We start from the raw sequence: 53983 nt of genomic DNA, 5'->3' as shown, positions 1-53983 counted from the left end.
TGCGCCGCTCTACTCATCTCCCGAAGGAAACTTTCTCGCACGACTTGCATGTGTTAAGCACGTCGCCAGCGTTCAATCTGAGCCAGGATCAAACTCTCCAGTTCAAAACTTTTGAGTTTGCCAAAACTCTCGTCATAAAACGAGGTTGACTTTCTTATCACTCGACTCGCTATTTAATTGTCAAAGACCTTCGTCTTCTTCTCCCACCGCCTTTGCGGTGTCGGCGCGTTTGTCGTTGCCGAGTTGGAGAAGCTAGTGAATCCCGTCCGCGCTGTCAACAACTTTTTTCGATTTATTTTCGAAACGTTTTTGACCGATCCGGCAAGGCCGGTTCGTCGCGGCGGAGGGAGTGTCTACGTCTTCGTCTCCCCTTCGTCAAGCACTTTCTGAAAACTTTTTTTCAGCCGCTTGGCGAAGCCGGCAAAACCGGCCCCCGTTCGCGTCGGGAGGTGGATGTCTATGAGAATGACGCGCCAACGTCAATCACTTTTTTTGAAAAAGTTGAAATATAATTCGCTCTTTAAAAGAGACACACAAAAATCAAAGCATTTCCATAATATTTTTAATGAGTTATAATAACATCTTTACAATCACTTCACCTTCTCTGATCAAACCAATATCTCTTCGACTTGCGGGTATCCTGCGAACCACCCTATAGGACTCCCATGGATATCACGAAACTGACCAAACTTCCTCCGGTAAACACCGGGTACCGAATTGATCCTTTGCTTCCCATCATTCCACTCACCATGCAGGTTGATCAAGCAGGATGCAATGCTCCCCATGCTCACCCTCGTGGCCAGTGTATTTTTGCCAGCAGTGGAGTGATGAAAGTCATTTGTCAGCGTGATATTTGGATTGTCCCTCCATCACAGGCCGTGTGGGTTCCTCCAGGGATTGAGCATGAAGTTTATTTCCCCGGTGCGGTTTCGCTACGAAATCTTTTCATTGATCCTTCCGTCACTCAACAATTGCCAAGCGCTTGTACGGTCTTACAGGTATCTGCGCTTCTTCGAGAATTAATTTTGAAAGCAATGTCTTATGGCGACAGGTATTCTCCTGATGGACCCGGCTGGCGCCTTATGGCTGTTATATTGGATGAACTCCGAGAGGCAGAATCGACGGATCTTCATTTACCGATGGCCAACGATGCACGTGTGCTGCGCGTTATGGATGCCCTCTTGAAAAATCCTGGCGATCAACGCAAATTAAGTGAATGGGCTTGTTACACTGGAGCAAGCCCACGGACCTTATCGCGTCTGTTTGTTCTGGAAACGGGTTTGACATTTGGGGCCTGGAGAAAGCGGCTGATACTTCAGGAAGCAATTCATCGACTTGATAAAGGAAATACGATTACGCGTATCGCTCTTGATCTTGGCTATAATAGCCTCAGTGCTTTCATTGAAATGTACCGCAAAGCTTTGGGTTGCCCTCCTGGACAATTCCTTCGGGAGAAGAACTAAGGTCTTCTCCCTCCACCCTTCGACTCATCTTCAACATATTTCTTTTTTCCTTTCAAAATTCCTTTCAAAAGAAATGAGCTGGTCCCCCACCCCCCTATTCATTGCGCATACAACGGCAAGAAGGGATGCCTTCAGTATATTCGCATGACGCCCAACGCCGAACAGTCTTTTATTTTGAAACAGAATTTCAACATACGCAAAAGCGTCAGACCGCGCTCCCGATGAACGTGCGTGCTCGTGATAATCAACAATATCGAAATGCAAGCCAAGAGAAGAGCAGGCCTCAACATACGCGGCGAGAGGTCCATTGCTGCGCCCTTGAATATGCTGAATTCCTTCAGGTGTACGAATTGCCGCGTCCAATTTCATATTCTCTTGTTCATCTTCCACATGCACATCAAGAAGTTCAAATGGAGCTGGTGGAAACAAGTATGTCTCTTGAAATAATTGCCAAACCATGTCTTTGCTTATTTCTTTTTGCGATTGATCTGCCACAGACTGAACTATTCGACTAAACTCAATTTGGATGCCACGTGGCAAGATGACACCTTGTTCTTCCAAGATATATGCGACTCCTCCTTTTCCGGACTGACTATTCAGACGTATTACAGCCTCATAGTTTCGCCCGATGTCTGAAGGATCAATGGGAAGATAAGGAACCTCCCAATATTTCCGCTCACATTCTTTTCGCGCGGCAAATCCTTTTTTGATCGCATCTTGGTGAGATCCTGAAAATGCAGTATAAACCAATTCTCCTGCATACGGATGTCGAGGATGAAGGGGCAGCTGTGTGCACGCCGTCACCTTTTGTACGATTTCGTCTATATTTGAAAAATTAAGATGTGGATTAACACCTGAAGAATACAAATTCATTGCCAGATTGAAGATATCCACATTTCCAGTACGCTCACCATTTCCAAAAAGCGTGCCTTCAATACGCTGTGCCCCGGCTAACAATGCCAGTTCCGCTGTCGCCACAGCCGTTCCTCGATCATTATGAGGATGAACGCTTATAATAAGGCTCTCACGTCTGGATATTTTCCTGCAAAACCACTCTATTTGATCAGCAAAAACATTTGGAGTGGACACTTCAACCGTTGTTGGCAGGTTCACAATCATTTTATTGTCAAGGGTCGGTTGCATTACATCAATAACAGCTTCACAGTTCTCCAAACTAAAATCTAATTCCGTAAAACAAAACGTTTCCGGAGAATATTCAAAAATCCACTCTGTCTCCGGACGTCGCTTCATCTCGCTTCGAATCAGACGCGCAGCGTTGGCCGCTATATTCTTGCAACCCAATTTATCCACTTTAAAAACAACGTCTCGAAAAACGGGCGCAGTCGCATTATATACGTGCACAACGGCGCGTGGTACCCCTGTAAGCGCTTGAAACGTTTTTTGAATTATATCTTCACGGGCTTGCGTTAACACTTGAATGGTCACATCACTCGGTATCGCATTGTGCTCAATGAGTTCCCGGATGAAATCATAGTCAACCTGTGAAGCTGCGGGAAACCCGACTTCGATCTCCTTGAACCCTATTTCGGTTAATAATTTGAAAAAAAAGCGCTTTTGTTCAATCGTCATTGGATCAATAAGCGCTTGGTTCCCATCACGCATATCAACACTGCACCACGCTGGAGCGTGTTGCTGTATGACATTTGGCCATTGGCGATCATTCAGATTAACAATCTGAAATGGTTGATATTTATTTTCAGGATGCGTCAACATCATACGGCTTCCTCCTCATTTCTCGTCACAACGTAGAAAGCCGTTTCTATCGTATCGTCCTGGATATTTCTTTCTCAATTCAGACAAAATGTGTCGAAAAACGGCAACACCGTGTACAGCATCAAAGAAATGTTTGACATTCTTTGATGCTGTACACGGTGGTTGAATACGGAATTATTCCGCTCTTCTGAGAAGAAAACAGAGGGCAACGTTAATCAACGTCCTCAATATCGCTCTGCAATTCTGTGTGAAGTTTTACACGATGACGAGATTACCGTGGCAAGAAGGATCCCTTCCTCGTGTCACGACAACATCTATACCGCTTCGATAATCTCATCATTTTGAGCGATGCTCATTTGCTCATAGTTTTGCTGGATTGTCACAGGAATCAATCTGTTCTTTACCGAACCAATCGCTTTCGCATGCTGCGTAAAGCCAAAAGAAAAAACACACCTGCAAAAGCCGCGAGATACCCCGCACTTGCCCAGAGGCTTATGGACCATATGCCGAGGCAAATGTGCCGCGTGATTCGAGCGGCGTGGTACAACGGCATGACTTGCGCAACAATTTGTGCCCATCCAGGCAATCCCGATACAGGAAAAAACGTTCCGCTAAATAAAAACATTGGGGTGATAAACAGGAAGACCGGCAAGTTAAACATATCAATACTCGGCGTAATCCCTGTAAAGAACATCCCAATGGTGGAAAACGACAGCCCCGCCAAAAAGGCCACCGGGGCCACGACGAAGAGTGACAACGGATGCGCATAGCCCATCAGGGTGATAATAACCGTCATAATCGACGCGGCAACCGTCGCTTTGGTTGCTCCCCAGACAATTTCCGCCGTAATCACTTCTTCCAACGAAAGTGGTGTAGCCAACATGGCATCGAACGTTTTTTGGTAATACATACGCACGAATGACCCATAGGTGGTTTCAAAAAATGAATGCCACATCATTGTTGTTGCAATGAGTGCCGGTGCTATAAATTCCGTATAGCTCAGAGAGCGTCCTTCAAACGCCACATTCTCAATGAGCCCACGAAACCCCAAGCCAAATGCCAACAAATAAAAGAGCGGCTCAAGCATCGGAACTAAAAAATTAACTTTCCAAATCCGCTGGTAAACAAGCAGATTGCGTCTCCAGACTTTCAAGAACAACCATGAAAAACGAGGATCAGATTTCATTCGCGCAGCTCCCTTCCGGTCAGACAGAGAAATACATCTTCAAGCGTTGCCGGACGCATTGCCCAAGACGAAACGTGATGACGCTCACGTAAGGCATTTGCCGAAGCTTCTTGGTCTTTATTGAGATACAAGTGGATACGGCGACTCGTGGTATCAAAGCGAAACCCTTCTTTTTTGACCGCTTCAACAACTTCTTGAGACGGATCTTCAATTTCAACCACGGTCTGCCCAACATGTTCGGCCACAAGGTGTTCAGGGCGCCCATGCACGATCACCTTCCCGTGATCCATAATGATGAGGTCATCACTCAGCACCGCCGCTTCTTCCATATAATGCGTTGTCAGAAGAATCGTCAGGCCGTTACGCTTCAGTTCTTTGAGTCGTTCCCAAAGCTGAAAACGTGATTGCGGATCAAGGCCGGTGGTCGGTTCATCAAGAATAAGTAATTCCGGTCGATTGATCAGTGCTCTGGCTAGAATGAGCCGTCTGGCCATCCCTCCGGACAATTCATCATTTTTCAAACGACGCTTCCCTTCGAGAGCAAAAAATTCAAGCAATTCTGCAGCACGGCGCGCCGCTTCGGCCTGGGGAATCCGAAAATATCCAGCAAAAATGAGCAAATTCTCTTCGACGGATAAATCCGGGTCCAAAGTATTGTGCTGTTGGCACACTCCCAATCGCGATCGAATCTCTCGCCAACGCGTATCGATATCCAGTCCGAACATCCGAATGTCACCGGATGTTTTCGGAGAAAATCCATACAACATGCGAATTGTTGTTGTCTTTCCGGCTCCATTGGGACCGAGTAAACTAAAGACCTGCTTGCCCGGAACATCGAAGTCAATCCCGTCAACGGCTATAAAATCACCAAAAACTTTCCGTAGCCCTCGGGCTGTAATAATATTTTCGCTCAAGTCATTCTCCTTCTCTCTCCCTACGCTCAGCTCACGGCTCCATAAAAAAAGGCCGGTTTCCCGGCCTTCTTAACGTGAAAATCCAAAAAGAACTACTCACTCGATGCAATCATCTTGAGTTGCCCTGTCAAATCAGCGACGTCGGATATCGCATTCGCCGAGGAGTTCATCCCTTCAGCCGTCTCTGAAGAAATGCGGTCCACATCTTCAATGGCTCGGCTTATCTCTTCGCTCGATGCTGATTGTTGCTCTGCCGCGGCAGCAATAGCCTGCACTTGGTCGGTTGTTCTCGAAATGAGGTCGACAATCTCCGACAACGTGTCGCCCGATTGGCTGGATAAATCGGTAGCACGTTCGACCGCCTTGGCTGCTGCGTCCGTAATATCAACGCTTTTCTGTGTTTCCGATTGAATAGCGGCAATGGCTTTGCCGACCTCGCCAGTCGCATTCATCGTTTTTTCAGCAAGCTTGCGCACTTCGTCCGCAACGACCGCAAACCCGCGCCCAGCCTCGCCGGCTCGGGCCGCTTCAATGGCTGCATTCAAAGCCAGAAGGTTGGTTTGATCCGCAATATCGGAAATCACGGTCATGATTTGACCGATATCTTGTGCCTTTTGTCCGAGGCCGGCCATATTGTCTTTCAAAGCGTTGGCTTGTTTTTGCACTGCGGCAATAGCTTGGACGGCTTCTTTGACGACACTGGCTCCTTCTTCGGCCTTGGATCGAGCCAACGTCGCCTGTTCTGCAGCTTCTCCGGCGTTCCGCGCGACATCAAGAACTGCCGAGTTCATTTCCGTCATGGCGGTCACAGTTTCGGCCATACGTTGTCGCTGAATCCCTGCTCCATTGGCGACTTCCTCAACTTGTCCAGAAATGGCCGTCAAAGAGTCAGCGATTTGAATGGACACAGCATTAATATCACCATTAACCGACTTCAATTGTTGAAAACTCTCTTGAATTCGTTCTTCGTTGACCACCATGCTTGTGATATCTTGTGCGAGTTCGAGGTAGCCGACAAGATTGCCGTTGCAATCATGCATTGCATCAACCACGGGTTTGACGACCATTCGCCCTTTTCCGAAATCACATTCGATACGCATATCATCCACGGTTCCTTTATCCATGATTTGGCGTACGGGGCATGTCGGTTTACCACAGTGGCTGGTTTTGAAAATATTTCCGCAGAACTCACCTTTCACTTCATCCGGCGTCTTCCCAACCAAGGCGGCTGTCGCTTTATTGGCCAAAATAATATGCTGATTTTCGTCGGACACAAACAGGGGATCGGGAACAGCGTTGAGAACGGCATCGTTTAGGCAAAGAATATCGCCAAGTTTTGTCATCAATCGATTGAACCATATAGCAAGTTCAGCCATCTCATCACCGGAGCCTTCAAAAAGACGGTCACCAAGGTCGGCCCTGTCTTCGGTGATATCTTTAATTTTCGTAATGACCTTATCAATGGGCTTCGCCACATATTTCACGAACACGCTCTGGACGATCAGCGCAAGAAAAACAAGAATGGCTGCCAACGCCCCAGCCAGAGTCAATTTTGCCGTCAATATGGAGGCCGCTTGGCTTTGGGTAGAAAACATATAGATCAATGCCCCGATCCGCTTCCCCTTATAATCTTTAACGGGAAACGCAGCGACAGCCATATTGTCTTCTTGCTTTACAATGTAGGAATCTTCAGCCTTATCGAGAAAATCAGAAGTAATAGCAGCATCCTCATCCTGATTTCCGACAGAGGCAACCCGTGCGTATTTTCCATCCAGAACCGGATAATCCGGATTATTCTTCAACGTCCGCGTGATATCAAGATATTGCGCGTCCATATATAATGTCATGAACTGATTGGAACTCGTCGCATTTTCAAGCAACGGAGCGAAGGCAAAAAGGACTTCCACCGAACCAAGTTGTCTCCCATCCGGAGCTTTGACAGGAGCTAATCCACGAAAAACGAATCCGCCACGACCGAGTTCGATCCCCATGACGGGTTGCCCGGTACGATTGACATCAAGAACGGTTTTCCGAAACGATGAAATATCATCCGACACATCTACCCACTTGCCGTTTCGCTTAACCTGCTTCTCCCGCCATAGACGCACCAAACTCCGACCATTCTTCAAATGAAAATGGAGTTGAAACTTGCTCCCCCCGAGTGCTTCGGAAAAACCTTTCAAATAGGGAGCAAGTTCCGTGCGTAACAATTCACGAGCCTTCTGTGCCTCAGCATCGTTCTCGTCGTTGATATTGCCTTGTTCTGCTATCATGTAGGCCTTTATAACGGCCGGAGTCTGAGAAAACAGCGCAGCTTGTTCCAACGCCAAGCGAGACGATGTCGCAATACCCGATTCGATCTCATGAACTTTGTTCTCCACTATCTGATTGATAAAATCTTCAGATATGGCGGAAAGCTGGGATCCGACAACGAGGTAGCCGGCCACGCCCAAAAGAACAGTGGCAACAAACATCGGAAGAAAAATTTTTCGCCTAATACTCATGGAACCCTCATTTCACAAAAGATAAAATCGTTATCAACAATAACCGGCATAATGCGGTCGGTCCTTGAATAGCAGAGACACAACGCCTTCATTGATGCACAGTATTCTTCTATCATTTCGGTATTCGACAACACAACACCCCTGACAGCAGATACAGCAACCCAATTTGATAGTATTCTCCAAAATACTTTATACCATATTGGGGAGAACGTCGTAAACAAGTAAACTTTTTTTATCATAATGCATCTACTTCGATGTATTTTTCGGGTACTTTACGATGTATCACAAAGCATGGGTTGTAATGATAACGACTTGACAGCGCGCGGGCAAGAGGTATGAGGTGGGGCGAAATGCAACCAAGTTGCATACTAAGCTCAATTCCCCCCCAAGGATGACGTTATGGATGCTTTAACCATTGATTCGGTTTCATTTTCCTACAAAAACAAACCCGCTCTGGAAAAGGTCTCTCTCACGGTTGCTCCCGGTGAGTTTTGGGCCATTCTCGGTCCCAATGGCGGAGGCAAAACAACCCTCCTTCGCCTCATATTAGGACTGTTGCCTCTTCAACACGGAAGAATAGAGATTTTTGGGCGACCTGCCCGCAAATCTTTAGACAAGGTGGGTTATGTTCCACAACATACCGACCTTCGCACCGACTTCCCTGCTCGTGTCCTCGATGTTGTGCTCATGGGAATTCGTGGGCGCATACGAAAGACACAAAAAGAAAAAGCAATGGAGTGTTTGGATCGATTGGGTATGGCAGAGTGTTCGCAGAATATGCTCGCCGATCTTTCCGGCGGTCAAATCCAACGCGTTCTTATTGCCCGCGCCCTGCTTTGCGATCCCCAACTCCTCTTGATGGATGAGCCGACGTCGAACATCGATCCCCAAGGACGATTTTGTCTCTATGCTTTTTTAGCCGATCTCGCTCAAGAAGCTGCTGTCGTCGTGGTCAGTCATGATCTCGCCATGATACGCGCTGGCGTTACCGGTTTGGCCTGTGTCAATCGTCAACTCGAAAGCACGCGAGGCCAAATTCTCACCCAGTCCATGCTGACCTTGCTTTATGGCCCCCATGATGCGAATTGCCCCATTGACTCATACATGGACACGCTGCGCGGACCTGGAGTGCCCTTAACCCCGTCGCTCTAATCTCTTCTCTTACTCAACTTCATCCGTTCACATTCCTCTCCAACTCATGGAGTTGGCATTCTGATCGGTTAGACGTGGTACACCAAATTATGATTGAAGCTTTTCAATACGAATTCATGCAAAACGCCTTGGCTGCCGGCATTCTTGCCTGTGTGGCGTGTGGCATTATTGGATCTCTTGTCGTCGTAAATCGACTCGTCTTTCTCGCTGGCGGCATAGCTCACTGCGCGTATGGTGGTATTGGCCTGGCATTCTATGCCGGACTGCCTGTTCTGCCGACAACTCTCGGGTTCAGCGTCATCGCATCCACCATCATGGCCGGCGTCACACACCGTCAGGAAGAACGTTCAGATACCGTCATCGGCGCCATGTGGGCTGCGGGTATGGCCCTCGGCGTCATCCTCCTCGACTTGACGCCTGGATATAACGTCGATCTGATGAGCTATCTCTTCGGGTCTATCCTCACGGTCTCCCATGAAGATCTGCTCTTCATCGCCCTCGTCGATGTTTTGGCAATTATACTCACATGGATTTTCTATCGCGACTTTCTCTCCGTCTCCTTTGACCGAGAATTCTCCCGCTCAAAGGGAGTGCCCGTCGACTTGTTGCATTACCTTCTCCCGGCGTTGACCGCTCTGACTGTGGTCATGATCATCCGCATGGTCGGGCTTATTCTCGTCATTGCATTACTCACCATCCCCCCCTACCTTGCCGAACGGCGTAGCCGCTCTCTAATCGGAATGATGGTGCTCTCCAGCCTATTGGGAATGTTCTTTTGTGTTTCAGGACTTCTCCTGTCCTACGCGTTCAATCTGACATCAGGGGCAAGCATCATCGCTATTGGCGCCGTGTGCTTCTTTGTCGACCGCGGCATTGACGTACTCAAGAACACAAGGCTACACTTTCGGTCATGACCATGGATGCAATGAGATTATTGACAGACGTTGGTCTGGAACCGACGTCGAAACGACTCTATGTGCTGGAACTCCTTCTGCGAGCCACCAAAGCCCTGAGTGCGCCTCAGCTTCTGGAGCACATCGTGCATGACAACGCCATGAACAAGGTCACCTTGTACCGTATTCTCGACAAACTCGTTGAAAAAGGCGTCGTTCGACGAACCACCTCTGCAGACCGGATGCATCGATATTGCGCTGGTTTTCATGGGGAATTTCATTGTCATTTCCACTGTGTCCGTTGCGACAAAACATATTGTCTCCCGCCTCCACCCGACAATCGTCCCACGATGCCTCCCGAAATGTGCGTCGGCCGCATTGATACCGTGGATATATTGTATGAAGGTGTGTGTTCCGCCTGCATAGCTCCCTGTGAGACCGATAGCCCCCCACAATCACCATGACCAAGTCTACGCCTTACGACCTCCTGACGGATATGTTGAAAGAAGCGGGTTTTACCTTGCCGCTTCGTATACGTGCCAACAGACGCGCCAAAAATATCATTCTCAAAATTCGCGACCCTCACCACCTTGATGTCACATACCCCTTCGGCATCGATATCTATAGTTTGGCTCAGGCTGTCTTACGCAAACGTCCATGGATAGAAGAAACCTTAGCCGGGCTGACGGCATGTTCTTCGGAAATCGGATTACCCGAAAGAATATGTTGTCCAGGAGTTGATATAGAGTTGCGCACGCATTATTTGAATGCGCCTTCAGCTCCAGCAGGTCGATATCGATTTCTCGACAAAGGCCCGTCGGAAGTATGTATTAAAGGCAGGATTGACGAAAAAGACGCACTTTTTTCCGCGTTGTGCGGTCATATTCGTCAACGCGTTGGACCACATCTTATCGCCGGCCTGCGAGAGGTCAGCAAAGAAATCAACATCGACTTCGTATCAGCCTCTATACGTGCTCAACGGTCGCGTTGGGCAAGCTGCTCGACAAAAGGGACAATCAGTCTGAACTACCGTCTTGCATTTCTTCCCAAACCGCTTGTTCGCTATGTATTCATCCATGAACTTTGCCACCGTCACCACATGAATCACTCCCCCCAATATTGGGAACTCGCGGAACGCATAGAGCCGTGCGCCCGGGCTCTCGATAAAGAATTGGGCGATGCCGGGCGCGCTCTACCTGCTTGGCTCGAATAATCAAGAAAAAACGTCAATCTCCAAACGCTTTACACTCCCGTTCATCAAAGAAAAAACGATGAGTGGAGCAAGATTGCGTTCGAGAACCACAATACGTCCACGCATATCAAGTCGAAAATACGGTGCAAGCCGATCACAAAGCTGATGGGCTATGCCTTCAGGGCGTGAAAAAAATCCGCTTTCAAACGATAGCATGTCCCCACTCGTATCGAAATCAAGGTGCTCGGCCCCCATATCATGCATGGCTTCTTCGATTTCACGACGAAGAGCCAACTCAGCGTCTCCGACTTCTTCAAAAGACAATGCATCGCCGTAATCGACCTCGCCCGTTACCTGGCAAAATCCATCGGTCACCCGGTCATCCTCCTTCTTTATGGAAACCACACTCGATACCGTGTTTTTTCCATACAGGTTCATATTTGCTTTTCCTCTCCAAATGATATGATTGTCGACGGTAAAGGGGAATATCTGATGCGTTATACAATGATTGTCGTGTGTATTCTGGCAAAAACCCCGGCGGAAAATGTCATGATGATCCCAATTCAGAATAAAACGTCGATTGGGGCAAAAACGAGTCGACAACAACAACACGCTCAGACAATTCTACGGGAAGTTCGGTCACAGCACGAGCCGCTTCGACAGGGGAGAAAAACACTTTATATACGACAATATCGATAACAAGTCCTTCCGTGGGATGATAATAGACAAAGAGTCGCAAGTTCGGCCAATCATCCGGTTTTTGCGCCAACACAGCAAAAGCATCAGGAAGAGATTCCACCTGTCCAATAACGAGTAATACGGAGCCATACGGTGGGGGGGATGCGACAATGGCAGGAAAAACAATCGTCTGTCCGGCTCCAACAAGCCCTAAATCATAAATATCGGGATTCGCCTGCGCAACAATATCCAGTATTTGGTGATCGCTTCTTCCATAAATCTGTCTGGCCATCTTCTCGACGACCCAGCCCGGCTCAATACGAACTCGTCCCAGCAAGCCTGGCGGAGGTGGACCTGTTGCGTCGAGTGACGCTTGCAAATTATTCTGTACAGCCTCCGATCCATTAATCTCCGATTGGTGTAAAGAACGAGCAGAACTTTGATCAGAAGCAATCGTCGCTGTTTCGCCCGGAATATCTTCCGTTTTTGACGGACCCTGGGCCGATAACGACATCGTCTCCGTTTCCCCCCCCGTTGCCACGGCAACGGGATCGGGAAACCATCGTGCCATCATGTGCTGAACGAACTGTTTGGTCTGTGGGCCGTACATGACCGCAGCAACGGCCAGACTCACGACAATCCCACCCCAAATCAATTGTTTTCCACGGCTGGACCGTGGGGCCGCAACCGAACGCACTAATCGCCACGTCGCTCGAGTTTTATTGCGAGCAATCATGGCGAGAAGGACTTGGTGACACAATCGAATGATTTTCCGTGGATATCCACCAGTCGACCAGTAGACGGCCCAGACTGCGCTGGAAGTGAATATAGCCGACTCTGTTGATTTCTTGCCGGCAACACGAAGTCTTTTGAGAATAAGGCGTTTCGTATCCCCCACGCCCAGCGGTTTAAGCCGATAAATGAGGTTGGCTCGATCTGCAAGATTTTCGTAAAGAGCCAGAACGTCTTCAAATTCGTTCTGAGCAAAAATAACCATTTGCAACAGTTTTTCCGACTCGGTTTCAAAGTTGAGAATTTCACGCAAAATCTCGATATGTTCTCGTGAAATTTTTTGTCCCTCATCGATAATAAGCACATTGATCTTGTGTTGTTCAACGGCCTTCATCTCGAGAATGTCGCGAATAGCCTCCTTGAGCACACGAGGAGTCGATGACAACCGTCTTTCGGAAACACCAAACAGGCTGGCCAACGTTTGAAGAAAATCCTTGCCCGATTCAAAATATGGGTCGGAAACAAGATGGACGTTGACGCCTGTTGTATGCGAAAGCCGTTGCATGAGCATGCGGCAAACCAAAGTTTTTCCCGTTCCAACGTCACCAACAACAATATTCAAACCACGACGCAGAGTAATCGCTGCTTCGAGTTGATCGAGACATTGCTCGTGTTGCTCCGATTCGTAAAAAAAATCAGGATCCGGCGAGATGGAAAAGGGTTCGCGTTGAAGACGAAGATACTCAAAATATTTCATGCCACATCAATGCCTCATCTCGGACTCTCAATATCCAAACAGCTACATGGTTACGCTCTGTACTTGGGTAGCTGAAGCCGGTTTTGTCAAGGCCGAAGGACTCCTTCCACATGATTTGCCCATCAATTTCATTCCGGACTCTCCTCATACCATTCGTGATCGTTGCATTTACCGGCTGTCGGACCATTGCTGTTTATCATCCGGAAAAATCCAACGAAGCGGCATATGACGACCTTCTTGCCTGCCAACACCAAGCCGATTTTACTGTAGCAGAAAGTCCGCCTTATATTCATTGCGATCGCGACCAGCTCATTGATGCTTGCATGAAAACGAAAGGATACCATATCATGAAATCCTCTCTCTCTTTTGCCCACGAGGAAGACGGGAGTTGACAGAGTCTCCGTTTCTCAAGCATCTCAAAGCCAGAAGTTTATTTTTTGTCAATCTGACCAAACAAAGCTTTTGCCCATGACAACCCCATACTATTGGTCAAAGAAAAATGAACACGAGGCCGCGCTGTTATGGGCCTCCATTCGAGATCGTCGAGGACTCAATGTCGTCATCGGCAAACCTGGTTCGGGAAAATCTGCATTATGTCGGGAACTCGTGCGTAAGTATGCTGGGGGTGACTCCGGAATGCATCCCATGTTTCTCCCTTCCGGACAGTTTCATTGTCGAAAAGATTTGATTTCTGTACTTGATGGCCTGTTTCACAAGCAGCTCATGTCGCCCGAAGCGACAGAACGCGCTATCATGGATCGGTTACGCCGCACTCTGAAGACCCGGAGCATGGAACATCCAGCGCCAACCGTTCTCTTTATCGACGATGTTAATAGACTTCATAACGACGTATGGAGCGTTATCCACGAGCTTCTTTTGGATGAACTGGACGGACAAAAAACCATCCAGATTGTTCTTTTAATGAGGCCTGAACATTTCAAGGCCATACATGAACATCCGAATGTCATGTCGAGAATTGAAACATCCGCCCATGTTTCGCCGCTAAGCTTTTCCGAGACCCATTGTTTTGCCATTGCGCAACTCAAATACTTAGCGCCACATCGGACGCGACACATATCCATTCTTGTCAAGTTCTTGTTCTACGCTTGGACCTGGGGTAATCCAGAAGCAATCCGTGGAGTTTGTGCATCCCTCGTTACATCTCCTTCTGAAAATCCGCAGAAACCCATGGTACTTCGGCTTCTGCAGCATCTTGTCTTACGCGAAACATCCGGACTATAACTTCTTACCAGCCCAAAGTGTCGACGAGACGATACGCCGTACCGACTTTTTTTGCCCAGACTGGAGCCACAATGCATTACATGGAATATATCAATCTCAAAGCCGAGCCCTTTCCGGCCTCGGCTGATCCCGATTTGTTTTACCCTACGCGACAGCACGGCCGTATTCTTCGCATGATTGAATATACCGTCACGGCGAAAAATGGCCTCAGTGTTATTCTTGGTGATGTCGGTACGGGTAAAACCACCTTGGCCCGTATGTTGTACCGAAATTTTTCGGCGCACAAACAGGCAAGCGTCCACATGATTACAGATCCCTCCTTTTCGACGCCTCTGGAAATGTATCGTGAAGTTGCCAATCAATTTGGCATCGCGATCCCGAACAATGAACGAGGAATCAAGGAAACACTGGAAAAAGCGTTTACGGAACGATTCGGCTCCGGGGAAGAACTGGGCATTCTCGTCATTGACGAAGGTCAAAAGATGCAGCCTCCTATTCTTGAGGTTGTCCGCGAGTTGCTCAACCTGGAAACGGATCGTTTCAAGCTCTTGCAAATAATTGTTTTTGCACAAAAAGAGTTTGAAATTACACTTGGCATGAATAGCGCGTTCTCCGGTCGCATCGGGTTATTGCAGCGTATTGAGCGCATGGACTTCAAAAATGCCCTCCGAATGGTCCGTTTCCGCCTGGAACGCACGGGAAAAGACGATCGAGCTGTATCGCTTTTTACCACTGCGGCTATATGGGCCATTTATAAAAAAGCAAAAGGCAACCCTCGTCGTGTTGTCAGCTTATGCCACCAGTTACTCATGCGCCTGGTCCTACGTCAAAAAAAACGTGTCACGTTTTGGTTTGTTCGACAAAATACAAATGAAATTATCGAAGGCTCGCGATCAGAACGACGCCCTGGACTGATTATAGCGATAATGCTTATCCTCGGTGTCGGGATATTTGGCGTGTTGCAAACATCCATTCCTACAAAGCTTGCAAATACGTGGTACACGCTTGTTTCGTCCCCTTCGTCGACAACAACGAAGCAGGCTGATGAAACACCGTCTCCTTCTCTCGACAATACCCAACAGGCACCGGACCATCATTCAACCGCGCTCCCCTCTGCATCTCCGACTCCACCTCCCACCCCGTCTCCGAGTTTGGTTCAAGAACGTGTAGCAACCTCAAGTTCGGAGCCTGCTACAGCCATCACCATACAACAATCCCCAGTCCCTCAACGGGTACCTTCCGTCTCTGAGGTACATCCAACGGAAATGGCGCAGGTTCCTTCATCGGATGCGATCGCACCACAGGGCACTACGCCGAATACGTCATTGAACACGTCGCAAGTGGACATCACGACAGCTCATGATTCACTGCCCGAAAATGAAACCGCATCCACCGCCACGCCGACACCCGAGAAGACGTACTTTGAACACCCATCGGAATTAGGCAGCCTCCCCATGGGGAGAAAAGCCTATGTCTCAAACATGATTCACGACATATATGGTCGTTACGGTTCACGATTGCATCGGCAAGTAGCCCGAGCCAATCCCGATATCTCAGATATTGATCGAGTTCCCGCTGGCAAAGAAATTATTTTTCCGGCTATCTCCACGCAAGAAGCATTCATCCCGGTCAACGGCTTCTTTATAGAGCTTGCTGAGACACAAGATTTGAATTCAGCCTACACGGCACTTCATCGATTCAAAAAAATGGAGCTGCCTGTACGCATGCTTCCCTACTATACTCCGACACAGGGCCTTGTTTTTAGCATTATCCTTGAATACGCCATGGAGTCCGCCAAGGAGGCGGAAGCCGTTTTTCTCAAGCTTCCCACACAAGCGCAAAACAATGCCGCCGTCATGACAGCATTTCCAGCTGATGCGGAGTTCTATGCGTATTGGGACATTGTTGACAAAAAAACATTCGATGCCCACAAGGCGCAATAGCTTCGTAAGGATTCGAGACACGAATGATTGGACGAAAAAAGAAACTTCCCGCCACTCAGTTGGCGGAAGAACTCATGGAGGTTGTGAAGCACGCCATCGCGTTTAATTATAATTTCAACCGATTCGATTTGACACCTACTGAACTCAAGAAAGCGCGAGAAGAGGTCATCTACCTCTTTGCCTTCTCTGCGTTGGAAGCAATTCGAGAAGCTGGCCACCTTGATGAATTTGGAAAAAATGCACTTTCAACACATTTTCTCGACGCACTCAGACGCTATTTTCAAGCCAACCTCAAATCCTCATATAGTGTTTTTTCAACACGCTTGACCGCACGCCTCAGCGATTATGGCCAATTGCACGGCGAACATCGCTCGGCTATTCTCGCATGCCGCTTTGCATCGCTCTGCGAAGCACCTTGTAAACCACTGTTCATCGATCTCGGCATTATGATGCATGTGACATGCTTCGAGGAAATTCACCATCTCCTGACGAAACGTTCTGTTATCGTTTCCACCGGTAAGAAGCTTTAATCATCCATTTTCAAAATCACGAGATTCGTAAGTCCCTTGTTTTTGGCCAATTCGTCCCGGGCATGTTTTGCAACTTCCAAGCTGGGATGCGATCCGATAAGGACACGGTACCAGATGCCGCGTCGCCCCATGATCATCGCATCGGTCGTTGCTGTCACGCCCATTTGCTCAAGGGCACGGGCTCGCTCCCGAGCTGCATCTTCCTTGGCATATGAACTTTCGAGCAAAACATAATGTGTTGATTTGTGTGTCGCCGTTTCCTTCCACTTCGGATCATGCAACAGAGCCAAAACGCCATGATCAGCCGGAGCCTCCGATTGTTGTTCATTGGCTTCGGTTTCCATCACATCATCAGAGACTGCACGCGCATTATTGTCGGCACGATCAGACGCATGCTCACCAACTGTATCTAGAGCTATCGCCGAAGATCGTTTGGTACGGGCAAGCGCTTCTTGTTGCTGCTTGATGAACGCATCTAATTCTATAGCATGGTCATTGTGCTCGACAGTCTGATTTGTTTCAGGCACATCAGAAGATGCACCAGGAACGTCTTCGTGAATAGTCTCGGACAAGTCGTCGTGTTTGGTTTCTTGTGCAGAGGAAGGAGCAGAAGGCAATGTGGAAACCACTTCGGTTATCGATTGATCAACCAAAGCCGGGTTTCCGGTCACACGAATAGCTTGATTTCGAGCCAATTTTGCGGCATCGGGCTGTTTCAACGCGAGCTCAGTTGCTGTTAAATAGACCAGAAGCGTCCAATCTTGCGGTGCAAGTGTTGCCGCTTTGCCAAGTGCTGTCGCAGCATCTTCGTATCGACCCAATTTCAGCGCAGCTTTGCCCGCTCCGGCATGCGCTTTTGCCATGTTATCATCAAGCTCGACCGCCTGATGAAAGGCCTCCAGTGCAGCCTCGTTCTGTTGTTGTGCCAGACGAAGCTGTCCGATGCGATAGGCTATCGATGCCGGTGAAGCGCCTTCTTTTAGCGCATCGTGATACGCACGTTCTGCTTCGTCATACTGCCCTTGCTCGAACAAGGCATCGCCCTGACGTTCTTGTTTCGTTGTGGTCAGCAGTCGTTTCCAACTCGTATCCGCGCCCTGCGTACACCCACAACATGCAACAACAAGGCACCCCATACAGAAGAGGGCTCCGATTCTCAGCATGGTATTCCCCGTATGTTTCTCATGTCCGGAGCCATACGGTCACACCGCACTCGCGTCAATGTGACATCCGTTGTACCCAGAGGATCAAACGCTCTGAATGCCTCTTCAACAATAGATTTTTTCTGTAAATCACGTAGACTTGCATTCTGCCGCCTCTCTGGCGTCTCAACATTGTCAAGAACCCGATCAAGAACCCGATCGGCAACACTATATTAGGAAGTATCATGTCACGAAAGAAAAAACAGCGTCCACGCCACAAAGATGTATCCTTGGGCAAACTCAATGCTCAGACCGTTTTGCGTGTTTTCAAAGACGCTCAAAAACCGCTTTCAACAAAAGAGGTTATTGGACTTCTTGGGTTGAAAAACGAACAACGCGACCTCGTCCACCACATTTTGGAAAACCTGGTGGATGCAGGAAAGATTATGCATCTTCGTGGAGCCTATGGCCTCCTGGAGAGCATGCGACTTGTCTCCGGCAAATTGGAAGTACAGCGTTCCGGAGTCGGATTTGTCATTCCGGATGACAAACGTCGTAAAGATATTTTCATCAACCCACGCGACTTCGATGAAGCATGGCATGGTGACCATGTTGTTGCCGCCATTACTCGTCAACGCAAGAACAAAAGTCATGAAGGACGCATTGTTCGGGTGCTTGAACGTGGGGAGACCACCTACACCTGTCGGGTCATGAAGACATTTTCCCATGGATTTTCTTTATGCCGCCCGACCGACCCTCGCCTCCAGATCAACTTCATGGCAGACCTCGGCGACGATATCGCTATGCCCGATCCAGGAGAAATTGTTGTCGTTGAGGTGGGTGAACAACTTGAATATCAACTTTTTTCCAGCACCATCATCGAAGTAATCGGCAGAGAAGACGATGTCGAGGTGCAAGAAAAACTCGTAAAGGTCGGGCATAAAATCCCGACACGATTTCCCGAAGCAGCACTCGCTCAAGCGGCTTCTTTGCCCGAAGTACCGGACGAGGGCGATTTTCACGGCCGAACCGATCTGCGCGACCTGCCTTTGGTCACCATCGACGGTGCGAAAGCTCGGGATTTCGATGATGCCGTATATGTCAAGAAAACGCCTCATGGCTATACCCTTTGGGTCGCCATCGCTGATGTAGCCCATTATGTCGAACAACAAAGCCCACTGGATCGAGAAGCATATGCACGAGGGAACTCGTACTACTTTCCCAAATCTGTGGAACCCATGTTTCCTGAACGTCTGTCCAATGGACTCTGCAGTCTCAACCCGGACGTTCCTCGCCTGTCCATGGTGGCGGAAATGGATTTTGACGACACCGGTACAATAAAAGGGAAACGACTCTATAATGCGGTGATCAAAAGCCATGCTCGTCTCACGTATGCACAGGTCAACCGTGCCGTAATCCTCAAAGAGGAAGAAGAACGCGCCAATCTGTCCCATGTACTTCATCTTCTGGAAACAGCTGAAGCTCTGGCACGTCAACTCAATGCACGACGTATCGAACGCGGTAGCCTGGATTTCGATCTGCCGGAACCGGAAGTGCTTTTTGGATTCTATGGCGAAACGGTAGATATTCGACCACGCGCCCGTACTTTTGCCCACCAGATTATCGAAGAATTCATGGTGGCTGCCAACGAAGCCGTCGCGGAATATCTCACCGAGCGGGCTGCCCCCATCCTCTATCGTGTTCACCCGAATCCTGATCCTTTGAAACTTGAAAACCTTTTTCAAATCCTGACTCAATCGGGTATTGATGTCGGCAAAACGACCAGCCCAACAGCAAAAGATTTGCAAGATATTTTGGCCAAAGTCGATGGTACCGATAAAGAATTTGTTGTGAACCGGCTCACGCTGCGCACCATGATGCAAGCACGCTACGCGCCGAGCAACGAAGGCCATTACGGCTTGGCATCCAAATGCTATAGTCATTTCACCTCGCCGATTCGACGTTATGCCGACCTTGTTCTGCATCGCGTACTCAAAGCCGTTCTCGCTGGAGAACACGTGCCCTATACGTTCAACCAGCTTACACAAATCGGTGACCACATCAGTAAACGCGAACGTATCGCCATGGACGCGGAACGCGAAATCCTCAAGCGTTTGACGATCCTGTTTCTTCAAGACAAAATCGGTCAAACCTTCACCGGAGTCATCAATTCTCTTGCCGATTTCGGTTTTTGGGTTGAACTCAATGAAGTCATGGCGGAAGGGATGGTCCGGCTTTCTTCGCTGACCGACGACTATTATGCCTTTTTCCCGGAGCGCCAGGAGATGCTGGGAGAACGGACAGGCAAACGGCTTCATCTTGGACAATCCGTTCGTGTTATGCTCGAAGATGTTCAGATCGGTCGTTTGGAAATCAATCTCAAGCTTCTCGGAAGTCTGCGTTCCGATGGAGATACGACGGAAGAGACATCGTTTGAGGTCCTCCCAAGAAGCAAGAAGAAATCGAAGTCTCGATCAAAGTCCAAACCAAGTTCGTACACGGGACGTTCCCGAAGTGGACGGCAAACACGACATAAACGATGAGAAGAAAAGCGAGCATCACCGGCCCGTTCATCGCAAGCTGCGTTATTTTCATGCTCGCACTTGGTTGGGCGTTTTGGCAGGATTATCCGACACCGGAACGATTGGCGCAGTCTCGTTTGTTTCAGGCGTTTCACCTCGTCAATGGATTGGACAAGTCATTTCGTTATGAGCAATTCGTCTTTGAAGAGGATACAGTTGCTCAATATGATCGATTGAAAACATCTATGCGCAAGCGGTTTGGCAATGCCTTCTATACCGATCCTCTTGATGAAAATTATAAAACAACAATGGATCACCTGACATTTTACCGTATACTTTTTGTTGTCAGCGCATTTCTTATGTTGGGAATTATCCTGTCTTTGGCGTATCGTCTGACACACCCGATAAATGTGGGCGAGTGACCAATCTCTTCATAACAACACAACACCGTGTACACGGCGTTGTGTTGTTATGAAGATGATTTACTCTATATTTCAGACTGTCATATTCCCCAAAATACAATTCAGAGTTAATTGATTTCAACCTCAATACGTTCCGCTTCTTCCTTACGCAGTGCCACAAAATAACTTCCTATCCGCACCTCTATAGGATCTCCTAAGGTCGCAACACGAATAATTTCCACTTCAGCATTAGGAACGAATCCGAGATCTAGCAAACGCTGCCGTACTGCCCCCAATGCACGATGTCGTTTTACTCGGCAGCATCGACCATGGGGAGCTTGATGCAGCGCGAAAATGGAATCTGATTCTCTCCAATCTTGATGTTTCCCACCATTACCAGACTGCCCCGCTCTCCTTTGCTTACGCATACTCACCTCCAACACTGATTTTTAAAAAATTGAAATTAAAAATCAATCTCAACCACGAAACACTCAACGTCTCACCGGCTTTTGCGCATACTTATGCCTCTCCATGATAAGTACTCGCCAATATATCTAGATCTAATGCAAATCCGATCATCCCTTCACTCAGCAGCACACAGCCTGACAAAGCCGGATGCCAGGAACAGCATGCAGGCATGGGAGAAAGAGCACCTCGATATCGCCCATGAATATCGTTCACACCAAGAGCAACGGAAGCTGTGGATGTTTTGACAAGGATGGCTTTGCTGGGATGAGAAGCAATGTGATCGGACTCAATGAATATCTTTCCTAAATCAAGAAATGGTATTGTTTTTTGATGGCAAAACAACACCTCGCAGCGGTCCATTTTTACACGTTGTTCCGGATAGATCGGTTGAATACGCTCTATTGCCTCCGCAGGAATGACAAGATGATGTTTGCCGCTTCGAAAGACAACACCATTAAGAAACTGGAACGGGAGGGGCAAAGAGCATTTCGCAACACTTCCACCTTGTATTCTCTCCTCTATCGAAAAAGAACCATGAAGATCCTTCATCGTATGCTTAACGCATTGCAAGCCTGAAACAGGAAAACATACTGTTCCATCAGATGATGAAGTTAATGCCGCCGGTCCCACCCCATCATCATGAACCTCTACACTTACATAACCACGTTGACATGTCGCTACAATAGTCAACATCCCTTTCTTGATTTTTCCAGCTGCCAGACGCTCATTTGGTGACTCAATGCAGTATTCAACAGCATTACGAACCATGTGCGCCAAAGGACCTTCGAGTGCTTCTATCAAAGCAACATCCACAACAACATCCGAACCTTCGAGAGTAATATCCAAACATTTATCCAATCGCCTGGACATATCCATGGCCAACGCTTTCATTTGCCTGAAAAGCTTAGTAAAGTTGGAAGCACGCATTTGCAATGCAGCACTTTTGAATTGTTCAATTAAGCTGTCATGAACATCAAGAGCTCGTTCCAGTTGTAGCGTTGAATCAGTTGTTGAACACAGTACTTGTTGCTTAACTTGCTGATGGAGCTGTTGTTGATTAGACAACAGATCTTGAAGAATACGAAGAAGGTCATCACCAATATATCGTTCGACTTTAAGGTCAGCTTGTTGAAGACTGATTTCACGCATAACACACGGATCATATAGCATGAGAGGCCTCCGGTCCTTTGTGATATCGAGAGAAGTAAACGTTCATCATATCACAAGAAGGATGAATAATGACACAATTTCTTCCTTTAGACTTGGCTGCATAAAGGGCCTCATCTGCAGACTTCAATAGTTGGTCGACAGTCAGTGCGTGCTGCCCAAAACATGAAATTCCAATACTTGCAGTGCAATATATTTTTTTTTCGTTCGCTACAAAATGATCATTCTCAATGGAACGCCGCATCCGTTCTGCGACGTAAAGAGCTCGTTCTGGAGTCGTCATGGGGACTAACGCAACAAATTCCTCTCCACCAAATCGCGCAAAAACATCTTCGGCACGCAAGGCGTTGTTCCCAGTACATGCGACATGCTTGAGCGCGAGATCGCCAATGTCATGACCGTAAACATCATTGATTCGTTTAAAATGATCAATATCGAGAAGAAAAAGTGAGAGAGGTTTATTATGTCGCTTGGCGATTGAGAGAGCTTGATTGGCCAAATCCATGAACGCTCGACGATTGATGAGTCCTGTCAGCATATCCGTAGCCGCCAAATGTATCAATTCTTCCTGCTTGCGCTCCAAGGTTTCATTGAGGTCGGAAAGTTTTTGCTGCATGCGATCCCCCATTTTGATGAGCCGCATGCTTTGCCGAAAAAGTTTTTCATATTCTTCGAGCAAACTCGCAAAATCTTCTTGCTTCACACCGCCGGCCTGTCTGGCTTGCTCCAGACAGGCCCTGGCACGAGCAATAACTCGTTCTTCCTCGTGAAAGCCAAGAGAAAAAGCGCTCATTACCCTTTATCCCCATAGGATTGAAGTTCAAAGCGCAAGAATTGTGTTTCTTCCTTGAATTCCTCTCCGCACTCCTCAGCTATCTCGTTTTCTTCATGATAACGCCACACCACGTGTACATCTTTTCCATCGGCAGCTGCGTCCTCAAGCATATCAAATAAATTCATGAGGATTTTTGAGCTGGAGCTATTGAAGTACACAATATCCATGGTCAACTGCAGCGGAGCGCTCTCGGTCGCAAGGTATGAAGAGATCCACTGCAAAACAGGTTCATAGAATTTAACGGCATGCTCGGGATAAGATTCTCCACGTAATGATAACCGACCATCGGCCGCAATAAACACAACTTCAGGACTGGATTTGGTTGGCTGTATGACAAGATCCTGCATGAAACTACCTCACAGCCTTAACGGAAAAAAAAGATAATTCTTCAGAAACATTGGCAATACAATAGTCCAAAGGGCAACTAGCTTTTCGAGCCATCTCAAGAAATCCTAAGCCAGCTCCTTTACTATCTTCTGTAGTAGGATCTTGACGTCGCATTTCTTTGTACAATGCCTTCAGTTCATCCTTGTTCATAGAACGCATGGCATTGATCTTTTCTGCTAATACTTGACCTTTGCTCTTTTCAATATAGTTGCCGCATATAACAAAAAAACGACGCATTGCTTCTCGTTCTCTTCCTACGACAACGACACCGTGACGCATTTCATCAAAATACTGATCTGTTGTTTGGGGTGTTGTCTCAGCTGAATAGTGCAGTATATTCTGCATTTGCTCAATAAAAATAGCAAAGAGACCATGTACTTCAGATGTTCCAGCTTCCTCAACAGCCATACGTTGACGAAGAATGTCACCAATACCTTCAACTAAGCCCTGGTTTGTCGGCCCGCTATAACAGAAGAGGATGCCTTCTTCCTGGAGTGACTCATAAAATTCGTGCAATCCTTGGAGCACAGCTGGATATGTTGTAATACAATTTTGAGTCATCTATTACTCCTTCATTGCTCAAGATTGAGTGATCAACGTCGAAGAATCATTATTTTGACGTGGACCTTGTGAATTAGTGCCCGATATATTTTTCAAGAGCTGCGGGAAAAATCCAATGAATAGTGCTAAAGACAGCGCGACTCCATAGAAAATTTGCATCATTGTAAAACCTGAAACATGAAAGAAATTACCAAGACTAAAAACAGCTGACGCAACAGAAAGCCCTACTGCGCAAGGAAAAGCAATAGCAAAGAGCATCCATTTATATGAACCAGTTTGCACTTTAACCATAATAGTAGCGGCAAAACATGGAGGATAAAGAGCAAAGAAAAGAATCAGTGCTAAAGCATGAAGCGGTGTCATTCCTGAAGCTTCACTTTGCGTTCCCATTCGTTCTTCCAATGTTGCCCCTTCATTGGCTCCCTGCTCAAAAAGCACACCGAGAGTGGCAACACTCGACTCACGAGCTGCAAACGAACTAATGAGTGCAATGTTAATTTTCCAATCGAAACCCGCAAATTTTGTTATTGGCTCCAAAGCTCGCCCAACTTTTCCAAAAAATGAATTCTGAATTCGCTCGTCTTTTATCTGGCGTTGAACTTCTTTGCGCTTTACAAGCAACAACGATGCTGCTTTTCCAACAATCCGACTTTCCTTATCTTTCTTGCCCGGTTTTAAAAAACTGAAGAAAACTGGATTCTCTTCTTCAAAACGCTGCATAACACCTTGAATATCACCACCGGAGTTAAGTCGAGCTGCATTAAATCGACTAGCATAATCCATCATGGACAGCACTTGATGTGTATTATCCAGGGACGACGCATATTGTGTATTTTTGATTGTGCTTTGAAATACAGCCAATGCTCCATGCATCTTTTTTTCATATTTTTGCATGACGTCATCGGAAAGGTTCGGAAATTGGAGAAGAGCAAAAACACAAACACTCACTGCAAGTACAATAGTACCTACCTTTTGCAGATATTCCCAAGTCCTTTGGAATGTCCTTGTGGTAACACCACGTAGTGTTGGTAAGTGGTACGTGGGCATCTCCATAACAAATGGAGCTTGTTCTTTACTTTTCAAAACTGTATTGGTCAAAACCCAGGCAATTATGAGAGCCATAATAATAGTTATAGTGGAGATAAAAAAAAGAGCATAGCTCTTTTGACCAGCAAAGAAGATATTGACCAACAAAGTATAGAGTGGAACTTTGGCGAGACAATTCATATACGGAACGGTAAGAATGGTCGCCATACGGGCGCGATCGTCAGGAATACCTTTTGTTGCCATAATACCGGGAACTGCGCACCCTCCCGCAAAAACACCACCAAGAATATAAGGTAATGTACTTTGCCCATGTAACCCGAAGCGTTGAAAGATTCGGTCGAGAACGAATGCAATGCGCGCCATATAGCCGGAATCTTCTAAGAGAGCGATGAGCGCAAAAAGAATAAAAAAGATCGGCACATAATTGAGCAATGTATTGGCGCTGTCTACGCACCATAGAACAAGAGAACGAAGGATTCCGTCTTCCACCAATCCTGGTATAGGGAGAATATCCGCAACAAGGCTGCGAAACGTTGCAAGATACGGCCATGTGTATTTGGTAAGCTCATATCCCTGAACAATGGAAATCTGATAAATACAATATACCGTCAGCACGAGAAAAACCGGGGCCAAAATACGATTTAATACGACCCGATCGATCCGTTCGGACAGGCTTGCTTTCCCTGTGGAGGGTTGCTGTATGCTTGCGCGTGCAATTTCTTGAGCTTTGGCATGCCGGTAGGTTAAAATATGATCCGACGTCGTAAGTGCATGATATTTTTCAAACTCTGTAGCATGAGCCTGAACCATATCCAAAATTGCTTCTCCATCCGGATGCTCCGTGCGAATCATTTCAACAACACGTTGATCACCTTCCAAGAGCTTGATGGCTACCCAACGTATTGGATAGCTTGCCTCCAAGCGAGAAGCTTCCCGTATTGTGGCCTCAATACTTTCAATATATTTCTCCAGATCTCCATACAGTAACGGAGAACGCGAACGGCTTTGTGGCGTTGTGCTACAATGTCGGATTGCTTCAACGAGCTCTGTACGTCCCTTATTTTTTCGACCAACCAGTGGAATAACCGGAACTTCCAAAGTGCGCGACAACTTCTCGACATCAATATGCATGCCATGTGCTGTGGCAACATCCATCATATTCAAACCCAAGACCATGGGCTGACCCAGCTCAAGAGCTTGTATTGTAAACATAAGACTTCGTGAAAGATTCGAAGCATCTAAGACATTGACAATGCAGTCGGGTTTATCTTGTAATAAAAAGTCTCTTGCAACACGTTCTTCGAGTGAAAACGATGTTAAACTATACGTACCGGGTAAATCGACAACTTCGACACGTATTTCACCATCTTTATACCGACCTGATTTTTTTTCAACGGTGACGCCTGGATAGTTGGCGACATACTGTGTCGCTCCTGTCAACATGTTGAATATAGTCGACTTCCCGGCATTTTGCTGTCCTGCGAGTGCAATAAGCATGTATGCTTTCGTAGGAGCAGCGTTTTGTTCTTCCAATGCATTCGTGGGGTGTACTACAGAGTCAGTCTTCATACAGGCTTCCTTTCTGGGCTTATCGTCGGCGAAAATCCCATAACAGTGACATCGTCTCTCCGAACATGATTGCCTCGGAATGCTTCAAACAGTGTCCATAAATTGGCAAGCTGATCATCGAACGATAATTGACTATTTTCTCTCAAACACTGAAGAAAACGCTTCTTTCCAAAAGGAAGTCCTTTGTCTCCTCCAATTTGATCAAAAAGACCATCGGTAGACATATATAGCCCTATAGCGTCTCCAATAGAGACTTCATGCTCAGTATAGTCATATTCTATGGGAACTTCGCGATATCCAATGCCAACCTTGCGGGGTTTGATATGTCTCGTCTCATCTTTAGAGACAAGGTACATGCTAATACCGGCTCCAGCGTATCGGAGATTGCTGTCACCATCACAGAACCAGCATAACCCCATTTCCAAACCATCGTTTGATCGTTTTCCTCGAGAAACGGACTCATCATGTTGCCCGAGGAATACCTTCACTCTTCTATTCAGTTCCCCAAGCACTTGGCCTGGTTTCCCTTCCAAAGATTCAATATCCATGTTCTCTAGCATGCTGTGGACAATAAGCGTGATGAACGCTCCGGGTACTCCATGTCCAGTACAATCAAAAACACCTACAAAAACACCATGTTCCGTCCTACACAACCAATACGAATCACCGCCAACAACATCTCGTGGCTGCCAAAGAATTGCACCGGCCTGGACATAGTCAGGCAATTGCTCTGTCTGAACTTGCATTTGGTGTTGAATGGCGCTGGCATATTCGATGCTATCAAGAATCTGTTGTTGAGCTTCTTCAATTTCAGTCAGCATCCCTGCAATACGCTCTTCACGATCGACCAACGCTCGCCCCATCCAATACATATTCCGCTTCAATCGAATGAAATCATTTTCAGAACCTTTCTCAGGTGGAAGATGAATACTATTGACTCCACGTCCTTCTTGAAGGCTACGACAAAATGTATTGCATTGATTGATATTATGAAGTGCAACAACTTTTTCGAATCCGTTACTAAATGGGATAAAAAGAAGTATCCATAGAGAAAGATACATCACAATACCAGAACTCACCGCATGCGTCGGTACTTCTTCAAGAAAAATGAGAATAATAGTTGGCGGGATAAATATTCCCATAAGAAATACTGTGCGCATTTGAAGACGTATACCGAGATCAGCAAGTGAATTGAGAACCTTTTGCCACATGAGCTTATACCTCCAGGACTGAAACATGCTCCGGGTAAGTGGCGTTGAAACTGAAGAAGAACATAATAGAGACATCATAATGCCGATGACTTGTATTACGTGTTGATCTTTCAGGTTGATTTCTGCTTTACCAGGCTTGATTGCTGCCAATTGCTTTCAACGAGCACTCTGCTCTGCAAAAGTTTTTCTCCGAAGGGTGCAACGAATCAAGAAAATGCACGCTTCGGAGAAAAAGTTCAGCAGCTTATTTCATGTCTACAGCTTTGACCCACAACACGGCGTCCTGAGATAAATCTTTTCCTTTGAATTCTTTTTTTGGACCAGAGCCAAGCGCGCATATTCCCCACCAACCTGCTTTGGGTAAACCGATCGTGAATTCTCCCTGAGCATTCGTCATAATTCCCATGGTCACCATAGAATCGTGAGGAGCCTCGACAACCGCTTCTTTCTTAAATGCATTCGCTTTTATGTCAGGCATGTGGTTCATATATTCGACCTCGAGTTCTCCATCTTTTATAGGAGCGCCGTCACTCAAAACCTGCCCACGAAAAACGCCACCCGTCCAATTGGCATACGGCTTATCAAAAGGAACAATTTCCGTAGGCAACCCTACAGGAGCAGCCCAATTGCCCGGAAGCCCGCCTACGTTCAAAACGACTTTGGTTATTTGCTGAATGTAGCTGTCTTCTTCTTTCTCAAAATATGGAGAGGGAACGAGAACAAAGACGTAATCCCCCATAGAGCGAACAATCTTTTTCGGCAGGACGGCTTCATACGCTTTTCCGCTGTTTGTCAGACTCTTCCAATTGATTTCTTTAAGATAGGGTTTCAGGTCAGTCTTCTTGGGTTTCCCTTCTGTTCCCCGTTGCTGAAGAACGTAAAACTCCTCCACTGGCCCCATATCCATCGTATGACCAGCTTCAAAGGGATGTGTAAACACAAGCTTCAACGTAATTTCCCCACCTTCATTCAATGCAATCTCAGGTGTATACAACATCTGAAAATGCGCATGCGCCGTGAAGGGAATGACCATAATAACGAAGGCAGTGAGCAGAATTCGGAAGAGCATACAGGCTCCTTTTTACTTGAAATTGGTTCCCATTATCAACAACATACTCAAACTATTTAATATCAGATCCATGAATTTCGATAAGGTGTCCTTCCCCTGCGTTAAACATCACCGTGTAGTCACCTTGAGGCTTATCAAAGGTAAACTCACTGATTTCGCTCATCTTTCCTTCGTTTAGCACCGTTCCTGAAGCATTTTTGACAGTCATCATAACGCCAGAAGCTGACGACCCGTCAGAAAATCCCCCTTCGCACAGGATGGTCCCATCTCCATTATCAAAACAAGAGCATAACGGGGTGTGAGCAAAAGCCAGAGAAGCAGTCAGCATCATTATGGAGATAAACAGACTAAATATACGCACAAGCCCTCCTTTCGTGGTACCGTGACGGTTAGAAAATAGTACGGTCGATACATCAGCCGCGGTTGAAATGGAGTGCTATTGAAAATGATAACCATTGTCAATAGTGAATTACAGGCTCATGAAGTACGGAAGAAAAATATAACGAGAGGGTCAGCCGGTTCCAAAGAAGTAATAGGAAATAACTAGTTAATAATTCAGCTATTCTTTAGGATAATGTGGCTATTCCTTCAGGTCCGAAGAGTGGTTATTTTTTGAACAATCCTCCAGGTGGATACCTGCTGTGCCCAAACTGTATGAAAGCATGAGCTTCTTTGATTTTCAAAAAAGACACTGATGACGCTATCTGTGAACAAAGTTATACTCATTTCGTTGGCCTCATGGGTTTGAATGCCCGAAATGCGAGCTTATGAAGGCTCACCTCAAATCAGATGAAAAAAAACCCCCTTCGAAATGAAGAGGGTTTAGAGGTAGCTAAAATGCCGTCTAAGAAAGAATCACTGTGCGGCTTAGGATGAGGGCTTATTAATGATAAGTTGTTTTCCAATATCAGGCATAAATTGATAACGAGCGAACTTTTCCCAAAAGTAACTCCCGTTTTCCTTGCCGAGTCTCCAAAAATCAAAATCCCAGTCAGACTTTCGGTCTCCTCTGGCATTCAAGGCCATCCATCCCGTCACTCCGTAGACCTGACGTGAAGTCGGGAACAACGCCTTTTTCAAGGTCTTGACATTCCCCGTACCACCTGCACGCACAGCGGAGAGGAACGCAACCCACAAGCCATCGTAGGACACAATGCTTTCGGCCGCCGGCAAAATACCGGTTTCGTTCTTGATGCGGCTCTCCATGGCTGGATACCAGTCGCCCTCGGCTTCACCATATTTCGGGCTGACGAAATTCACTTTGATGGCATAGTCGCGTGCGCTGGGATTGCGCGCCAAGACTTCGTTGAATGCGGTACGATCGCAACCGTACCAATTGTAGCCATTAAGCTCCGGACGCTTGGCTGCTTCATTGAAAATCGCGGCAATATCATTCGAGCCTGCGTAGTAAATAGCAATTTTGCTTTTGTCACGAACCGGTGACTTGGCAATTTCTTGAACAAGGAGATCCACATACGAACCGAATTCCGACCGCGTTGGATAGTAGCGTACTCCAGGAACCACTCTGCCATGACGTTCACGAAACCGGGCTTTGACATGCACAACAAGCTCATCGCCATACATATCGCCTTCCCATATCGGAACAACGACGGTTTTTCCCTGCTCCAGCATCAAGTTGGCCAACGCCTCGGCCTGATAGGTATCCATTGGGCTCAGCCGAAAAATATTGTCGCCGCGCTGAGAAAGGTACGGTCCTGTGCTCGAAGGGCTTAAAACAATAATGTTATTTCTATCGGCATACGGTTTCACGGCATCCACAGCCTTATCCGTACATGGACCGATGACAATATGGGCACCTGCAGAAGCAAGACGTTTGATGCCATCCAATGCGGTCTGAGGATCAGAACGTGTATCTTCAACAAGAAGTCGTAAGGTAACTTTGGAGCCGGCATCGGTCAAAAATTTCTTAATATCTTCAATCGCAATCATCAGAGCGGATTTCGCCGTTTTGCCGAGATCCGACTTGTCTCCGGTCAACGGCAGCAAAGCGCCGAACAACATTTCTCCACGCATTTTGGCAAGCTTTGCCTGGGCTTGCGCCAACGCTGAGTCCATCGTGGATGCATGTTGCTTGGCGGGATCAGGTTTCGCCAGGTTTTCGTTCTCTGGTTCATCGTACAGCGCTTGTGCATTGTCTGTTTGGGCCTGTATAGAACCTGCGAGAGGAACACAAACGCATAATGTCGTCATAGCAAGGACGACAGCAATGTACCTCCAACGGCCAATTACTTCCTGAAACATTCCCTATTGTCCTTTGTTTTCCTTAAAACGCTCCAACATTTCCATCATGAACGCATACATATCAAACGGACAGACCTTTTCATCGACCTCGGCGCTGTACGGGTCGTCGGCTTCGCTCGCAACAGTCAAGGCTTCATAGGCTCTCGACAACGCATCAGGAGTATTCCCACCAAAAATCGTCTCCACAAGCTGAGCCAACTCCTCCGGGGCGTCATCCAAAAGTATAACACATATTCCGCTGTCTGTTGCCTCAAAATCGAAAAAATCGAGGTACTGGCCGGCCAATTGGCGCATGGTCGTCTCCAGGTCTCTCGGCCGCCGTTGAAGCAGCCAATTTGCTATTATTTTCCTATGCAAAAACGTTCGAACACCGCATTGATCACATCTTCGGACGCCATTTCACCAGTTATCTCCGACAGCCTTGATTGTGCGGTTTCCAAACGAACACCGAGCAGATCGTACGGGGTCTGCGCGGCTATATCTTTCCTTAAACCGGCTAACTCTTCAAGAGCACGCATCAAAGCATTTTTTTCACGTGTATTCGGCGTTGGTGCGTCGCGGCCCGGTCGCGGAACATGCCCGACTAATCGAGTTCGCATTGTGTCAAGAAAATCAGGCAGTCCTTCTCCTGTTTTGGCCGATACGCATACCCACTGCACACCGCGAGACAATACGAATCGCTGAAAGCGGTCAATCTCTTCAGCAATGTCGGATTTGTTCAGGACAACGAGTGCCGTATCCGCCGCAACACGGCCCATCACATCATCCAGCACCAATTCGACCTCGTCGAGTGTCGAAGCCGACGCATCAATAACAACAAGCACAAGGTCTGCCTGTTTGAGCAAGTCAAGACTTCGATCCAGCCCAAGTCGTTCAACCACGTCATCGGTTTCACGCAGGCCAGCCGTATCGACAAGATTCACCGGCAACCCGCCCAAATCGATACGTTCTTCCAGAAAGTCGCGCGTCGTACCGGGAATATCGGTGACAATAGCCCGTGAACGACCAAGAATGGCGTTGAGTAAACTCGACTTGCCAGCATTAACCCGTCCGGTCAAAACAGCCAGCACGCCTTCCCGCCATGGCGCACTTCGTTGATAATTCTCAATCAAATCTTCAATTTCAGCCATCACTTGCGCTATCGACTCGTCGAATTCTTCCAACGGCAAGCATTCCACATCTTCTTCGGGAAAATCCACGGCGAGACATACCGCCATCCGCAAATGCTCCAATCGTGATCGGAGACTGGCAACAACCTCGCCCATTCTCCCCTGCAGACCGGCCAAAGCGGTTTGTATACCGGTCGTACTCTCGGCATCAATCAGCTCAATCACGGCCTCGGCCTGCGACAGGTCCATTTTACCATTCATGAATGCTCGTTTGGTAAATTCTCCGGCCGTGGCAGGTCGCGCCCCGGCGGACAAGACCGCATCTAAAAGCGTTCTCACCACTAACGGGCTTCCATGACAACTGATTTCAACCACATCTTCTCCGGTATATGACCCCGGTCCGGGCATGAATGCCGCCATGACCTCGTCAATGCATGCTCCCGAAAGATCATAGACGTGACCATGGTGCAGTCGATACGGCTTCAACGTAGTAAAATCAGGGCGAGAAGAACGAAAAAGACGCTCCACAAAGGAACGAGCTTCAGGGCCACTTAAACGGACAATGCCAACGCCGCCCCGTCCGGGGGCAGTTGCTATCGCGGCGATGGTATCATTTTGCATATAAAAATCCAGATGATGGCGTTGTCTGCGGCAAACGGCTATTTTGTGACATGAGAGTAGACGCCATCCCAGTTTGTCGGACGATTATCACAATAAAAAGTTGTCCTGTTGAGAAACACCTCGTACAGTTTCGCCTCGAACTCTTCAAACAGTTTTTTGAAGCTGCGTAACGCAGATTCGAAGTCTCCCTGCCTGTAATCTTCCCAGGCTGCATTCCAGCGCACGAGTTCATCATGTCGTAACCGGGCTTCTTCCGTGTTCATCACGGTATAAATATCCACCGCCTCTTCCTTCCCCTTCACTCGAACCCGATCAATATGCAGAAAAACAATGTTCTCATCGTCAAGAATCATGCTCTCGGAAACAAGAATTTTCAGTCCATAATATTTTGTCAATCCTTCCAGTCGAGAACACAGGTTTACGTTATCTCCAATAAGTGTGTAATCAAATAAGTCGGCCGATCCAAAGTTGCCGACGCGAGCCATTCCGCGATGCAGGCCGATACCGATATCAATGGTCACCCCATCAAAACGTTCTACAAACCCTTTATTGAGTTCCTCCAGTTGGGACACCATGGCCATAGCCGCTGTCACGGCGCGGCGTGGATGATCAGGAATATCTAAAGGAGCATTCCAAAACGCCATAATGGCATCACCGATAAACTTATCGATTGTTCCGGAACTCGATGTAATAATGCGGGTCATGGGGGTAAAATACGCTTGAAGCAAGTCCACCACGCGTGTCGGGGTAAGGCGTTCGGAAATGGACGTGAACCCGCGAACATCGGAAAATAGAATACTGATCTCTTTTTCCTCACCAGACAGGGTCAACTTCTCCGGCGAAGCCATAATTTCTTCGATAACAGCTGGAGAAAGATATTGCGAAAAGGCAGAATGAATATACCGTTTTTGTTGTTCTTCACGCCAGAATTTCATGAAGGTCAACGCCATGAAATTGCCGGCGAGAACGATATACGGGTACAAGGGCGAAAGAAAAAACTGTTCCTTATTGAAAATCCACGTGGCGCCGAACCACATGCCTACGGATAACGCGAGAAACGGGAGAATTAAAACGACCGCGCGCGTCCAGGTAATGAGCACAGCTGAGAACAAGCCCACGCACACAATCGTGACAACTTCCAGCCCCGGTGCCCAATCAGGACGCCGAATAAAATCTCCCGCCAAAATCATATCCGTGACTGTGGCATGAATTTCAACGCCAGGCATACGGGAATCCACCGGGGTGGCTCGAAGGTCTCTGAGCCCTGCAGCCGATGTCCCTACATAAACAATATGTCCACGAAGTTTTTCGGGATCATAGCTACGATCAAGAATGTCGGCGGCACTAATGGTCGTGAACGTCCTGGAGGGACCACGAAAAAGCAACAGCATATTTCCGCGACCGTCCATCGGAATCTCGCGACGGCTCAACGATGGACTGGACAACGAAAGCGTTTCGGCTCCTCCGGCTGTCAATTTGAGTACGGCATTTTTCACACCGCATGCCGACATGACTGTCGACAGGGCCAATGAAGGATACACCTTCCCTTCATACAGCAAAAGCAACGGTGCACGCCGCAAAATATTATCGGCATCGGCCATGGAATTAAAAAAGCCGGCGGAATGGACGGCATTGAGCAAAACGGGCAAAGGACACACCGCCCCGTGCGCCGCTCGCAAGGAATAAGCCAGAGGCACGGCATCAGGTGACATCATGGTCGCCATTTTCAAGACAGGCAACGAACAATCTGTGGATTGAATTTGATTCCCCAAAGAAAAATCATGATCAAACATGAAGTAATAGCCCAGATTAAACCGGCCATCACGCAGTGTATTGGCGAGTACAAGATCATTATCTTCCAAAGCTGCAGGCAAACCTTGAAACTCAATGGAAACATCAAGATCCTTGCGAAGTTGTCGGCGCAACTCGGCCGGCGATGTGCGGTCAGTTTCGGCAAAGAGAATATCTACGCCAACCTCCGCTGCACCGGCTTGTTCCAGAGCACTCAACAGCAATGCTATTCGATAGCGTGGCCACGGCCATTGGCCATAGAGCGCCAAACTTTTTTCATCGATATCCACAATGACGGGAATTGCCGTACTATGATCGGGTTTCCCTTGGCCATGCATAATATCGTATATCTTCAAGTCAACGAACGAGAGCCAGCTCGGATGCATGACATAAAGCCCGACCACACTGATCGTAATCAAAAAACCTGCAAGAACAACAAGCACATGTCCTTTGAACAGTCCATGAACAAGGGATCGAAAACGCAACATGGCATCTTTTTTGGATATGGCCTGTATTGTCGACATGTATTTGACATCTCTCCAAGAGGATCGTCATTGCATAGATAGAAATGGAGGCAAGGACAGGCTACATGCAAAAACGTCCACTGACAAACAGGTCATATCGCATTCGAGTTGCTGAACCACTCGTACAGTTCGTCATGTTCGCCCTGATATGGTGGGGCATCAATATGCTGTCAGTTTCCGTGGTGTTCGCGCAAAAAATTATGGAGATTCGAGGAGGTCGGCCCGTCGTTGTTGTCCACCGCACTGCTCCAAAGCCCAACGCCTCCGTGCACCATGCTCCACAGGAGACCGCGAACCTCAAAAACAATGCCATAGGACAAATTTCCGCCCGATATGAATCCGGATCGGCTGGAAGTCAGGCAATCGGCTATGATCCGGCCGGTGGTACAAGTTACGGCCGATACCAAATTGCGTCCCGTCCCGGTTCCTTACGCCATTTTCTGCACTACGCCCAAACGCGTGCCCCGGATTGGGCCGAACAGTTGTCCACGGCCGGACCATTCAACACCGGAAGTCGCACGGGGCAGCTTCCGACGGTATGGCGTGCATTGGCCAAGCGTCATGGTGCTCGGTTCGACAATCTGCAGCACGACTTCATCATGGATAGCTATTACCTGCCGGCCCACAATGTGCTGTTGCAACGTACCGGATTCGACATTGAAGCCCAGTCTCCGGCCATCCGCGAAGCCTTTTTCAGCACAAGCGTGCAACACGGAGCAGCCGGTGCAAGCGATATTTTCGCATCGGCATTATCCCAAACACGCCGAACTCAAAGCACATATACCGACGCTGCCTTGTTGTCGTCCGTCTACAAAGAACGAAAAGAACGCATTACGCACGGAAGCTCGGCCACCCAATCCGCCGTTCTCACGCGTTTAGTTCATGAAGAAAACGATGTTCGTGCACTCACCACCGCCACACCTCGCTCTTCCGCTGCACAAAACGTTCAAAAGCAAACAAAGAGTCCAGCCCAAAGCACTCTGCGTCCCCATATTGAGACACGCATCCGCACTGTCAGCAAAAGGCCGTGAAGACGGAGAGTCTGTTGTGTCTCCGGTAGGTACAAAAAGATTATATTGTGGCAAGCTCAAGGTCGCTTTCTCGAAGCGGACCGTGACTGTTGATAAAGAGCTGGATCGTCGGGTTGGAATCATGAACAATGTCCGTTGATGAGCCAGTATAGACAATTCGCCCACCGTCCAGCATGACAATATCTTCGCACACGGAAAACACATCCGGAATATCGTGGCTCACGACAATAGCTGTAAACGAAAAACGACGTCGTGACTCAAGAATGAGACGATATACGGAGGCCTTGCGGATGGGATCCAGTCCGGTTGTCGGTTCATCAAACAAGACAATCTCCGGTTCTGTAATCAAAGCACGCGCCAAAGCGACACGTTTTTGCATACCTCCGGAAATTTGTGAGGGATATTTGGCGCCGACGGCCCCTAATTCCAACTCTTTCATCACTTGATCAACACGATGGGCAATTGATGTCGAGGACATTTTTGTACGCTCTCGAAGAGGCAAGGCAATATTCTCAAACACGGTCATGGAATCGAACAAGGCCATACCTTGAAACATAAAGCTGCATTTCTTTCGAAAAAGCGACAACTCCTGCCCTTTCATCGTTGCGATGTTCCGCCCTTTATACAAAATCTCACCGGCATCGGGACGCATAAGCTTCACGATGTGTTTGAGCAGAACACTTTTTCCTTCTCCGCTTTTTCCGATAAGCGCCGTAATGGTGCCTTCACATACAGAGAAGCTGACGTCACGCAGGACGGTCTGACCTTGAAAAGATTTCGTCAAACCACGAATTTCAAGAAGAGGAGTGCTCATGTCCGAAATGGTTCCTTGTCTCGTTTGGAGTACAGGCACGGCCCGATACCGTATATCCGGCCAATTATCATGGCAGACACAACTTGGAAACACAATGCTCTTTTGGCCTCACAAAACAGCTGCGCATACTACAAATTATATAATAACGTATCAAATGAACACGACTCGACAAATCGATTTTATAAAAAATATTTTTTTCAGCCTGTTACAAAGAACTTTACGGCACAACTCCATCTTGCCAGATTGTATTGAGGCACGTAGAGTTCTCAAGGCAATGTAGGTGTACCCATTTTCATCCGTCATCATTCAGAGGCAAGCGAACACACGAATATGACCGCCAACCTTCTCAATAACAAGACCTTCTATCGACCGAGCAAGGAAGCCAGGATTCTCAGTATTCTCGATTCACTGGCCGACGGAGAGAATTTAAGCCAACAGGAAATAGGAAAGAAGACAAGTCTCTCTTCAGCGATGATCAATCAATATCTCAAAGAATTGCAAACCAAAAATCTTATCCATTACGAACGAATCAACGGCAAGAGCTATCGTTATATTTTGACTCCGCAGGGAGAGAAAAAACGACGTCAAATGTTTTCGGTATATTCCTCTGAAACCGTACAAATGTATTCTGCTCTGAAAGAGATTGTCCTCAAAAAACTCTCGTCCCTTCGCGAACGAGACATTACGAAAGTCGTACTGTTCGGAGCATCGGAAACGTGCGAAATTGTTCTTTCAGCCATTAAAACGGCTCAAACGTTCGATATCGTCGCCCTGGCCGACAATACCCCTCAAAAACACGGTAAACTCCTCAATGGACACGTTATCTCGCCACCTGAAATTCTCGATAGCGTCACTTGCCAAGCGATTATTGTAACTTCGTTCGGATACACTGATGAAATAACACAACAACTTCAACCATTTGTCGAAAAAAACTCTGTCGAAATCGTCACGCTCTAGTGATTTTTTTATGCATACCTGAACAGTCGAGGTATGTTCCAATCGACTGCTCAGGCGCCAAAGGAGAAGGAACGCCCTTCTTTACATTCATATTGCATTGCCCGGTTTTGCCATACGACGCTCCAAAAAATACACGGCACAGAACCCAACCACAATCAGGCCCGCTGCCATCAGCGCATCTTCCATGCTCCCTGGCAAAATATTCTGTTCTCGCAAGACATAGACTTTGTTACGGATAACTGTGGTCTCCAAAACTTCTTTAAACGGCCAAATCTTACGTAATGATCCGATCATAAATCCGGTGAGAACGGCCAGTGTCGCGCTATGATGATGCTTGAGAAAATAGTTGAGCAAACGGGAAAATCCCATGATCCCCAGAACACACCCGGCCACGAACACGAGTATAATAAGTCCATTCTCGCCGTTGAAAGGATGTTTTAAAGCGCCGGTAATGAATTCGTATTTGCCGAGGAGAAGCAATATAAAGGCCCCGCTGATGCCAGGGAGAATCATGGCACAAATGGCTAAGGCCCCGCTGAAAAAAATGAAGCCGAGAGTTTCCGGCGTATAAACAGGTATCATCCCCACAATGATAAAGCCGGCCACGGCACCGATGAGCAATGCAAGAAGCCGGACAACATCCAACTTCCCGATTTTCCCACCGACAACGACAATAGACGCGCCGATCAGTCCGAAGAAAAAGGACCATACGGCTACTGGATATGCCTGCATAAGGTAGTGCATGACGCGCGACATCGCCACCACGGCAATTCCAATGCCGCAAAGCAATGAAACGAGAAATCGAAGGTGCACCTCGCTCAACGCGCTTGCGAATTGCAACGTGAGCACTCGTTTAAAGAACGTCAAATCAAACGATTTGATTGCGGCGATAAGATCTTCATAGATTCCAGTAATAAATGCTATGGTTCCACCAGATACACCGGGAATGATATCGGCAACGCCCATACACACGCCTTTGATGGCAAGGACAAGGGCGTCCCGTTTCGTTTGTGGACCGGGAGACGCAAAAAATGCCTGCTTCAGCTGCATAGTCACCTCATCAAAAGACCGTTAAATGGAATCGAACAGGGCCCAATCTTAACGAGGGCACGTCCTGTTTTTGTTCGGCCGGGACATTGTCAGCCTTGGAAAGGAAAGTAAAGCCAACACAAGGAAGAAATGGCGCTGCAAACAGGTTGAACCCACACGTATTTTTAACGTATAGTATTATTCAACCCCAAGAGTGACGATTGAAGGACGGGACGAACTTGTCCCCCGAATAACATTGTCTTCACAATGTTTGTACGACACATCAACCAAGGAGCAGCCAAGGTGGCCAGGCCTGAAGATATGTACCAATGCCAAACGGTGAATTGTGGATATATTTATGACCCTGACAAGGGGGACAGAAAGGGAAAAATCCCCAAAGGGACCGCATTTGCAGATTTGCCCGATACGTGGCGCTGCCCGATTTGCGGTGGCACCAAAAAATGTTTCAGACCGCTGGCCGGAGAGGGTTCGACAGTCAATACCAACTGCGAACTGCCGACCGCAGACGAATCATAACGCGTTTAACGCGATGCTCTGATCTTTTTCGGATCAGACGCTATTTTCGCACCGGCCCTGCTACGATATGATTCTCAGAATATCCGGCAGGGCCGAATGTGGAGACTCTTAGCAGCAAAGTTGAATCAACGCTGTTGCGCACCAGCGCATGCAAGTCGAAAGCAGCATTGAGCAGCACTCTCGCAGAGTTCAGGATCTTTGCGACCACAACAATCTTCATAGCCTTCGGCTCGTTGAATAGCCCGAATCGCCTCGACTTTCGTTGCGCCAAATGGGATCTTGACACTGAGCAATTTTGCTTTGGTTCGAACGTGTTGCATCTTCATGGGGAGCACCTCGAAAATTAGGTTCGTATTGTACGTCGTCTTAGACCAAACTGAATGACGATGCAAACCACTCCCCATCGTATGTCTGCATTAATGTCAAAAAAAAAAGCCCGGGCTCTCCGGGCTTTTTTGTATGCTTTTGCGGTTATCCCGCCTGTATTTCAATTTTTCTCGGTTTAGCTGCTTCGGCTTTGGGGAGATGGAGCTCAAGGACACCATTTTGGAGTTGCGCTTTGATACGTTCTTTATCCACGACTTGTGAAACGGTAAACGAACGCACGTATTCACCACTGCCAAATTCGACATGACCAAGTTTCTCCCCTTCAGGAGCGGGATATTCTGCTTTCCCTGTCACTTTGACCTCATCTCCATCAAGGTCAATAAGCAGATTCTCTCGAGTCACACCGGGTAAATCCATGTAAATATAAAATCCATCTTCCATTTCAACAATATCGGTCGCAGGACTGAAACGGCCGACCGCTTTATCATCTTTCTTCGTCTGACTCATGCTCGACCTCCAACTCCCATCAACTGGCGGATATTTGGATTTTCTTGGGGAAAGTTTCTTCTGCCTTGGGCAAAACGATCTCAAGCAAACCATCACGCAAGGACGCCTTGACCGCATTGCGATCTATTGGCGCTTTAATGTTGACGATACGTTGAAAAAAGCCGGTAGGACGTTCTTGACGAAAATACTTTCCTTTAGGGCTCTTGCGTTCCCCCTTGATGACGAGACTCCCTTCCGTCAGCGTCAAATCGATTTCGCTCATATCCATACCTGGAATCTCACAGCGGACAATGATGGAAGCCTGGTCTTCGCTAATGTTGAGCGGCGGGTACGACATGCCACGTTGCGATATGCTTAAGGGACTCCAAAAGGATTCAAACAGCCTGTCGAAAGGACTTGATGAGCCATACAACGGACTGAGGTCTATGACCATATGTGTTCCTCCTGAATGAATTTTAACGAAGCATAAATAACTCGGGAGGGAAAATTGTCAATACAACACGAGAAAAAATCATCCTCGCCTTGTTCTCACAATGTAAGTTGCCAACACCACAAACCAACCCCAGCATATACACCGGCAAGAGCATCATCAATCATGACACCGTATCCGCCGGGCAACCACGTTTCAGACATCCGGATCGGTGGTGGTTTCAGGATATCGAAAAACCGAAACAACACAAAACCAACAAAGACATCAGTCGTAGACGGCCACCCCACCGGAAGAAACGCAATCCATTGTCCAAGAACTTCATCCACAACAACTTCTCGCGGATCTTTTCGACCGAATTGTTTCTCAGCGCGCTCGGCACACCATGCGCCGAAAAAAAAGAGTGCAATCAATATTCCCAGCCGTAACCAGACGGAAAACGGAAAAAAGAGACCGTACCCGACAATCGCAGCGCTTAACGATCCCCATGTGCCTGGGGCAAAACGAATGCGCCCAACAGCCCCCAATGTTGCCACCCAAACAGGCCAGCGACACCACCGGCGCGTATCTTGGGTCGACTCTGTTTCATAAGGATCAGAATCGACAGAAAATGTGGGTTGCATGTGACCAGACTCCTTTTCTTGCTGAATACGTTGTGATTTCCACACGCTCCAGGCCTCCGCGACGCATTGTCATGAGCCCCATAACCGCCAATTGCCAGTATGGGCATGATGAGGTAATTATGCAACATCTTCAACGCGGTCTCCGGCTATGATCATAGCCGGTGCACCTCAATCTTCCAGAATTCTCGAGCCGAGCCGCAAGGACTTGGAGCTATGACCGACACTGATTCCGAATCTCCCAATGCTTCAGAAACTGAAGATGCTCACATTGCCCCCCCTGAATCATCCGAGGAAACGCCTTTACCTGTTGTTGGTATTGGGGCTTCAGCCGGAGGGTTTGAAGCATTGGAATCATTTTTTAAAAAAATGCCCTCAGATTCAGGGATATGTTTCGTTGTTGTTCAACACCTCTCGCCCGACCATAAAAGCCTCATGGTGGAACTCTTATCGAAACATACACAAATGAAGGTTCGCCAAGCTGAAGAAGGTATGCCCCTCGAAGCGAATACCATCACACTCATTCCGCCGGGCAAAATTATGACCGTCACGAATGCCCACTTGCACCTCGCAGAAAAAGATACACGAGTCGTTCCCAACTACCCTATCGACACGTTTTTTCACTCTCTCGCCGATAATAGCAAGGAACACGCAATTGGCATTATTTTGTCGGGAACGGGAAGCGATGGAGCTCGAGGGATACGGACGATCAAAGAGTCCAACGGCCTGATCATGGTGCAAGAACCACTTTCAGCGAAATTCGATGGCATGCCACAAAGTGCCGTCGCGACCGGAACCGCCGATTTTATCCTTGCTCCAGAGGAAATGCCTGTTGCTCTTGTCCATTACATCAACAATCCCATTATGAAGCGGCAGGTCGACAATGGTGTTGACAAATCCTCAGAACATGATCGCCTCGGTCCACTTTTTACCATCATCAAAAATGCACATGGCGTCGACTTCACGCACTACAAACCATCCACGGTCTTTCGGCGCATCCAGCGCCGCATGGGCATTAATCAGATCGACTCGCTCGATACCTACATCACGTTACTCTACCAAAATGAAGAAGAGGTTCACGCTCTCTATCGAGAACTGCTTATCGGAGTGACGAGTTTCTTTCGGGATTCCAACGTATTCAAAGCGTTACAAGAAACGGTTCTGCCGGAGCTTTTTAAAAATGAAAAACGCACGTTACGTGTCTGGGTTTGTGGTTGCTCAACGGGCGAAGAAGCCTACTCGTTGGCCATCTTGTTCCACGAATTCAACGAAGCAGGAAAGTTCAATAAAGAAATCAAGATATTCGCCACGGACATAGACAAAAACGCTCTCGAATTCGCCAGTAATGGTTTTTATCCCGAAAGCATTAGTGCAGATATGAACCATAAACGTCTTTCAAAATACTTTCTCAAACAAAGAGGTGGCTACGCCGTTCAAAAGCGTATTCGGGAAATGGTCATCTTCGCGAGTCAAAATATTTTCCGCGATCCTCCATTTAATAAGATAGACTTGCTCAGTTGCCGAAATTTACTCATTTACTTTCAGCCCGTTTTGCAAGAACGAGTCTTCTCTCTCTTCAGTTTTGCCCTCAATGAAGGGGGATTTCTCCTGCTTGGGGCCAGCGAAACCGTCGGAAAATTCAGTCATCTGTTTACCTTAGTCGATGCGAGATGGAAAATTTATCGTTCGACTGGACGGCAACTTCCACTGGATACCCGTACGATATCTACGGGTCCAGTCATCCATCAAAAACTGTCGCGTCCAACGCTTACACTGCCCGATAGACAGTCAGAGAGCGTCAACCCAATATGCTCTTCGCCTGAAATCCTCCAAGACCTCATATCGCGATATGTCCCTCCGGCCATCGTCATTAACCAGAATCGCGACGTTATCCACTTCATAGGGGATGTATCCCCGTTCGTCCAAATCCGACCAGGCAAAGCAAGCCTGAACATGAGACATCTCATTCGAAAAGAACTTGCCATTGCCGTCGAAACAGGCATCAACAAGTCCTTACGGGAAAATAGCGAGATTGCGTATCGAGACATTCCACTCAAGGACGAAGACGACGATACGAGTCTTCTTGATCTCGTCATTCTTCCCTATCAGGACCGTCACACCGGACAACGTATCATCCTGGTTCTGTTTGAGAAACACTCGGCAGTTTCCACCCAGAGTGCACAGCAGCATGAGTGTTTCGATCTTGATGCCAAAGCCACAGAACGCATTCATGACCTTGAACAAGAGCTGCAATACAATAAAGAAAATCTCCAAGCTACTATTGAAGAAGTAGAAACAACCAACGAAGAACTTCACGCGACGAACGAAGAACTCCTTTCAGCGAACGAAGAGCTGCAGAGCACCAATGAGGAACTTCAATCCGTCAACGAAGAGCTTATTACTGTCAATTCCGAGTATCAAAACAAAATCCATGAGCTCACCGAGCTCAACAACGACATGAATAACCTGTTGTCGAGTACCAATTTCGGTGTCATTTTCCTTGACCGCAATCTTTATGTCCGCAAATTCACACCGGCTGTCAAAGATGTCATCAATCTCATGGACTTCGATATAGGCCGACCAATAGGACATATTTCGTTTAATATTAAGTATAATGAACTGGAAAAAGATGCTCATACTGTATTAGACCACCTCGTCCCCATTACACGAGAAGTTTCCACAGCCAATGGGAAATGGCTCGCCTTGCGTATTTTGCCATACATGACTATGGACAATGTCATCAAAGGCGTCATTATTACTTTTATCGACATCACTGAGTTTAAAAAGACATCATTGAAATTGCAAAAGTTTTCAGTAGCCGTCGAGGAAAGTCCTACCGCTGTCATTATTACAGATGGCAATGGCGACATCGAGTTTGCCAATGCTGGCGTCACTCGAATGACGGGGTATACTGAGGACGAACTTCTCGGCCAAAATATTAGACTTTTTCGCTCTCAAGAAGCCCATGAGAATTATTACGAACAATTATGGCAGCAATTACAAGAACAAGGGCTCTGGAAAGGAAGGTTTCATAATAAGAAGAAGGATGGGAAGCCTTATATTGAAGAGGCAACGATCATTGAAATCAGCGAGGACTCTTCAGACAAAGTTTCATACCTCAAGGTTTCTCAGGATATCACTGAACAGGAGCGCACCCAAGAAGCACTACGAAATGAACACCGATTGGTTCGCGGAATCGCTGACACATCGCCAATCGCCCTGGCGATGATTGATGGGGAAGATCGAATCGTATTCGCCAACACTCATTTTGAACATCTTTTTCATATTGATCGCAATACAGCCATAGGCAAGACCTTGGATGAATCGCCCCTGCGTCTTCATCGGTATGATTCCGGCAACGAGTCAAACGATCAGCTTCCTCACCGCAAGGCAATTATGACGGGCCAGGCACAGTATGACGTCATACTTTCTGCCCAATCCTCAAGCGGAGAGCAACGCGCTCTTTCGGTCAATGCATCGCCTTTGATTGGTCCTTCCGGTTCAATAGGTGGCGCCGTCGTCTCCTTCGAAGATATTACCAGTCACGTCCGAAACAAATCCTATCGTGAGCTTCTCTTCTCTATTGTCCAATCATCGGACGAAGTCGTTTTCTTTCTGTCAAGCGAGGGAACTATCAGTTCGTGGAGCAACGGTGCGAGCCATCTTTATGGATACAATTCCGGGGAGATCATTGGAGAAACTGTTTCCATACTCGTCAGTCCGGAAACCCGCGAAGCCTTTCCCCCCATTTTGGATCGTGCCCGACAGGGGGAACGTATCAAGAATCAGAGAGGTGTCCATTGCCACAAAAACGGCAGTCCTATTGACGTCACATTGACATTGACGCCAACGGACCAGGAAAACGAGCTTATCGCCATCGTATCTCCTCAGTCCAAGGCTCAGATCCAGGGAATGGTTGAAGCAGAAGACATACAGGCCGAACAGACGTCTCCCCCCAAAGACGTGCAGGGAAAGGACTCATGACGCAAAAACGATCCGGACCACAAACCCTCTCCCGACTCCGAGAGAAGGCCGAACGACTTTTGAGTAAACTCCCGAACGAAGAATCCACGACCCAAGCCGAGGATTTTCGTGAACTTTTGCATGAATTGAATGTATACCAAATTGAACTCGAGCTGCAAAATGAAGAGCTCATCAACATGCAGACGCAGCTTGAGCATTCTCGCGACCGCTATATTCGACTCTTTGATTTCGCTCCTGTTGGGTATTTCTCCTTCAATAATAAAGGAGTCATTCTTGACGTCAATTTAGCAGGCTCCAATATGCTTGGCGTCAACCGCATGTATTTACACAACAAGCCTCTTGTCACCTATCTGGAGCCTGCCTCGCAAATCATTTTTTCCATGCATCTTCACGCGGTCATGGCTTCCCATGATGCGGTACATACCTGTGAACTCGTTTTCAAAAGCCGAAAAGATCGACGCGTCATCGCCAAAGTGCAATCACTCAATTCGACAGCCGGAAACTGCCCTCCACAGTGCCTCTCCGTCTTCATGAACATTACGGATATGCGTCAAGCCGAACGGGATTTGCGACGGAGTAAGGCTGAACTCGATACAATGTTCGAAGAAACACTGAGCCCTATTGCAGTGCTTGATAACACAGGCCAGTTTCTCAACGCGAACAGACAGGCTGCAAAATTTTTCGAAACATCCAGAGAAAACCTGCGTGAATCCAACTTGAAACGTTTTTGTCCATTCGAGTTCAAACCATCCGCACTGGTAGGACTCCCTTTTCCCATTGGGGAATCCGTCGAATTCGAATATATCGTCGGCTCAAAAACAAAAACCATGCTGCAAAATCTCATTCCCATCTGTCACGAGAACGAGGACACCACAATATATTATGTTATCGGTCAGGATATCACTGAACGTAAACGCATGGAACACGAACTTCGCCGAGCCAAAGAAGCAGCGGAATCGATTAGTCTCGCCAAGAGTAACTTTCTCGCCAATATGAGCCACGAGATACGTACACCCATGAATGCCATTATGGGCATGACCAAAATGGTTCTTGAAAGTAATCTCCACGCGGAACAACGCACCATGCTTGAGGGCGTGTGTGAAGCTTCACACTCGTTATTGGAAATTATCAATGATATCCTTGACTTTTCTAAAATTGAAGCGGGGAAAGTGGAACTGAAACCGGAAGAATTCGATCCACGAACTGTCATCGATGCCACGATGCGTGTCTTTCGCATTCCTGCAGAAAAAAGTGGCTTAGAACTTACCGCCACCTATGCTCCCGATGTCCCCACTCAGGTATATGGCGATTTTGGGCGGTTGCGCCAAATATTGGTCAACCTTGTTGGCAATGCCCTCAAATTCACGCCAAAAGGCTCAGTTGAGATAAACGTTTCCCAGCTTATGCCCAAAACGAGTGCTTGTTCGAATGCAGCCACGCTTCTCTTTTCTGTCAAAGATACTGGCATTGGGATTCCGACGGAAAAATTCGAGACGATTTTTGATAGTTTTACCCAGGAAGACTCCACCACAACCAAACGATATGGTGGAACAGGACTCGGCCTGGCGATTTCAAAACGTCTGGTCGAAATGATGAACGGAAGTATCTGGTTGGAGAGTACTGTCGACGTGGGGTCGACATTTTACTTCACGGTTACCTTTGAAACGCCGGACAATGTGATGCCAATACGACCCGAGACATCTGCCGCCTCACTTCAGTCTTCAGTCCCTCCTTTGCGTATACTTCTGGCTGAAGACAATCTGCTCAACCAACGATTTGCGAGTCATTGCCTTCGGAGCAAAGGTCATGCTGTGACCGCAGTCCCCAATGGAAAAGAAGCTCTTGATGTATTACGTCAAGACGAATTTGATGTGATCCTTATGGACGTTTCCATGCCGGTTTTGGACGGTATCGAAACCACACGCGCCATACGTGCCGATCAAAGCGGCCAGTTCGATCCAACCATTCCCATCATTGCGCTGACGGCCCATGCAGTCAAAGGCGATAGGGAACGCTTCCTCGAAGCAGGTATGGATGACTACGTTTCCAAGCCGTTTGATCTCGATGTTTTATTCGAAGTTATTGCCAAATGTTTGCCGAAATCGGCAAGGCAAATCCCTTTCCATACAGCCGAGAGTATGCCGGTACACACCGACACCATCTTCGACGCCCAATGGATTTCTTCGAAGTTCAGTGCAAAATATGATTTTTACAACGAAATCTTTGAAATGTTCATTGAAGATGCAGGAGAAAAATTGCATCGCGTCAGAGGATTCCTTGGAGATAACGCGTTCGAAGCCATAAGTGATGAAGCCCATTCTCTCAAAGGTATGTCTGCAACAATCGGAGCCGCCCGTTTTCGGACTGCTTCACAAGAACTTGAGGCTGCGGCACGACAAAAGCAACTCGACGAGGCTCGACAACGCTTTGTTGTGCTCGAAGATGAATTATCGCGTCTTCGCAACCTTAATATGGATGAAGCTACGTTCGAGGACATCAAAAACGGCAAGGTATGATTCTGCTTTGAAATTCAGGCCAATACGCCTATAGTCTGTCTTTTCTGCAACATTACCGGGCACAACAAATCACATACTCATGATTACACTTCGCAATGTCGATGTTTTTTACGGCAAAGTACATGCAGTCAGGCGCGCTTCCCTCCATGTCGACGAGGGAGAAATCGTTGCGCTTATCGGAGCCAACGGAGCGGGCAAAACGACCCTTCTCTGCACCATTTCTGGACTCAATCGTCCAAACCGCGGCTCTATTACCTTTGCCGGTGAAAATATCGGAAAAAAAAGTCCGGACAAAATCGTTCGGGCCGGTATATCCCAAGTGCCTGAACGCCGACTCGTCTTCAAACCGCTCAGTGTCGAAGACAACCTCAATCTCGGTGCATATTCAATCCGTGGGGCTGCCGCCAAAAAACAGGCAAAATCCGATCTCGACAGCATCTACGACATGTTTCCCATCCTCGGACAACGGCGTAAACAAGCGGCTGGCACACTCTCCGGCGGAGAACAACAGATGCTTGCCATTGGGAGAGCGCTGATGGCAAGACCACGGCTTCTCTTACTGGATGAGCCCGGTATGGGATTGGCTCCGGCTATATGCAAAGAAATTTTCAATACAATTACGACTCTTCGTCGTGAACGCAACCTGACGGTGTTGCTTGTTGAGCAAAATGCGAAGAGTGCACTTGGTATAGCTGACCGAGGCTACGTCCTCGAAACAGGACGCATCATTTTACAAGGGCCGGCTGAAGAGCTTCTGGCCAATCGTGATGTGCAACGCGCCTATCTTGGACGTGAGCGCAGCACGAACTGACACCGACCGAGCATGGAGAACCGGCATGTATTTCGACCCTAAATTTGAAACCATGAGTCGCGGGGAACTCTCGCAGCTTATCTTGGAACGGCTCCAGTCTACCCTGAATCGCGTGGCGCGCAATGTCCCCTATTATAAAACCGCCTTTGCCGAACGCGATATTGATCCTGATGACTTTTATACATTGGAAGACATTACACGGCTTCCTTTCACCACGCGGGATGTTCTCATGCAAGGATACCCCTATGACCTTTTTGCCGTACCATTGCGTGATGTAGTCCGCCTGCATACACCGTCAGGGTCGTCCGACAAACCCATTGTTGTCGGATATACCAAAAACGATCTCGCGAAATGGTCATCGTTGACTGCACGCATTCTTGTGGCGGGTGGTGTCAGCCGGGATGATGTCGTCCAAATTGCATTTTCTTATGGCCTGCTGACGGGAGGTTTTGGATTTCATAATGGAGCAGAATTAATCGGAGCGGCTGTTATCCCGAGTTCCAACGCCCCGAGCTCTCGCCAAATCATGATCATGCAGGATTATAAATCCACGGCCCTTATCTGCACGCCGAGTCACGCCCTGCGTCTGGCTGAACAGCTTGAAAATGCCAATATTAATATCAATGCTTTACCGCTACGCTGGGGGCTTTTTGGTGGGGAACCCTGGAGCATCGCCATGCGAACCGAAATTGAAGATCGTCTCAAAGTTACGGCGACGGATAATTACGGAATCAGCGATGTGATGGGGCCGGGCGTAGCTGGTGAATGCCAACACCAATGTGGCATGCACATCAACGAAGATCATTTTCTCGCCGAAGTCATCAATCCCACAACGGGAGAACCTGTCGCAGATGGTGATGTGGGTGAACTCGTGTTGACAACACTCACCAAGGAAGCATTTCCCGTCATCCGGTATCGTACCGGCGACCTCACCCGCATCATTGACGAACCTTGTGCGTGCGGTCGTACGTTCCGCCGTATCGATAAAATTCAGGGCCGAGTGGACGACGTTTTTGTTTTCCGTGGCATCAATGTCTATCCGAGCCGCATTACACGGATATTGTCAGAATTTGAAAATGCGTCACACCGCTTCATTGTTGAATTAGAACAGCATGGAGCACGAGATGAAGCTGCGCTCAAAGTTGAAATGTCTGAAGGATTCTTCTTTGATCAAATGCGTGTCCAGCATGAATTCGTAAAACGTATTGAAAAACGACTCCATTCGGAACTTGGCGTCTCCTTTAATGTGAAACTCGTTGAACCCAAACGCGAAGAAGAAGACGAGCCAGCTTATACAGTGATTGATAAACGCCATATCCGTCATTAAAAAACACATGAACATAAACCGAATCCGGACATGAAATATCGCATACCGGATTCGGTAACTCGTTGCTATCTCTTCCCTCTCCTCTTGCATATCCGACTTTTCTCCTTGCACAAAATCATGAAAACAACGTATTATCTCTTTCACTCTATGCAATAAGAAAAGTGCAGATGTGACACCTGATGCCAATGTAAATGAAGACAACGTGTTCAACCTGTGAGCAGCTCATGTCATTGTCTTCTTTTTGCCTTTCACCACAATGTGTCTTGCAACCAAGCTTTTCTTTCCCAACGCACAGTGTTGTATCGAGTCGAAATGGTCGTCCAGCCCTAACGGGATGCCGCGCAAGGAAAACATGGAGAAAGATGGAAGCGATGCACAACGCGGTCTGCTTTCATCACGGGAGGACACGATGAAAAAATCAGTATTCAGGACCCTCAACTTTAAGCTCATATCCAGCTATACTGTCCTCATCATTGCGTTAGCTGTTGTCGGCTTCACGGGATATAAAGCAGCTCAAACTATCGGCAAGGGCTTAAGTACCATGTTCAACCAATATCTTCCAAGCATTGACTATCTCATTGAGGCGGACCGAGACCTGCAGCAACTTCTTGTTGCTGAACGCTCCATGATTTTCATCGAACCTTCATCAAAAGAATTCAAAGAACTTGAAAGCACGTATGACGAAAACCTCCAACAAGCGATCGAACGATTTACCAAATTTGCTGCTTTAGCCACAACGCAGGAAGAGCTTGACCTTATTAAAAATTTTGAAACTGCATACATGGCCTGGAAAGATATTTCCCGCCGTGTTGTCGATGCAAGAAAAACAGACACCGACGAAGGCCGTCTTCTTGCCTTGGAGCTGACCCAGTCAGAAGCCAAGAACAAATTCGAAGCCATGCGTGACATTATCAACACACTCACAGAACTGAATCTAAAATTTTCGGCAGAACGAGAACAAGAAGCGAAGACCGTCTTCAACAATGCCGTCACCCTTATTTCCGTACTGACGGGAGCCATGATCCTATTTGGCATCTTCACAGCATGGTTGATTATCCGGGGCATCTCTCGGAGCCTTGGAGGTGAACCAGACGAAATCGCCGACATTGCCAACCAGGTTGCCATCGGCGACCTCTCCTTGAATTTTCATGATAACGCGAAATCAGGAAGCGTTTATGCCGCCATGCGAAATATGGTTGATGCCTCGCAGAAGGTGACAGCAATCATGTCCAGTCTGGCAGAAGGAGACCTTGATATAGAGGCCGTGGAACGCTCAGAAAAAGATATCCTCATTCTGTCGCTCAAACGTTTAATAGAAGCAGAAAAAGGTGTTGCGTTAGCCGCAGGTCAGCTCTCCCAAGGAGATCTCAACGTCAACCTTATCCCTCGCTCAGATAATGACAGCCTCATTACAGCGCTTGCAAGTCTTGTTGCCGCCGAACGCGACATTGCGACCACCGTCGAAGAATTATCCAAAGGGAATCTCAATCTTCAGGTCATGGAACGCTCAGAAAACGATAAGCTCATGCGTTCACTCAAAGTTTTGATCCAGGCCGAAACCCAAGTTGCCGATGCAGCCCAACAATTGGCCCAAGGCGATATTTCCATCCAACTGACGGAACGCTCCTCATCGGACAGACTTATTCAATCACTCCAGATACTTGTTGCAGCCGAACGAAACACGGCAGAAATTCTGCAACAACTCGCGGTTGGAAATCTCGATGTGAGTGTCAACGAACGTTCGGAACAAGACGAATTGATGCGATCCATCCAATCTTTGATTCAAGCGGAGCGCAATATTCTTGCCCGTGTCCAGGCCCTGGCCATTGGTGATATGACCCAAACGGTACAACCCCGATCGGATAAAGACGCCCTGCTTACGGCATTAAACAACCTGTTGAAAGCGGAAAAAGAGATCGCCATCATTGCCCGAAAGCTGAGTCAAGGTAATCTGACTGTTTCCGTGACAAAACGCGATGACAAAGACGAGCTTTTGGAATCCTTGGCAGAAATGATTTCCAAAATCAGCGAAGTTCTCGCTGAAGTCCAAGAAGGCTCGGAGAACGTCGCGTCGAGCAGTGAAGAAATGAGTGCAGCGTCGGAAAGCCTGTCACAGGGAGCATCCCAACAGGCCGCTGCCGTGGAGGAATCTTCGTCCTCCATGGAAGAAATGGCATCCAGCATCGGGCAAAACGCAGATAATTCAAAGCAAACGGAAGCCATCGCAATTAAAGCTGCCGTTGATGCCAAATCCTCTGGCGATGCCGTCAAAGAAACCGTCAACGCTATGAAGGATATTGTCGGGAAGATTTCCATCATCGAAGAAATCGCCAGACAAACTGACCTTCTCGCCCTGAATGCTGCTATTGAAGCTGCGCGTGCTGGAGACGCCGGCCGTGGTTTTGCAGTTGTCGCATCCGAGGTCCGCAAACTTGCCGAACGCAGCCAACAAGCGGCGTCGGAAATCTCAAGTCTGGCCGCGAATAGTACCGATGTGGCAGAACGGGCTGGCATTTTGCTTGATAAACTCGTTCCGGATATTCAACGAACGGCCGACCTCGTCCAGGAGATCAACGCCGCGAGCCAAGAACAAAGCACTGGCGCAAGCCAAGTCAACAAAGCCTTGCAACAACTCGATCAAGTTATTCAAGGCAATGCTTCTTCAGCCGAACAACTTGCATCCACGGCAGAAGAACTTTCGGCCCAAGCCGAACAACTGCGTGCATCTATAGCCTTTTTCAGCCTGAAAGCTCCAACGCAACAAAAAACTCTCACAGACCCCAAGCAACGCCTGTTTACCTCGCGAAAGCATGGAGCCCAAGCTCAGAAACAAGAGCAGGACGTAACACAGCCTGAAAGCATTATGCAGAAACTTGGTATGGACGAAGATATGGAAGAGCACGATGAAGAATTTGAGCGCTTTTAGTAATACACCAAATCTTTACCGATAACTAAATCCAACGCTAAGAAGGCAGAAAAAAATCTTTTTTCTGCCTTCTTATATTAAAGAACATCATTGGTTTCATTTATACAATACGATAAAAACACATCATCTTTCCCCAAAGTAATTTTCTATTTGAATATTTTCTCAAGCAATTGAGAATCATACCAAATGTATTGATAAGAACATAACATCACCGCCACATTTTTCCGTACACATCAAAGACAAAAGATTGGAAACATTGTAGACTCAGCGCATAACTCAGACAAAGAGGGTGCATTCACCACGTAGTATCCACATCGTAGGGAGGACAGGATGAAAAATACTTTTTTTGGAACCCTGAAATTCAAACTCGTATCAAGTTATACAATCCTTATTGTTTCGTTAGGCATCATCGGTTTTATTGGCTATGAGGCCGCCGAATTCATCGGCACCGGCCTGACAGACATCGCCGAATACTCTCTCCCAGGAATCGACAATCTCATGGAAGCCGACCGCGACCTGCAACAACTCCTTGTCGCTGAACGTACTATGATTTTTACGGATGTT

At 47.5% G+C, this 53983-nt stretch carries 46 protein-coding genes, 1 rRNA gene and 2 pseudogenes (1 of these 49 only partly in view); 21 read left to right on the top strand and 28 right to left on the bottom strand.

Annotation, left to right across the window (positions count from 1 at the left end):
- Nucleotides 1-104, bottom strand: a 16S ribosomal RNA gene (locus G451_RS0113850); the annotation flags it as partial.
- Between the two features lie 561 nt (nucleotides 105-665).
- Between G451_RS0113850 and G451_RS0113845 the strand changes: the two genes are divergently transcribed.
- Nucleotides 666-1463, top strand: a complete 798-nt coding sequence (locus G451_RS0113845; protein ID WP_051261502.1) for an AraC family transcriptional regulator — start codon at nucleotides 666-668, stop codon at nucleotides 1461-1463.
- Between the two features lie 30 nt (nucleotides 1464-1493).
- Here the strand turns inward: G451_RS0113845 and leuA are convergent, their stop codons facing one another.
- The 5 genes and pseudogenes from leuA to G451_RS35345 form a co-directional block, all read right to left on the bottom strand.
- Nucleotides 1494-3197 carry a 2-isopropylmalate synthase gene (gene leuA / locus G451_RS0113840; protein ID WP_245587822.1) on the bottom strand — a complete coding sequence of 568 codons (1704 nt, stop codon included), beginning with the start codon at nucleotides 3195-3197 and terminating at the stop codon, nucleotides 1494-1496.
- Nucleotides 3198-3597: 400 nt separating this feature from the next.
- A complete protein-coding gene (locus tag G451_RS0113835; protein WP_027184722.1) occupies nucleotides 3598-4383 on the bottom strand; it encodes an ABC transporter permease in 786 nt (261 codons plus the stop codon).
- Complete coding sequence (locus G451_RS0113830) at nucleotides 4380-5297, bottom strand: ABC transporter ATP-binding protein (protein ID WP_027184721.1); 918 nt, start codon at nucleotides 5295-5297, stop codon at nucleotides 4380-4382. Before G451_RS0113830 ends, G451_RS0113835 begins: the two co-directional genes overlap by 4 nt.
- 92 nt (nucleotides 5298-5389) lie before the next feature.
- Nucleotides 5390-6277: a methyl-accepting chemotaxis protein gene (locus G451_RS35350; protein WP_425387503.1), complete on the bottom strand. Its 888-nt coding sequence runs from the start codon at nucleotides 6275-6277 to the stop codon at nucleotides 5390-5392.
- Nucleotides 6269-7570: pseudogene (locus G451_RS35345) on the bottom strand (cache domain-containing protein); the annotation flags it as partial. The gene G451_RS35350 and the pseudogene G451_RS35345, both read right to left, overlap by 9 nt.
- Before the next feature lie 630 nt (nucleotides 7571-8200).
- Between G451_RS35345 and G451_RS0113820 the strand changes: the two are divergent.
- From G451_RS0113820 to G451_RS0113805, 4 genes are all read left to right on the top strand, one after another.
- A complete protein-coding gene (locus G451_RS0113820; protein ID WP_027184719.1) occupies nucleotides 8201-8953 on the top strand; it encodes a metal ABC transporter ATP-binding protein in 753 nt (250 codons plus the stop codon).
- 89 nt (nucleotides 8954-9042) lie between these two features.
- On the top strand, nucleotides 9043-9867 hold the full coding sequence (locus G451_RS0113815; RefSeq protein WP_027184718.1) for a metal ABC transporter permease: 825 nt from the start codon (nucleotides 9043-9045) through the stop codon (nucleotides 9865-9867).
- A gap of 11 nt (nucleotides 9868-9878) precedes the next feature.
- Entirely contained in the window at nucleotides 9879-10310 is a 432-nt protein-coding gene (locus G451_RS29480; protein ID WP_169727881.1) for a Fur family transcriptional regulator, read from the top strand.
- Complete coding sequence (locus G451_RS0113805) at nucleotides 10307-11059, top strand: M48 family metallopeptidase (protein WP_027184717.1); 753 nt, start codon at nucleotides 10307-10309, stop codon at nucleotides 11057-11059. Before G451_RS29480 ends, G451_RS0113805 begins: the two co-directional genes overlap by 4 nt.
- On the opposite strand, the gene G451_RS0113800 is transcribed toward G451_RS0113805, so the two are convergent.
- Both G451_RS0113800 and G451_RS32840 read right to left on the bottom strand, forming a co-directional pair.
- Nucleotides 11060-11476, bottom strand: a complete 417-nt coding sequence (locus G451_RS0113800; RefSeq protein WP_027184716.1) for a hypothetical protein — start codon at nucleotides 11474-11476, stop codon at nucleotides 11060-11062. It abuts the gene before it with no gap.
- 109 nt (nucleotides 11477-11585) lie between these two features.
- Nucleotides 11586-13205 carry an ExeA family protein gene (locus tag G451_RS32840; protein WP_051261500.1) on the bottom strand — a complete coding sequence of 540 codons (1620 nt, stop codon included), beginning with the start codon at nucleotides 13203-13205 and terminating at the stop codon, nucleotides 11586-11588.
- 110 nt (nucleotides 13206-13315) lie between these two features.
- Here G451_RS32840 and G451_RS0113785 point away from each other — a divergent pair, with 110 nt between their 5' ends.
- The 4 genes from G451_RS0113785 (at nucleotide 13316) to G451_RS0113770 (ending at nucleotide 16920) form a co-directional block, all read left to right on the top strand.
- Nucleotides 13316-13597: a hypothetical protein gene (locus G451_RS0113785; RefSeq protein ID WP_027184715.1), complete on the top strand. Its 282-nt coding sequence runs from the start codon at nucleotides 13316-13318 to the stop codon at nucleotides 13595-13597.
- A 76-nt stretch (nucleotides 13598-13673) separates the two neighbouring features.
- Nucleotides 13674-14447 carry an ATP-binding protein gene (locus G451_RS0113780; RefSeq protein ID WP_027184714.1) on the top strand — a complete coding sequence of 258 codons (774 nt, stop codon included), beginning with the start codon at nucleotides 13674-13676 and terminating at the stop codon, nucleotides 14445-14447.
- A gap of 71 nt (nucleotides 14448-14518) precedes the next feature.
- On the top strand, nucleotides 14519-16390 hold the full coding sequence (locus tag G451_RS0113775; protein WP_027184713.1) for an AAA family ATPase: 1872 nt from the start codon (nucleotides 14519-14521) through the stop codon (nucleotides 16388-16390).
- Nucleotides 16391-16413: 23 nt separating this feature from the next.
- Nucleotides 16414-16920: a hypothetical protein gene (locus G451_RS0113770; RefSeq protein WP_027184712.1), complete on the top strand. Its 507-nt coding sequence runs from the start codon at nucleotides 16414-16416 to the stop codon at nucleotides 16918-16920.
- Here G451_RS0113770 and G451_RS0113765 read toward each other — a convergent pair.
- Nucleotides 16917-18083, bottom strand: a complete 1167-nt coding sequence (locus G451_RS0113765; RefSeq protein ID WP_034642250.1) for a tetratricopeptide repeat protein — start codon at nucleotides 18081-18083, stop codon at nucleotides 16917-16919. The two genes, G451_RS0113770 and G451_RS0113765, sit on opposite strands and share 4 nt — an antisense overlap.
- 224 nt (nucleotides 18084-18307) lie before the next feature.
- Here G451_RS0113765 and rnr point away from each other — a divergent pair, with 224 nt between their 5' ends.
- Together rnr and G451_RS0113755 are read left to right on the top strand one after the other, a co-directional pair.
- Nucleotides 18308-20605 (top strand): ribonuclease R, encoded by a 2298-nt coding sequence (gene rnr, locus G451_RS29470; protein ID WP_084448578.1) that lies wholly within the window; start codon nucleotides 18308-18310, stop codon nucleotides 20603-20605.
- A complete protein-coding gene (locus tag G451_RS0113755) occupies nucleotides 20602-21006 on the top strand; it encodes a hypothetical protein (RefSeq protein WP_027184710.1) in 405 nt (134 codons plus the stop codon). Before rnr ends, G451_RS0113755 begins: the two co-directional genes overlap by 4 nt.
- A gap of 107 nt (nucleotides 21007-21113) precedes the next feature.
- Here the strand turns inward: G451_RS0113755 and G451_RS0113750 are convergent, their stop codons facing one another.
- From G451_RS0113750 to G451_RS0113710, 9 genes are all read right to left on the bottom strand, one after another.
- On the bottom strand, nucleotides 21114-21413 hold the full coding sequence (locus tag G451_RS0113750; RefSeq protein WP_084448577.1) for a FeoA family protein: 300 nt from the start codon (nucleotides 21411-21413) through the stop codon (nucleotides 21114-21116).
- 91 nt (nucleotides 21414-21504) lie between these two features.
- A complete protein-coding gene (locus G451_RS0113745; RefSeq protein ID WP_169727880.1) occupies nucleotides 21505-22602 on the bottom strand; it encodes a chemotaxis protein CheW in 1098 nt (365 codons plus the stop codon).
- Between the two features lie 10 nt (nucleotides 22603-22612).
- Entirely contained in the window at nucleotides 22613-23413 is an 801-nt protein-coding gene (locus G451_RS29465) for a GGDEF domain-containing protein (protein WP_051261499.1), read from the bottom strand.
- A complete protein-coding gene (locus G451_RS0113735; protein ID WP_027184707.1) occupies nucleotides 23413-23802 on the bottom strand; it encodes a DUF1987 domain-containing protein in 390 nt (129 codons plus the stop codon). The genes G451_RS29465 and G451_RS0113735 overlap by 1 nt, the downstream gene beginning before the upstream one ends.
- A gap of 4 nt (nucleotides 23803-23806) precedes the next feature.
- Nucleotides 23807-24403 (bottom strand): SiaB family protein kinase, encoded by a 597-nt coding sequence (locus tag G451_RS0113730; RefSeq protein WP_051261498.1) that lies wholly within the window; start codon nucleotides 24401-24403, stop codon nucleotides 23807-23809.
- Nucleotides 24404-24421: 18 nt separating this feature from the next.
- Complete coding sequence (feoB, locus tag G451_RS29460; RefSeq protein ID WP_051261505.1) at nucleotides 24422-26947, bottom strand: ferrous iron transport protein B; 2526 nt, start codon at nucleotides 26945-26947, stop codon at nucleotides 24422-24424.
- Nucleotides 26948-27015: 68 nt separating this feature from the next.
- A complete protein-coding gene (locus G451_RS0113720) occupies nucleotides 27016-28230 on the bottom strand; it encodes a SpoIIE family protein phosphatase (RefSeq protein ID WP_027184705.1) in 1215 nt (404 codons plus the stop codon).
- A gap of 244 nt (nucleotides 28231-28474) precedes the next feature.
- Complete coding sequence (locus tag G451_RS0113715; protein WP_027184704.1) at nucleotides 28475-29299, bottom strand: DUF4198 domain-containing protein; 825 nt, start codon at nucleotides 29297-29299, stop codon at nucleotides 28475-28477.
- 52 nt (nucleotides 29300-29351) lie between these two features.
- Nucleotides 29352-29660, bottom strand: coding sequence for a hypothetical protein (locus G451_RS0113710; protein ID WP_027184703.1), 309 nt, complete (start codon nucleotides 29658-29660; stop codon nucleotides 29352-29354).
- 361 nt (nucleotides 29661-30021) lie between these two features.
- Here G451_RS0113710 and G451_RS35340 point away from each other — a divergent pair.
- Nucleotides 30022-30114, top strand: a pseudogene (locus tag G451_RS35340) (transposase); the annotation flags it as partial.
- 52 nt (nucleotides 30115-30166) lie between these two features.
- Here G451_RS35340 and G451_RS29455 read toward each other — a convergent pair.
- The 4 genes from G451_RS29455 to G451_RS0113690 are packed head-to-tail and all read right to left on the bottom strand — an operon-like array spanning nucleotide 30167 to nucleotide 35606.
- Nucleotides 30167-31561, bottom strand: coding sequence for an ABC transporter substrate-binding protein (locus tag G451_RS29455; RefSeq protein ID WP_051261497.1), 1395 nt, complete (start codon nucleotides 31559-31561; stop codon nucleotides 30167-30169).
- Between the two features lie 3 nt (nucleotides 31562-31564).
- Nucleotides 31565-31855: a hypothetical protein gene (locus G451_RS0113700; RefSeq protein WP_027184702.1), complete on the bottom strand. Its 291-nt coding sequence runs from the start codon at nucleotides 31853-31855 to the stop codon at nucleotides 31565-31567.
- Between the two features lie 47 nt (nucleotides 31856-31902).
- Nucleotides 31903-33291, bottom strand: coding sequence for a tRNA uridine-5-carboxymethylaminomethyl(34) synthesis GTPase MnmE (gene mnmE / locus G451_RS0113695; protein ID WP_027184701.1), 1389 nt, complete (start codon nucleotides 33289-33291; stop codon nucleotides 31903-31905).
- Between the two features lie 38 nt (nucleotides 33292-33329).
- Nucleotides 33330-35606, bottom strand: a complete 2277-nt coding sequence (locus G451_RS0113690) for a CHASE2 domain-containing protein (RefSeq protein ID WP_051261496.1) — start codon at nucleotides 35604-35606, stop codon at nucleotides 33330-33332.
- A gap of 65 nt (nucleotides 35607-35671) precedes the next feature.
- Here G451_RS0113690 and G451_RS32835 point away from each other — a divergent pair, with 65 nt between their 5' ends.
- Nucleotides 35672-36637: a VgrG-related protein gene (locus G451_RS32835; RefSeq protein ID WP_051261495.1), complete on the top strand. Its 966-nt coding sequence runs from the start codon at nucleotides 35672-35674 to the stop codon at nucleotides 36635-36637.
- A gap of 40 nt (nucleotides 36638-36677) precedes the next feature.
- Here the strand turns inward: G451_RS32835 and G451_RS0113680 are convergent, their stop codons facing one another.
- Complete coding sequence (locus tag G451_RS0113680) at nucleotides 36678-37451, bottom strand: ABC transporter ATP-binding protein (RefSeq protein ID WP_027184699.1); 774 nt, start codon at nucleotides 37449-37451, stop codon at nucleotides 36678-36680.
- Between the two features lie 330 nt (nucleotides 37452-37781).
- Between G451_RS0113680 and G451_RS0113670 the strand changes: the two genes are divergently transcribed.
- Nucleotides 37782-38408 (top strand): winged helix-turn-helix domain-containing protein, encoded by a 627-nt coding sequence (locus G451_RS0113670; protein WP_027184697.1) that lies wholly within the window; start codon nucleotides 37782-37784, stop codon nucleotides 38406-38408.
- Nucleotides 38409-38495: 87 nt separating this feature from the next.
- Here the strand turns inward: G451_RS0113670 and G451_RS0113665 are convergent, their stop codons facing one another.
- Nucleotides 38496-39458: a DUF368 domain-containing protein gene (locus G451_RS0113665; protein ID WP_027184696.1), complete on the bottom strand. Its 963-nt coding sequence runs from the start codon at nucleotides 39456-39458 to the stop codon at nucleotides 38496-38498.
- A 282-nt stretch (nucleotides 39459-39740) separates the two neighbouring features.
- Between G451_RS0113665 and G451_RS0113660 the strand changes: the two genes are divergently transcribed.
- Nucleotides 39741-39974: a rubredoxin gene (locus G451_RS0113660; protein WP_027184695.1), complete on the top strand. Its 234-nt coding sequence runs from the start codon at nucleotides 39741-39743 to the stop codon at nucleotides 39972-39974.
- 125 nt (nucleotides 39975-40099) lie between these two features.
- On the opposite strand, the gene G451_RS0113655 is transcribed toward G451_RS0113660, so the two are convergent.
- The 4 genes from G451_RS0113655 to G451_RS0113640 all read right to left on the bottom strand — a co-directional run bounded on the left by G451_RS0113655 (nucleotide 40100) and on the right by G451_RS0113640 (nucleotide 41858).
- Nucleotides 40100-40300 carry a hypothetical protein gene (locus tag G451_RS0113655; protein WP_027184694.1) on the bottom strand — a complete coding sequence of 67 codons (201 nt, stop codon included), beginning with the start codon at nucleotides 40298-40300 and terminating at the stop codon, nucleotides 40100-40102.
- A gap of 145 nt (nucleotides 40301-40445) precedes the next feature.
- Nucleotides 40446-40808: an Hsp20/alpha crystallin family protein gene (locus tag G451_RS0113650; protein ID WP_027184693.1), complete on the bottom strand. Its 363-nt coding sequence runs from the start codon at nucleotides 40806-40808 to the stop codon at nucleotides 40446-40448.
- Between the two features lie 19 nt (nucleotides 40809-40827).
- Nucleotides 40828-41241 (bottom strand): Hsp20/alpha crystallin family protein, encoded by a 414-nt coding sequence (locus G451_RS0113645; protein WP_027184692.1) that lies wholly within the window; start codon nucleotides 41239-41241, stop codon nucleotides 40828-40830.
- Nucleotides 41242-41336: 95 nt separating this feature from the next.
- A complete protein-coding gene (locus G451_RS0113640; protein ID WP_084448575.1) occupies nucleotides 41337-41858 on the bottom strand; it encodes a phosphatidylglycerophosphatase A family protein in 522 nt (173 codons plus the stop codon).
- 213 nt (nucleotides 41859-42071) lie between these two features.
- On the opposite strand from G451_RS0113640, the gene G451_RS29445 reads away from it, so the two are divergent.
- The 6 genes from G451_RS29445 to G451_RS0113610 all read left to right on the top strand — a co-directional run.
- Nucleotides 42072-45839, top strand: a complete 3768-nt coding sequence (locus G451_RS29445; protein WP_051261494.1) for a chemotaxis protein CheB — start codon at nucleotides 42072-42074, stop codon at nucleotides 45837-45839.
- Nucleotides 45836-48355 (top strand): ATP-binding protein, encoded by a 2520-nt coding sequence (locus tag G451_RS29440; RefSeq protein WP_051261493.1) that lies wholly within the window; start codon nucleotides 45836-45838, stop codon nucleotides 48353-48355. The genes G451_RS29445 and G451_RS29440 overlap by 4 nt, the downstream gene beginning before the upstream one ends.
- A 79-nt stretch (nucleotides 48356-48434) precedes the next feature.
- Nucleotides 48435-49166, top strand: a complete 732-nt coding sequence (locus G451_RS0113625) for an ABC transporter ATP-binding protein (RefSeq protein ID WP_027184690.1) — start codon at nucleotides 48435-48437, stop codon at nucleotides 49164-49166.
- Between the two features lie 25 nt (nucleotides 49167-49191).
- Nucleotides 49192-50493 (top strand): phenylacetate--CoA ligase family protein, encoded by a 1302-nt coding sequence (locus tag G451_RS0113620; RefSeq protein ID WP_027184689.1) that lies wholly within the window; start codon nucleotides 49192-49194, stop codon nucleotides 50491-50493.
- Between the two features lie 409 nt (nucleotides 50494-50902).
- On the top strand, nucleotides 50903-53419 hold the full coding sequence (locus G451_RS32830) for a HAMP domain-containing methyl-accepting chemotaxis protein (RefSeq protein ID WP_211236352.1): 2517 nt from the start codon (nucleotides 50903-50905) through the stop codon (nucleotides 53417-53419).
- Between the two features lie 330 nt (nucleotides 53420-53749).
- On the top strand, nucleotides 53750-53983 hold the 5' end (the start) of the coding sequence (locus tag G451_RS0113610) for a HAMP domain-containing methyl-accepting chemotaxis protein (RefSeq protein WP_027184688.1). The gene runs 1815 nt beyond the window's last position; only the first 234 of its 2049 coding nucleotides appear in the window; the start codon lies at nucleotides 53750-53752; the stop codon falls past the right edge of the window.

Origin of the sequence: Desulfovibrio inopinatus DSM 10711, from assembly GCF_000429305.1 — a bacterium.
GTDB classification, from domain to species: domain Bacteria; phylum Desulfobacterota; class Desulfovibrionia; order Desulfovibrionales; family Desulfovibrionaceae; genus Alteridesulfovibrio; species Alteridesulfovibrio inopinatus.
This window is presented reverse-complemented; position numbering and strand designations above follow the sequence as displayed.

Excerpts from the sequence above, each read along its gene's own strand:
- G451_RS0113670 (WP_027184697.1), top strand. The coding sequence starts at position 37,782 with ATGACCGCCAACCTTCTCAATAACAAGACCTTCTATCGACCGAGCAAG.
- G451_RS0113735 (WP_027184707.1), bottom strand. The coding sequence starts at position 23,802 with ATGCAGGATCTTGTCATACAGCCAACCAAATCCAGTCCTGAAGTTGTG.
- G451_RS0113765 (WP_034642250.1), bottom strand. The coding sequence starts at position 18,083 with ATGCTGAGAATCGGAGCCCTCTTCTGTATGGGGTGCCTTGTTGTTGCA.
- G451_RS32840 (WP_051261500.1), bottom strand. The coding sequence starts at position 13,205 with ATGAAATATTTTGAGTATCTTCGTCTTCAACGCGAACCCTTTTCCATC.
- G451_RS0113785 (WP_027184715.1), top strand. The coding sequence starts at position 13,316 with ATGATTTGCCCATCAATTTCATTCCGGACTCTCCTCATACCATTCGTG.
- G451_RS0113745 (WP_169727880.1), bottom strand. The coding sequence starts at position 22,602 with ATGCGTGAAATCAGTCTTCAACAAGCTGACCTTAAAGTCGAACGATAT.
- G451_RS0113835 (WP_027184722.1), bottom strand. The coding sequence starts at position 4,383 with ATGAAATCTGATCCTCGTTTTTCATGGTTGTTCTTGAAAGTCTGGAGA.
- G451_RS29440 (WP_051261493.1), top strand. The coding sequence starts at position 45,836 with ATGACGCAAAAACGATCCGGACCACAAACCCTCTCCCGACTCCGAGAG.
- G451_RS0113645 (WP_027184692.1), bottom strand. The coding sequence starts at position 41,241 with ATGGTCATAGACCTCAGTCCGTTGTATGGCTCATCAAGTCCTTTCGAC.
- G451_RS0113770 (WP_027184712.1), top strand. The coding sequence starts at position 16,414 with ATGATTGGACGAAAAAAGAAACTTCCCGCCACTCAGTTGGCGGAAGAA.
- G451_RS29445 (WP_051261494.1), top strand. The coding sequence starts at position 42,072 with ATGACCGACACTGATTCCGAATCTCCCAATGCTTCAGAAACTGAAGAT.
- G451_RS0113690 (WP_051261496.1), bottom strand. The coding sequence starts at position 35,606 with ATGTCGACAATACAGGCCATATCCAAAAAAGATGCCATGTTGCGTTTT.
- G451_RS32830 (WP_211236352.1), top strand. The coding sequence starts at position 50,903 with ATGAAAAAATCAGTATTCAGGACCCTCAACTTTAAGCTCATATCCAGC.
- G451_RS0113800 (WP_027184716.1), bottom strand. The coding sequence starts at position 11,476 with ATGAACCTGTATGGAAAAAACACGGTATCGAGTGTGGTTTCCATAAAG.
- G451_RS0113625 (WP_027184690.1), top strand. The coding sequence starts at position 48,435 with ATGATTACACTTCGCAATGTCGATGTTTTTTACGGCAAAGTACATGCA.
- G451_RS0113750 (WP_084448577.1), bottom strand. The coding sequence starts at position 21,413 with ATGCGTAAGCAAAGGAGAGCGGGGCAGTCTGGTAATGGTGGGAAACAT.
- G451_RS0113665 (WP_027184696.1), bottom strand. The coding sequence starts at position 39,458 with ATGCAGCTGAAGCAGGCATTTTTTGCGTCTCCCGGTCCACAAACGAAA.
- mnmE (WP_027184701.1), bottom strand. The coding sequence starts at position 33,291 with ATGCAAAATGATACCATCGCCGCGATAGCAACTGCCCCCGGACGGGGC.
- G451_RS0113775 (WP_027184713.1), top strand. The coding sequence starts at position 14,519 with ATGCATTACATGGAATATATCAATCTCAAAGCCGAGCCCTTTCCGGCC.
- G451_RS0113805 (WP_027184717.1), top strand. The coding sequence starts at position 10,307 with ATGACCAAGTCTACGCCTTACGACCTCCTGACGGATATGTTGAAAGAA.
- G451_RS0113815 (WP_027184718.1), top strand. The coding sequence starts at position 9,043 with ATGATTGAAGCTTTTCAATACGAATTCATGCAAAACGCCTTGGCTGCC.
- G451_RS29465 (WP_051261499.1), bottom strand. The coding sequence starts at position 23,413 with ATGAGCGCTTTTTCTCTTGGCTTTCACGAGGAAGAACGAGTTATTGCT.
- G451_RS35350 (WP_425387503.1), bottom strand. The coding sequence starts at position 6,277 with ATGGTGGTCAACGAAGAACGAATTCAAGAGAGTTTTCAACAATTGAAG.
- rnr (WP_084448578.1), top strand. The coding sequence starts at position 18,308 with ATGTCACGAAAGAAAAAACAGCGTCCACGCCACAAAGATGTATCCTTG.
- G451_RS0113755 (WP_027184710.1), top strand. The coding sequence starts at position 20,602 with ATGAGAAGAAAAGCGAGCATCACCGGCCCGTTCATCGCAAGCTGCGTT.
- G451_RS0113655 (WP_027184694.1), bottom strand. The coding sequence starts at position 40,300 with ATGAAGATGCAACACGTTCGAACCAAAGCAAAATTGCTCAGTGTCAAG.
- G451_RS0113820 (WP_027184719.1), top strand. The coding sequence starts at position 8,201 with ATGGATGCTTTAACCATTGATTCGGTTTCATTTTCCTACAAAAACAAA.
- G451_RS0113780 (WP_027184714.1), top strand. The coding sequence starts at position 13,674 with ATGACAACCCCATACTATTGGTCAAAGAAAAATGAACACGAGGCCGCG.
- G451_RS0113620 (WP_027184689.1), top strand. The coding sequence starts at position 49,192 with ATGTATTTCGACCCTAAATTTGAAACCATGAGTCGCGGGGAACTCTCG.
- G451_RS32835 (WP_051261495.1), top strand. The coding sequence starts at position 35,672 with ATGCAAAAACGTCCACTGACAAACAGGTCATATCGCATTCGAGTTGCT.
- G451_RS29455 (WP_051261497.1), bottom strand. The coding sequence starts at position 31,561 with ATGTTTCAGGAAGTAATTGGCCGTTGGAGGTACATTGCTGTCGTCCTT.
- feoB (WP_051261505.1), bottom strand. The coding sequence starts at position 26,947 with ATGCTTATTGCACTCGCAGGACAGCAAAATGCCGGGAAGTCGACTATA.
- G451_RS0113730 (WP_051261498.1), bottom strand. The coding sequence starts at position 24,403 with ATGACTCAAAATTGTATTACAACATATCCAGCTGTGCTCCAAGGATTG.
- G451_RS0113650 (WP_027184693.1), bottom strand. The coding sequence starts at position 40,808 with ATGAGTCAGACGAAGAAAGATGATAAAGCGGTCGGCCGTTTCAGTCCT.
- G451_RS0113700 (WP_027184702.1), bottom strand. The coding sequence starts at position 31,855 with ATGCGCCAATTGGCCGGCCAGTACCTCGATTTTTTCGATTTTGAGGCA.
- G451_RS0113715 (WP_027184704.1), bottom strand. The coding sequence starts at position 29,299 with ATGCTCTTCCGAATTCTGCTCACTGCCTTCGTTATTATGGTCATTCCC.
- G451_RS29480 (WP_169727881.1), top strand. The coding sequence starts at position 9,879 with ATGAGATTATTGACAGACGTTGGTCTGGAACCGACGTCGAAACGACTC.
- G451_RS0113680 (WP_027184699.1), bottom strand. The coding sequence starts at position 37,451 with ATGAGCACTCCTCTTCTTGAAATTCGTGGTTTGACGAAATCTTTTCAA.
- leuA (WP_245587822.1), bottom strand. The coding sequence starts at position 3,197 with ATGTTGACGCATCCTGAAAATAAATATCAACCATTTCAGATTGTTAAT.
- G451_RS0113845 (WP_051261502.1), top strand. The coding sequence starts at position 666 with ATGGATATCACGAAACTGACCAAACTTCCTCCGGTAAACACCGGGTAC.
- G451_RS0113720 (WP_027184705.1), bottom strand. The coding sequence starts at position 28,230 with ATGTGGCAAAAGGTTCTCAATTCACTTGCTGATCTCGGTATACGTCTT.
- G451_RS0113640 (WP_084448575.1), bottom strand. The coding sequence starts at position 41,858 with ATGCAACCCACATTTTCTGTCGATTCTGATCCTTATGAAACAGAGTCG.